This is a genomic window from Lacibacter sp., from assembly GCF_035299325.1.
Lineage (GTDB): Bacteria > Bacteroidota > Bacteroidia > Chitinophagales > Chitinophagaceae > Lacibacter.
Map to the genome: position 1 here is coordinate 115343 of NZ_DATGWT010000040.1, position 57671 is coordinate 173013.

Below are 57671 nucleotides of genomic sequence, written 5' to 3' on the forward strand. Positions count from 1 at the left end.
ATATCGGTTATTATTGATTCACAAATATGACTTTTCGATCTGCAGGACGGGAATACCAGGATACTACCGTGAGTAACAAAAGTAATAACGATGGAAATAACTCATTCACAGAACTACCCGATCCTATATGCGAAAAGATGGCTCCTGTTGTGAGAAAGAAAAAACCAGCATAAGCCCATTCTTTTAGCAAAGGAAATTTAGGAATGAGCACCGCCACAACACCAAGAATTTTCCAAACACCAATGATTGTAAGAAAATAAACGGGATAGCCCAATTCTTTAATGCCATATACGCCGGGCGGCGCTACAGCTCCCTCCTGTTGTACTTTTAATAATTGTTGTATTCCCGTTGCCGTCATTCCTAATGAAAGCCAAACGGTAGCGATCCAATAGATGATTCGGTTTCTTTTTGTCATAGTTTGCTATTTTAACTTACTTAAAATTTCCTGTATACGGTTATGTGCCATATTGATCCCTTGCGCAAAAGGCATTTGCAACAATTGATCCCGTTGTGCAACTGAGCGATAAATCACATGCATTGTAAGTTTACTTGTATCATCGGTGAGTTTTTCAAACTCAAGGTATTCAAGCCAGGTGTCAAACGGCGTGTTTTCCATTTCAAACGTGCGTATGATCTTTTTCTCCGGGATAAACTCATGAATAGTTCCATTGAACGCATGTTTATTCCCCATGGGATCAGTTGTTTCGAATTGATATGCACCGTGCTTTTTACTTTCAAGCTTCAGCACTTTTGTTCCCATCCATTGTTCAACGATCCCGGCTTCTTCATAAGCTTTAAATAATAATTCTACCGGAAGATCAAATTCTCTTGTGATGGTTATCTCCTGCTTGCCATCTTCAGCATGTATTTTTGTTTTACGTTCCATATGACTCTATTTTTTTGTTTTGTATTTCTTCATCACAGCTTCCAGTTTATTAAACCGGTCATCCCACATGTTGCGGAATGGCTCAATAAAGTCGGCCACTTCTTTCATTTTTTTTGCATTGATGTGATACGAAATTTCCCTGCCGCTTTGTTCTTGCTTTAACAGCTCACATTCCGTGAGTATCTGTAAGTGTTTTGAAACGGTGGGTCTTGCAGTATCGAAGTTGGCAGCTATTGCACCTGCCGTCATTGATTGCGAAGCTACCAACAGAAGTATTGCTCTTCTTGTCGGGTCGGCAATGGCCTGGAATACATCTCTTCTTAAGTTCATTGTGTAGCTATTTGACTACAAATATATATGTAGTTATTTAGCTACGCAATTTTTTTAAGTTTTTTTACCAGCACCCGTAACGGCAGGTTTATTGAGAGATGTTTATGCTGTGGAAATATGTTTTGTAGCTCAGTACAGAACTGCAGAAGTATCAATCCTGATACAATTTATGTTTTGCTGCAACGCCAATCATTTTCTCCAACACTTTAATATCAACGTCTGCCAGTTTGTTGATATAAAGGCAACCGAGGCCGGTTTTGTGTTTACCAAGTTTTGGTAATGCATCAGTATGAAGTTTGAGATCGATCAGGTGTAATGAAAAATTAGCTTTACGTGGCGAGAATCCAATTTTAAACCAATCTACTTCCCTACCCGTAGCAGGACTTTTGTAACGCACTTTCCCAAACCCGATCATGGAACTGCCCCACATTTTTGGTTCTTCTTTTGTTGCTTTTTCCATCATCTTCAGAATGACCCGGCAGTCACTACGCTTTTGTTCGTCGGCAATAGCATTAATGAAATCATTTACGCTGGAAGAATTTTGCTTCGTTTTAATTTCTGCTAATTTACCCATACAAGTTTTTTAGAGTTGGCTATACGCTTTCCAAATGTAGAAAACCTGCTGAAGATAAATAATGATATTTAGCAGAATACTTGCTCATAACGATCTTGCCGTTTTGCACTTTAGAGATCATTACTTCGTTGAGTTGTATACGGCCGCAGAGTTACCATGTAGCCATGCAATTCTGATGTTGAAACGGGGGCTTACTTAGGTACAGATAACTTCGTTACGTCGCAATCACCCTCGGTTAGCAAGCCTCCGCCAGGTGTAAATTCAAAATTCCAGGTGTAAGTTTTGATTGAAGATTTACCTGTTGCATAAAGTCTGCGTTTATCAGATTTCGGGAAACAAACTGAAAACGTTCCATCTTCATAGCACTTAGGTGTGTATGTTGGTGAAGTAATATATTTTTCAATTTTACCCAGGTAATGATTATCTACATACATATCAATAATCACCGGCTCATGTGTATAAAAACTTTTTACATAAAAACCCATATATAGATATTCATCAAATTCTTCCTCGTCTCCCGAAGTCATCTGGTAAGAGCCACTCACATTTACATTCTTGAATGTAAAATTGTAGGTTTCAGTACCCGTGCCATTGCCTTCAAGTATATCAATTACTTTAACGGAACGTGGCAAGCGTGGAAAATCAATGCGAAAAAACATTGGCCCACCTAAATTGTAAAGAAAAAATTTACTGTCGGCTCTTGTGGGCAAACCCCATGTATTGGTAGCGGTATAAGTTTTACCGCTTGCTTTGTCAACAATGCGGAGATTGTTAAGATACAATCCTGAAAAAGCTGTTGCTTTATTTGCGCAGGTATAGGTAACATACAATATTGTATTATTGTCTGTTTGCCTGATATAAGCAAGCTTTAATGTGCGATCAGAATTTAACCTGTTGGGAGCAAGATTATAATATTCAAGATCATCGGGGCTGGCCTGTTGAGATGCAGCGCAAAACGATTGAACAACTAAAACAAACAGGAAAACAGTTTTCAGAACAATTGAGGGATTGGGTACTGCTGGCATCGGGGATTAATTTAAAAACAAAAATAGCGATTCTGCAAATGCAGCCAATACCCATAAAGGAGTATGTTACTGTAACGATGATTATGGTAATGTAGTAGTTTTTTTTACCGCAGAGAACAGGAGAAAAAGAGCTTAGTGCAAATGCTTCTCTGCGAAATTCTCAGCGTTCTGATTTCTCGATTTTTTGAGATCCACCAGCGTTTGATTGTTGCTAAAAACAAATACCACTACTCAAATCTCAACGCCTTCACCGGGCTCATCTTTCTCACCAGCAACGAAGGAATAAACAGAATTAAAAAGCTTACCACAAACGTTACTACATTAATCAGCAACACCTGCCACCACAACACACGAATAGGTGCAGTGGCTACATAGTAAGCACTTTCATCGAGTTTAATAAAACCGGTGGTTTGTTGCAGCCAGCAAATACCAAGACCAAGTAGTGTACCGAGCGTAAGACCAACCACTGCAATGATCAATGCCTGGTTCCAGAAGATCACCTGCACCTGGTTGTTAGTTGCTCCTGTGGCCTTGAGTAAGCCGATCATTCGTGAACGTTCAAGAACAAGAATGATGAGACAGGAAATTAAATTGATCACCGCCACAATACACATGATAATTAAGATCACCGTTTTGTTGGTGCTTTGCAATGCCAGCCAATCGAAGATGTTTGGATAAATTTCCCGCAGCGGTGTGCTGAACCAAACAACAGGCAACTCGTCGAGTAGTTGGTTGTTGGTTTTATAATCGGTTCGGTAATCTTTTAAGGTAACTTCATAACCACCGATCTGCGTATTGGTCCATCCGTTTAAACGGCGGATGAGATTCATATCAATAATGGCAAATGTTTTATCGTATTCTTCAATCCCTGTTTTATAAATACCACTCACAGTAACAGGCCGCACACGTGGAGCCGTACTGTTGTTATCAATAAAATAAATAAGAATACGATCGCCCACTTTTGCATTGATCTGTTTAGCGGTGTAAGTTGAAATAACGATCTGGTTATTTTGCACGCTGTCATCAAACTCCAGCCACTTACCTTCCTGCATAAACGGTTGCAACCGTTCTTTGGAGAATTGCTTGTCCACTCCTTTCAGTAAAACACCTTCAATGGTTTCACTGGTTTTAAGCATGGCCGATTTGGTGGCGAATGCATCTACCAATTGCACATTGGGATGTGCTTTGAGTGTGTTGTACACCGTATCATTTTTCTCAACCGGTAACTCCTCTGCTAATCCTGATACAGATGATTGCTGTTGCTGCACCCTCAGGTGTCCCCAAAAGCTGAACACTTTACTGCTTACGGTGTATTGAAAGCCTTCCACAAATGCAAACGCAAGGATCATCACCGCAACGCTGATGGCTGTGGCAGCCGCAGACAACCGGATGATGAACCGTGAAAAAGATTGGTTTCGTTGAAAAACCAACCGCCGTGCTATAAACGATGCAATGTTCAAATCTTTATCTTTGAAAGGTTGTAAAACTAATGGTTTCTGTCAGAAAAGGTTGCCAACCGCATAAAGAAGTCTCACCTTTTTCGAACATTTACCGAAAGGTTGGCAACCTTGTGACGGAAGCAACTATTTCCACTTGTTTTGAATCTCTGTAACAGCAGGTTTTAAATTAACGCATCATGCAACAGATAAAACGCCTTTTTGCTTGTCTTGTTTTGGGTTTATTATTCAACAGTACAGTCCTGGCACAGGAAGCTGATAGAATTTACAAAAGCAATATCCGTTCGGTGAAATTTCATGTAAAAGGCGATCAGCTCAGCTACCCGATCATACGACTTAACAGTGGCGACCAGCTTGAACTGCATTTTGATGATATGGATGCTGATGTAAAATATTATTCTTACACGTTCACACTTTGCAATGCCGATTGGACCCAGGCCATGCTCAGCCAATTCGATTACATGAAAGGCTTTTCGAATGTTCGCATCAATACTTACCGTAACTCTTCGCTTGTACTTACCCGTTACACACACTATACAGCCAACCTGCCCGACCGCAATACTACCCCAACCCGTAGTGGCAATTATGTGTTGAAAGTATTTACCAATGGAGATACATCACAAGTGGCTTTCACCAAACGTTTCTTGGTGATCGATACCAAAGTTTCTGCAGGTGCAACTGTAGTGCAACCATTTAATTCAACCGTTTTCAGAACACATCAAAAAACGCAGTTCAGTGTAAACGTGCAGAACATCAAACCCACAAATATTTTTCAACAGATCAAAGTGGTGATACTGCAGAATTACCGTTGGGATAACAGCATCAGTAATCTGCAACCAACTTTTATCCGTCAGAATATTCTTGAATATAATACTGAAGCGCAGGCTTTGTTTCCTGCGCAGAAAGAATGGCGCTGGGTTGATCTTACAAGTTTTCGTTTACAAACCGATCGTGTAGAGAAAGGTGATTACACTAATACAGGTCAAACGCTCTATATTAAACCCGAAGGTGAGCGGAAAGATCTTCGCTACATGTATTACCGTGATTTCAATGGGTTTTACCAGTTAGGAAATATTGAACAGAACAATCCTTACTGGCAGGGCGATTACGCTACGGTCTATTTCCGCTACTCAACTCCCGATCGAAAAGAAATACCAAACAAAGATCTTTACTTGTTTGGTGAGCTCACGAATTATGAATTAACTGATGCCAACCGCTTACAGTTTAATACTGAGACCGGTATGTATGAAACCAAACAATTTCTGAAGCAGGCCTTGTACGATTATATTTATGTAACAAAAGATAAAACCAGCAAACAGATCAGCACAGAAGTAACAGAAGGCAATTGGTGGGAAGCTGAAAATACATACACCATTCTTGTTTACTACAAACCACTTGGCGGCCGTGTTGATGAATTGGTTGGAATGACACAGGTGAACTCTTTAGCTAACCGACCAAACTTTAATAATAACAGGATATTGTAAGTACAGAATCAGTTTACATTATCAACCGTCGCCGGGTTTTACACGGGTGACGGGGTTTTGAACAAACTTTAAACTTTCAACTTTTCTACCTTCAACTTTTCCCTCATTCCCTTATCTTTGCGCCGGCAGGTCTTGCACGACCAGCTCCTGCTGAACTCCCCCAGGGTGGGAACGCAGCAAGGGTAAGCGGTTGTAGCGGTGCGATGTAAGTAACCTGCCATTTTTTTTCTTTTCCTGTTTGAAGATGCCCCTTTACAAACGAACATTTTTTCATCTTCAAAACAACCAAACTTTACGCATGAAATTTTTCATTGACACAGCAGACCTTTCACAAATTAAGGAAGCGAACGAATTAGGTATTCTTGATGGTGTTACTACTAACCCATCGTTAATGGCTAAAGTGGGCATTAAAGGAACCGATGCAATTACGCAACACTACAAAACCATTTGCGAAATGGTTGATGGTGATATCAGCGCAGAAGTGATCAGTACCGATTTTGCAGGCATAGTAGAAGAAGGTAAAAAACTGGCTGCTATTCACCCGAACATTGTGGTGAAAGTGCCAATGATCAAAGATGGTATCAAAGCCCTGAAATATTTTAGCGATAACGGTATTAAAACCAACTGTACGTTAGTATTCAGCGCAGGCCAGGCAATTCTTGCTGCTAAAGCAGGTGCTACATATGTATCCCCGTTTATTGGTCGTATTGATGATGGCGGTTGGGATGGTATGGCATTGATTGGCCAGATCGCTAACATTTATTCATTACAAGGTTTTGAAACAGAAATTCTTGCTGCATCTATCCGCACACCGTTGCACATTATCCAGGCAGCTGAATTAGGTGCAAATGTTTGTACTTGTCCGTTAAGTTCAATTCTTGGCTTATTAAAACACCCGTTAACGGATATTGGCTTGGCGCAATTTTTAGAGGATGCAAAGAAGTTTCAATAATTGAATTCTCTCTCAATAAGAAAAGCTGTTCTGAAAGGAACAGCTTTTTTGTTTATGACTTGCCCCATGCTTAAGCATGAGGCAAGTCATTTATTTCAATCGCAATAACAGTTCTCTCAAATCCCTCACTCCTTCTGTTGCCGGTTTTTCTATTGCTGTTACGTTGTGTATTGCAGATGTGTAAGGAATCTTTTTATCTACAATGAATTTTGGAATGGCATCAGCAGCCACAGTAATTAATCCGGCTGCCGGGTAAACAACCAACGACGTACCAACCACTGCAAAAAAATCGGCTTGTTCAACAATGGGCACAGCTTCTTCTATCATTGGTACTGCTTCTTCAAACCATACAATATGCGGACGAAGCTGTGCACCGTCTTCCGCTTTATCGCCCAACATAATATCACCTTTAATATCATAGATTAAATGCTCGTCACGTTCGCTACGCATTTTTAATATCTGCCCATGCAGATGAAGAATATTGGTGGAGCCGCCACGTTCATGCAGGTCATCGATGTTTTGTGTGATGATGGTTACATCAAAATCGTTTTCCAATTCAGCCAAGCCAATATGCGCTGCATTGGGTTGGGCATTCAATACATCTTTCCTTCTATAATTATAAAAATCAAGCACCAGTTGCGGATTCTTTCGCCATGCATGTGGCGTGGCAACATCTTCTATTTGATATCCTTCCCATAAACCATCACTGTCACGAAATGTACGCAAGCCACTCTCGGCACTGATGCCTGCTCCGGTGAGTACAACCAGTTTCTTTTTGTGCATACATCAAAAATAAAGAAAGAGTTTAATCGATGCGGGTAAGTTCTTTGCCCGGCTTTGCATAACTAAACCTCGCCAGTCTTTCTGTTGCATAATAACCATCAATACCAAGTGAGGTAATGATGTTGGCTTTTTCCAAATCGAGAAAACCATCGGCTGCCAAAATCTGTTCATCTGCAAACACAGCTGTAACTGCACCAATCACAAAAAATGTATTGTTGAATTTAATGGGAATGATTTCTTTCAGCTCCATCGAGTATTTCACCGGACTTTCAAACACAAACGGTGCTTTGCTGTATGCTGTAAACTCTTCCGTTAAACCAACTGCATTGAATTCACTCTCTGCATACTTTGCACTGGTTTGATGCGCCTGTTCAATGAGATTTGCAGGAATGAGGTTAATGGTATACGCTCCCGTTGCTTCAATATTATTGAGCGTGTCCGGCGCCGCTTCTTTTGGTCGGTTGACAAAGCCAATGAGGGCAGGATCGGCACCAATATGTACAATATTGCTGAAGATGGCGACATTGCTGATCCCTTCTTTGTTTACAGTTGCAATTAAACTGGCGCTTTTAAAACCACTGAGACTGTTGATGAAATTACCTCTGTAAAACCGTTCCCAACTCTGAATATCTGCCAAACTGAAGAAAGCCATTGTTCTTTTTGAATGCTAAACATTCTGCATTGAAAATTGTTGTGTTTGCCTATGAGTTCCGTTACGTTGATCTTTCCTCACCAATTGTTTAAGTCGCATCCGGCACTTGATGGAAGCCGCCCTGTTTATTTGGTCGAAGAATGGTTGTTTTTCCGTCAGTATAAATTCCATAAGCAGAAGCTGGTGCTGCACCGTGCATCCATGCAGTTTTATGCACAATGGCTGAAAGAGAATAAATATAAAGTAAATTATGTTGATACTACACAAGCTGAAAATGATGTTCGAAAGCTGATCACTTCATTGGCCAAACAGAAGATCACTGAAATTCATATTGCTGATGTGGCCGATAACTGGTTGTTGAAACGCATCAACGAAACCTGTCTGCAATACAAGATCAAACTCGTTGTTCATGCAACACCCGGCTTTATCAATACAATAGAGGAAGTAGCCGAATACTTCAGCAAAAAGAAAACGTATTTCCAAACCGATTTTTATACGCATCAACGCAAGCTGCGAAAGATATTGTTGGAGAAAGATGGCAAACCACTCGGAGGTAAATGGACTTTTGATTCCGAGAACAGGGAAAAATACCCGAAGAAGCAAATGCCGCCGGTTGTAAATTTTCCAAAACCAAACAAGTATATCAAAGAAGCAATTGAATACGTTGACAAGAATTTTCCGAGTAACTACGGTTCCATTGATGCGCCACATTTTTTTGTTTGCAGTTTTGATGAAGCGGAGAAATGGCTTGACAAATTTATTGAACAACGTTTCCAGCAGTTCGGTATTTATGAAGATGCCATTGTAACGAAAGAATATATCCTGCATCACTCGGTGCTTACGCCCATGCTGAATACAGGTTTACTTACACCGCAGCAGGTATTGGATAAAGTTTTGAACGAAGCAGCGAAGCACAATATCCCACTCAACTCACTCGAAGGTTTTGTACGGCAGATCATGGGTTGGCGTGAGTTCATACGTATTGTGTACGAACGTGAAGGAACAAAACAACGAACCACCAACTATTGGCAGTTTAAACGAAGAATACCGGAGAGTTTCTGGACCGGCACAACGGGTATTTTGCCCATTGATGAAACGATTAAGAAAGTATTGAAGACAGGCTACTGTCACCACATTGAACGCCTGATGGTGCTGGGCAATTTTATGTTGCTCTGCGAATTTGATCCCGATGAAGTGTACCGTTGGTTCATGGAACTGTTTATTGATGCATACGATTGGGTAATGGTGCCGAATGTGTATGGCATGACGCAGTTTGCAGATGGCGGACTGATGACTACTAAACCTTATATCAGCGGCAGTAATTACTTAATGAAGATGAGTGATTATGAGAAGGGGAACTGGCAGCCTGTTTGGGATGGATTGTTCTGGCGCTTTATGCATGTACACCGGGATTTCTTTTTACAAAACCCACGCTTGGGTATGTTGATTAAAACATTTGATAAGATGGCGGTTGAAAAACAGAAAACCCATTTAAAGAATGCTGAAACATTTTTACAACAACTTGACCAATGAATTTTACAATAGAAGATAAAGACCGCATTATTGAAATGGCCTGGGAAGACCGCACTCCTTTTGAAGCCATTGAACTACAGTTTGGGTTAAAGGAAAAAGATGTCATCGCTTTTATGCGGACCAACAGCAAACCATCGAGCTTTCGTATGTGGCGGAAACGCATGACCGGTCGGTCTACAAAACACATAGCTTTACGGAGCGATGATGTGAACCGTTTTAAATGCAACCGTCAACGCAGCATCAGCATGAACAAAATCAGTAAACGGTAAACAATGAATATCCTCCTTACAGGTGCCAATGGTTACATCGGACAGCGACTCATCCAGTTGCTGTTGCAGGAGGATCACATCATCTATTGCTGTGTACGTAACAAAGAACGGTTTGATGCAGAGTATCGTCACCCGAAAATCCGCATTATCGAAATTGATTTTCTCAATCCGGGAGCAGTACAACTACCGGTTGAACTGGATGTAGCATTTTATCTCATTCATTCATTAACATCAGCTGCAGGAACATTTGAAGTGGAAGAACAAACCTGTGCAGAAAACTTTAATCGACTTATCAAGCAAACCAATACGCAACAGATTATTTATCTCGGTGGAATTGTTAATGCCGAACATCTGTCGCAACATCTCTCCTCCCGTTTGCATGTAGAAAGTATTTTAAGAGCAACCAATATACCGTTAACCATTTTACGTGCAGGTATCATTGTGGGTTCGGGTAGTGCATCGTTTGAGATCATCCGTGATCTTACAGAGAAACTACCGGTCATGATCACCCCGCAATGGCTCAATACCAAATGTCAGCCCATTGCCGTGCGGAATGTATTGCAGTATTTAATGGGTGTGATGTTGAAAACATCGACTTACAATCAGGATTTTGATATTGGCGGACGTGAAGTACTTTCCTATAAACAAATGATTCTGCAGTTTGCTGAGGTTCGTGGATTGAAACGTTACATCTACACCTTACCTGTCATGACGCCACGCATTTCGTCGTATTGGTTATACTTTCTTACCTCTACTTCTTATCCGCTTGCAGTAAACCTGGTAAACAGCATGAAAATAGATGTGATTTGCAGACCGAATAATCTGGAAAAAGAATTACATATAAAACCATTCACGTATAAAGAAGCTGTAGCGCTTGCGTTTGAAAAAATTGAACAGAACATGGTGGTGAGCAGCTGGAAAGATGCATTCAGCAGCAGCAAAACATCGTTGCAGTTAATGCAATATATGCGGGTGCCTGAGTTTGGTTGTTACAGAGATGTAAAACAACGGGAGATCAAACCAGAGCAGGTTGATGCGATACTGAGGAAGATCTGGAGTATTGGAGGCGAAACCGGTTGGTATTACGGTAATCATCTCTGGCTGCTACGTGGCTTTCTTGATAAGTTATTTGGAGGTGTTGGTCTTCGTCGTGGACGTACCAATACCAACAAAATTGAAGCCGGTGATGCGTTGGATTTCTGGCGGGTTCTTGTTGCGGATAAAACACAAAAACGTTTGCTGTTGTATGCTGAAATGAAATTGCCCGGCGAAGCATGGTTGGAATTCCGCATTATGAAGTTGAAAAATAAACTACAGTTAAGACAGGTTGCAACCTTTCGTCCGAAAGGGATCTGGGGTCGATTATATTGGTACAGCGTGGTACCGTTTCATTATTTTATTTTCAATGGAATGATCAATCAAATTGTAAAGGAAGATCATCAAAAAGTATGAGAACATATCTACCTAAAATCGCTGTTAATCTATTAGGCATTTTCTTTGTTCTCGGAGGCATCAATCATTTCATCAATCCTGATTTTATTTGCCGTTGATACCCGATTACATTCCTTATCATGCACTGCTCAACTATGCAAGTGGCGCTGGTGAAGTTTTAGCAGGCATTGCTGTATTGATTCCATCAACAAGAAAACTTGGCTGCAATGCCATCCTGTTTTTACTGATCGCCTTTTTACCGGCACATATTTACTTTATTCAGAAAGGCGGATGCTTGAGCGATTCCTTGTGCGTACCTGCATGGGTAGCATGGGTTCGTTTGCTTGTTATACATCCTGTTTTAATCTATTGGGCGTACAAATGCCGTACAATTAAATAAGTTGAAGATGATTTCGTTTGCTACAGACTACTCCTCTATTCTCGAACGTATTGAAAACGTTGACTCCATCCGTTACGGAAAAACGAGAAATTTTATTGATGGTGATGTTACGTATCTGTCGCCCTATATTTCACGTGGCGTGATCAGTGTAAAGCAGGTGAAAGAGATAGTACTGCAGAAAGGTTACAAGCATTACCAAGTAGAAAAATTTCTGCAGGAACTTGCCTGGCGTGAATATTTTCAACGGGTATGGCAGGCAAAAGGAACAGCTGCTATTAACGCCGCATTGAAACAAGAACAGGTTGATGTAAAGCATACCCAAATGATCAGCAGTGTTTCCAATGCTGAAACAGGTATCGAAGCGATTGATGAGCAAATCAGCAAACTCTACGAAACAGGTTACATGCATAACCATGCACGTATGTACACCGCCTCCATTGTTTGTAATATTGGTAAAGCGCATTGGCATCAACCAAGTAGATGGATGTATTATCATTTGCTCGATGGTGATCTGGCCAGTAACAACTGCAGCTGGCAATGGGTTGCGGCAGCTTTCTCATCCAAAAAATATTATTGCAACCAGGAAAATATTAATAAGTACTGCAACAGCAATCAACGAAATACATTTCTTGATAAGAGTTATGAAGAATTACCGGAAATGGATATCCCGGATGCACTGCAGCAAACAGTTAATTTATCATTACACACCGATTTGCCAACAGCAGTTGCAATCAACATCGATCCATCCAAACCGGTGTTGATCTATAACTCCTACAACCTCGATCCTGACTGGAGAAAAGATGAAGATGCCAACCGGATACTGTTACTGGAGCCATCGCATTTTGCAAGTTATCCCGTGAGTGGAAAAGTGTTGCAGTTCATCCTCGATCTGTCGAAGAATATTGAAGGCATACAGCTTTTTGTGGGCGAGTTTAATGAGCTAAAGCAATTAACAGACGATGCAGTCATCATCTCCAAAGAACATCCGGCCTTTCAACATTATACTGGGACAAAGGACAGTCGAGACTGGATGTTCCCACAGATTACGGGTTACTTTAATTCATTTTTCAGCTATTGGAAAAAATGTGAACGTTATTTATAGCTGTCGCTCAACCAAAGCATTTCTTTTTTGTTGAAGCATAAACTCTTTTCATGGAATCAGTAAAAAATAAAAACGTATTGATCGTTGGGGCAACGGGCGGCATTGGCAGCAGAGTGGCGAAATTATTAGCAGGCAGCGGAGCCAATTTATTCCTTGCAGGTCGTAACAGCGAAAAACTGGCTGCACTGGCACAGGAGTTAAATCTCCCTTCAGCAAAAACACTGGCACTCGACATCAGCAAACCATCTGAAGTTGCAGTGTTGAAAGAACAATTCTTTGCACAATACCCATCTATTGATGTATTAGTAAATGCAGCAGGGCTGGGTATTATCAAATCATCTGATACATTAACTGAAGCTGAGTTTATGCAAACCATCCATACCAACCTCTATGCACCTTTCCTGTTGGTGAAAGCTTTTCTGCCGAATATGAAAGAAACAAAGAAAGGCTTGATCATAAATATCCCCGGCATTCTTGGTAAAGTACCGATGTTGGGAGCAGCTGCTTACAGTGCATCGAAGTATGGACTGAACGGCATGATGCAAAGCATTCGTGAAGAAGTAAAGCGAACTGAGATCCGCATTACCAATTTATTTCTTGGGGGTGTTGATACGCCTTTTTGGGATACCATTGATCTGCGTGTACAACGTGATAAAATGGTGATGGCTGAAGAAGCAGCAAAAGCCATTTGGTTCTTATGCCAGCAACCAACCAGTGCAGTGGTAAGCGAAATGGTGGTGCAACCATTCAATCATCAGGCAATATAAACAAGAACGGCTGCCAATGGGCAGCCGTTCTTGTTTATAGAAACGGTTTTTCGTTTATGCTGCTTTATGAAATTCCACACTATTCGTTTGTGCTGTTGGCCATTTACCAAACATTTCTTCTACAACTTTGATCCTGTATTGAAAAATTTTCTTCAGCTGTGCTTTCACAAATAATGTATTAGCGATGTTGCCTAAAAAGCCAAGTGGGTTGCGGTAATGTACAATATCCGTCATCTCCACACCACCATCAATGATTTTAAAATGATGTTGGTGATGCCATAGCTGGTAGGGACCAAAGCGTTGTTCATCTACAAAGAATTCCTTATCCTTTACATGAGTGATCTCTGTCATCCAGTAAACAGGAATTCCAAGAACAGGCTTCACTTTGTATTCGATGATCTGTCCCGGATACATTTTTGCACCATGATGTTTCGAAAGAATTTTGAAGCCAAGATCATTTGGTGTGATCTTTTGCAGGTTTGCCGGATTGGAAAAGAATTCCCAGGCCGTTTCTATATCAACAGGGATCTGTTGTACAGTTTTTAACGAGAACGTTGCCATTGATTAGTTGTAAAGATTATTTGCAATAACGATTTCGGGATATTCATTCGTTTCACTTGCCCATTGATACAGCAATTCGCTGCCGATAGGTTCATAAATATCTCTCTTTATCGGATCAGTAGGTAGTTCTTTCATTGGTACGAGTACGAGAAAATGTGGTTCCACATAATCGTAATGTTTATCTACCGTTAACCCTTTTACCTGAACAAACTTGTACCCTTTGCTTTGCAACTGATCCAATGCTTTTTTGTTGAATTCGATCGTGGCACTTCGGGCTTCTGCAATTCCTTTTCGCATGGTGATTGAATTATATAATGAATAATAAACGGGAGGCGAAATTGTTCGCTCAGCATGGGAGATTTAACGAATGTTGATCGAACGATCGGCTTTCAAAGTTACGAATTCAACAAACTATAACTTTCATAAAGTTGAACGAATGATGGGAACGATTGCGTAACCGGCAAAAAGATATTAGATGAAATCTACTTTTTAGTTTGTATTCGCTAAACCAAATGAACAAGCTTAAAAAAGTGAAAACAGGTGTGTAAAAGTAAGCCAGTCCTACGAGGGCGTTTGACGGGCAATAAAAAACCCGCCTTCTAATGAAGAGCGGGTAAAAAAAATTGTGCCCACGAAAGGAATCCCCGCCTGACCGAGTCATTCGGGCAGGGAACCTTCACATCCTTGCGAATCGAAATAATTAGTCAACCAACGTTTACCTGCTGCTGACTTCAAGTACTTTTCTCTTGATCTTGTAGAAGCCCAATCAAGATGTGTTTCGGTATAAATAATTTTCCAAGGGCGATGTCCTTTTGTAAATCTGTTTTTCCCGGCATTGTGCTCCATTAATCTATGTTCAGCATCTTTTGCCATGCCCGTATAACTTGTATTATCAGTTAAACTTTCTATGACGTATACAACAATCATGTTGTGAAAATAAAAAAACCCGCCTTCTAATGAAGAGCGGGTAAAAAAAATTGTGCCCACGAAAGGAATCGAACCTTCACATCCTTGCGAATGGCAGATTTTGAGTCTGCTGCGTCTACCAATTCCGCCACATGGGCATGTGACTATTACATTTTTAAATCGGTCGGCTTTAACATCCTTGCGAATGTCCCGATATTGATCGGGATGCACCTACCAATTCCGCCACATGGGCTTGTAATAACTATTTTTTAAGAACTCACCCGTCCGGCTCAAGCATTTTTGCCGTGGCGGCAAAAGGCTTTCCTTTGGGGCTGCAATATTACAGAATCTTTGCTTTCGTATGAAATTTTTTATGCGTGCTACTTTTTCTTAAATCTTATATTGCAAGCCCTTAAACGATTGAAATGCTTACGATAGGACTTATCAGAGAAGGAAAAACACCCGCCGATAACCGTGTGGCCCTCACGCCAGCCCAATGCAAGTGGGTTCATAAGAACACAAGCGATGTAAAGATCGTGGTGCAAGCGTCGCCCCTGCGCTGTTTTACCGATAAAGAATACAGCTCAGCCGGGGTGGAAGTAATGGAGGACATGAGCCATTGCGATGTGTTGTTCGGTATAAAAGAAGTGCCTGTTGAAGAACTGATCCCCAACAAAACGTATTTCTTCTTTTCGCATACCAAAAAAGCTCAGCAACATAACCAAAAACTGATGCGGGCCATGGTTGAAAAAAAGATCACACTCATCGATTATGAATGTTTAACCCATGATGACGGACAACGCATCATCGGCTTTGGTTTTTTTGCAGGTGTGGTTGGTGCTCACAACGGAATGATGGCTTTCGGCAATCGTACAGGTGCGTTTAAATTGGGACGTGTTGGTGATGTGCGTGATTACCGCCAGCTTATTCATACTTATTTTGGATTGAAGCTTCCGAAGATAAAAATTGCTATAACCGGCAGCGGTCGAGTGGCACATGGCTTACTGGAAATTATGAACCTGTTGGGTGTAAATGAAGTGGAGCCGTTCGATTATTTACATCGTCAATACGAATACCCTGTGTATGTGCATTTGAAAGGTCGTGATCTGTACGAACGAAAAGATGATGGTACTTACAACCGTGATAACTTTCACGAACATCCCGAAGAATATAAATGCAGCTTCTCTCCTTTTGTTAAGCAAACGGATATTCTGTTGAACGGTGTGTATTGGGATAAAAGTATTCCTTCTTTGTTTTCACTGGATGAGTTTCGTAATGCATCGTTCAAGATCCAGACCATTGCTGATATAACTAATGACACAGGTGGTTCTATTCCCATTAACATCGGCGATTCAACGATTGCTGATCCTGTTTATGGAGTTGATAAAATTACGCTGCAGAAAACAGCTCCTTACTTACCTACGTCAGTAGATGTAATGGCTGTTGGCAACTTGCCCAATGAGTTACCAAGAGATGCTTCCCGGTATTTTGGTGAGCAACTTATTAAATATGTATTGGAAGATTTGGTGAAAGGCGGCTCTACGATTTTAAACCGTGCCACGATGTTGAAAGCAGGTGTATTGACAGATGAATATGACTATCTGAAAGAGTATGCAGGTGCGAAATAATGTACGATGTTAGATGTACGAAGTACGAACTGTTCGATGTCCGTCATAAATACAAATAGTAATCTTTCAACAAGCCGATAAATTCATTTGTATATTGATTGCTTTCATCTTTTATAGCAAGCTCCTCAATAACAGGCCCCATGTCCCTTCTGTTGAACAATAATATTGAACGGAAATAACTATGCTTTACAGTTTGCTTCACCTGCACATGCGTTTGAAGTTGAAGATTGACTGCTTTTGCTAACTCGATCATTCTTTCTGCACGTGCATAGGGAAGTAAAACCGCAAATCTTCCATCTTCGGTTAAATTCAAATCAACTACTTGTACTAATTCATCCAGTTTCAAACCTTGATCATGCATGGCCACGTTACGATTTGCGGCACCCGATTTTAAATCGCCTTCATAAAAAGGCGGATTGGAAATGACAAGATCGTATTTTTTAGAAAAACTGAATTGTTTAACATGAGCATGAAACAACTGTAATCGTTCTTTCCAGGGTGAAACTTCAATATTTTCCTTTGCTTGTTGGAATGAAGGTTCGTCAATTTCAATTCCATCGATCAATGCATCGCATTTCTGTGCAAGCATCAACATCAAGAGCCCGGTACCTGCACCAATGTCTAATATCGTGAGTGGTGAATGGTGAATGGCGAGTGAATTAGCCGGACTTCGTACCTCGTAATTCCTGCTACGTACTTCCTCCGCTGCCCACGCTCCAAACAGACAACTGTCGGTACTTACTTTTAACGCAGCTTTTTCCTGCTGAATTGTAAATTGTTTGAATTGGAAATAACTATTGGGCATTATGAATGAGTGATGAGTAATGACTTGTAACTAACTACTATCGGCTAAAGACTAACTCAGCTACCATTCTGCTCTTGCACTCGGCTGCACATTTAATTCCGAAAATTCCTTTGCAAGATATTTGTGATAAGCCGTAATAGCGATCATACCTGCATTGTCGGTGCAATATTCAAACGAAGGAATAAACGTTTTCCAGTGATGCTGCTCTCCCATTTCTGTAAATGCTTTTCTTAAACCACTGTTGGCACTAACGCCACCTGCTAAACAAATTTGTTTAATGCCTGTTTGATTTGATGCTTTTTTCAGCTTGTTGAGCAAGATAGAAACAATGCGTTGTTGAACCGATGCACAAATATCATTAAGGTTATCTTCGATAAATTTCTTTTGCTCTTCTTCGCTTTTCAGGAATTCTTCTTTATAAACAAGACTTGTTCCTGCATTACGAAGGAAATAGAGAATGGAAGTTTTTAAGCCACTGAAACTGAAGTTCAGCTCAGGTATTTGCGGTTCAGGAAATTTGAACCGATCTGGATTGCCAAGCTGTGCATACTTATCGATCAATGGGCCACCGGGATAAGGCAGTCCCAACAACTTTGCTGTTTTATCAAATGCTTCGCCTGCTGCATCATCAATTGTTTCGCCAAGCACTTTCATTTGCGTTGCACTTTCGCATAACACAATTTGTGTATGCCCGCCACTCACTGTTAAACACAGAAAAGGGAAAGTAGGTTTTTCTTCCGGTATTAAATTCGCCAACACATGCGCCTGCATATGATGCACAGCAATCAACGGAACATCCAATGCAAGTGAAAGTGATTTGGCAAACTGTGCCCCTACCAGTAAAGAACCGATCAATCCAGGTGCCTGTGTAAATGCAACGGCACTGAGTTCTGTTTTCTCAACGCCTGCTTTCTTCAATGCCTCATCAACAACCGGTACAATATTCTGCATATGTGCACGACTCGCAAGCTCTGGTACCACACCGCCGTATTGCTCGTGCACAGCCTGTGTTGCAATTACATTGGAAAGTATAACACCGTCACGGCAAACAGAAGCCGAGGTTTCGTCGCAGGAAGATTCAATAGCGAGGATTGTGATCAAAACAGGAATGAAGAATTAGAAATTAAAATTGAGAAATGCAAAAATACAGCAACCTGCCTATTCATCTTTGATTACTCATCACTCATTTTATTTACTTCTTATCGCCACCACCGGATCCATCTTTGCAGCAATAAATGCAGGAATAATACCCGCCAATATGCCTGTAAGAATACAAACAGCGACAGCGCCAAGAAATAAACCGATTGAGATAAATACTTTGAATTTAAATACGGCTGAAAGAATAAATGTCAATCCAAATACAAGTGCTAATCCAATAATGCCGCCCAGCACACAAAGAAAGGCGCTCTCCATTAAAAACTCTGCAAGAATAGTTCTGCGTTTGGCACCGATGGCTTTCTTTAAACCAATAATGCTTGTACGTTCACGAACAGTTACAAACATGATATTTGCCACACCAAAAATGCCCACAATGAATGACAGGATTGTAATTGCAATACCACCAATGGTCATACCATTAAAAATAGAAGTGATCTGTGTGGCACCACTGCTCACATCATTCAATGCAAAATTGTCTTCCTGCTTTGGATTTAGTTTACGCACACTACGCATTACACCACGCAATTCATTCTTCATATCATCAGTTGGCACATTCTCTTTTCCCTTCACGATCATAAAACCATCACTGCGGCTTTCATTGCCCACCTGGCTTGCAAAACGATAAGGAATAATAATTACGTTATCGAAGTCCCAGCCACCCAGCATGTTTTGTCCTTGCTTTTTTACAATGCCTACCACATTTACTTTACGACCCTTAATCTCCACACTTTTTCCCAAGGCATATTCTGCTTTTTCAAACAACTTTTCAGCCACATTGTAACCCAATACCACACTGGCAGTACCGTACTCAAATTCGTTTGATGAAAGATAACGCCCCCATCCTATTTCAACTGGCTGTATGATGTTAAACTCATCTGTAACACCATACCAACTCACGCTGGCAAGGGATACATCTTTATAATCAATTGCCGAAGCATTAAAATAAGTATAAGCAACATTACCGGCTAACGACATCCGCTGTTTTACCGGAGCCATTTCTTTAAACTTGGTATTCGGCCGGTTTGCATATTTCCACCAAGGGTATTCGCCACCGCCGCCCCAGGGCCATTTCTGTACATAAATGGTGTTATTGCCAAACGATTTGAATTCGCTTTTGATACTGCTCTCCAGGCTGCCAACCGTTGCCATAACACTGATGATGCAAAAAATACCAAACGTAATCCCCAACAGGCTTAAAAAAGTCCGCAGTTTGTTCTTCCGTAACTCCTGAGTGGCAAACAGGAGGCTGTTCCAGAAAATTTCGAAGGTTTTACGCATGCCCAAATTTATACTGATTTGTCGATGCACAAAGAAAATTGTTACAAATGGAAGCGCTTGGCGGCTTACCTTTGCGGGCTTAAAAAGGCCGATAGTTCATAGTTAATAGTCTTAACCGACCCTATTATCCATTGAACTATGAGCCATGAACTTCGACATGAAATTTACAAACGAAATCAATCGCCGCCGCACATTCGCCATCATCTCTCACCCCGATGCCGGTAAAACAACCCTTACCGAGAAGTTGCTGTTATTTGGTGGCGCTATCCAGGTGGCTGGGGCCGTAAAAAGCAATAAGATCAAAAAACACGCAACGAGTGACTTTATGGAGATCGAACGGCAGCGTGGTATCTCCGTGGCTACATCGGTAATGACTTTTGAATACAACGGCACCCTGATCAACCTGCTGGATACTCCCGGTCACAAAGACTTTGCAGAAGATACATACCGTACGTTAACAGCAGTTGACAGCGTTATTCTTGTAATCGATAGTGTGAATGGTGTGGAAGATCAAACCCGTCGTTTGATGGAAGTGTGCCGCATGCGTGATACACCGGTGATCGTATTCATCAACAAAATGGATCGTGATGGTAAGAATCGGTTTGACCTGTTGGAAGAAGTGGAAAAAGAACTGAACCTGCATTTACATCCGATGACATGGCCGATCAACAGTGGAAAGGATTTCAAAGGTGTATATGATCTCGATAAAAAATCATTGGTATTATTTACACCCAATACAAAAGCAAGCGATGAAGATGTGGTAGAGATCAAAGACCTGTCAACTTCTGTGCTCGATGAAAAAGTAGGCGAAATCGATGCAAAAACATTGCGTGAAGATGTGGAACTGGTTGATGGGGTGTATGGAGATCTTGATACAGCTGAATACCTGAAAGGAAAAGTAGCGCCTGTGTTCTTTGGTAGTGCGGTTAATAATTTTGGTGTGAAAGAAATGCTCGATACGTTTATCCGTATTGCTCCATTACCACAAAGCCGTGAAACTTCTACCCGACATCTAGATGTGCAGGAAGATAAATTCAGTGGTTTTATTTTTAAGATCCATGCCAACCTTGATCCTAAACACCGTGACCGCATTGCGTTCCTTCGTGTATGCAGTGGTAAGTTTGAACGTAACAAATACTTTCATCATGTGCGTTTAGATAAGGATGTGCGTTTCAGCAATCCTTATTCCTTTATGGCACGCCAGAAAGATGTGATAGAAGAAGCTTATCCCGGTGATGTGGTGGGTTTGTTTGATACGGGTAATTTTAAAATCGGTGATACCTTAACTGAAGGAGAAAATTTTTACTTCACAGGTATTCCTTCTTTCTCTCCTGAATTGTTTAAAGAAGTGATCAACAAAGATCCGATGAAGACGAAGCAGCTGGAGAAAGGGTTGATGCAGTTAACGGATGAAGGTGTTGCTCAGTTGTTCACACAGTTTGGCGGTAACAAAAAGATCATTGGTTGTGTAGGTGAACTTCAGTTTGAAGTAATTCAATATCGTTTGTTGCAGGAATATGGTGCCAGTGCCGAGTTCAGGGCCATGCCGTACTACAAAGCCTGCTGGATCACCAGTAAGGATCAAAAGAAACTGGATGATTTCACCCGCTTCAAAACAAATAACATTGCAGCGGATAAAGACGGGCATTTAGTGTACCTGGCGCAGAGTGAATGGTTCTTAAATACAGAGCGGCAGAATAATCCTGATATTGAGTTTCACTTTACGAGTGAGATACATAAAGAAGGATAAAAGAAGCACGAACCACTCTATTTCTTAATTGCAGCTTGTGGAATTGCGATGTCAGATTAAAAGCAGCAGCAATTTGTAATGATACTTTTCGAATCAGAACGCTTATACGTACAGCCTTACACAAAGGATGATACAGATATTTTCTTTGCATTGAATGGAGATGCAGAGATCATGCAGTATATCCGTGAGCCAAAAACGAAAGAACAAAGTGATGCGTTTCTCGAAGAGAACCTGAAATTTTATAACGAACATCCCGGCCTGGGACGATTTGCCGTGTTTACAAAAGATGAACACAGTTTTGCCGGTTCCTTCTCACTCCTGTCTATCGACAACAGCGAAAATATTCATCTTGGTTATGCATTGCTGAAACCCTTTCATGGAAAAGGATTAGCAACTGAATTAGTAAAAGCTTCGTTTGATTATGTATTCAGCACAATTCCAAATGAAAAAGTACACGCATTAACGGTGGCAGAAAATATTGGCTCGCAGAAAGTTTTACTGAAATGTGGTTTTACGTTTATTACTACGATGGATCATGAGGGTGATGAAGTGATGGTGTATGAGCTGGCAAGGAACAAGCCACAAGGTTCAGGTAACAAGGATAAGACTCACCATTAAAAGAAATCCAACATCAGCCATCTTAAATCAGAAATACTGTTAAACCTTCCCAATCTTCTCCATCATCTTCTCCACTAACTTATAAGTAGCAGGGCAATACTCCACATTCTGTTTGTACACATGCACCCACTCTGTAAAATTCTTTTTGGTGTGATGAGGGAATGTGGCGCAATCAACAGGACGTATCTCGTAAATAGAACATTTATTATCGGTCAGGTTGAGGAACTGGCAGGGTTGCTTTTTGTTCATCATATCACCTGTACTGCGTTCTTTGTACAACCACTTTGCTGTAAACTCTTCCGGTGTTTGATCGAAATGAGCAGAAATACGTTTAATGTCCTGTTTAGTGAAAGTAGGCGTCATGGTTTTGCAACAATTTGCACATGCAAGACAATCTGTTTCTGCCCACACTTCTTTGTCCATTTCCTTTGCTATCTTATCAACGCCTTTTGGTTTTACAGTTTCCAATCGGGTAAGGAAATAACGGAAACGACGACGGTTAGTGTTCATTAAACGCTTAAAGAAAGGAAGGTGCATGGGCTTCGATGATTGCATACAGGGATTGATTATTAAGCAGCGAATATAATGAGCAATTGGCAATTGACAATAAGCAAAGGAGGAATAGGCAATTGGCAATAGTTAACTCGCAATTGAAAATCTAAAATCAAAATCTTCTTACCTTCCAACCTTCAACCGTGTTTGTATTATGTGGGATCCGTATAAAAAAGGATTTAAAGCTTACTTGCAACTCGAACGATCATTGAGCGAAAACTCAGTGGAAGCTTATCTGCATGATGTGGAGATGCTTACGCAATACCTGCAAACAACAAGTGATCTTAAGAACCCATCTGAACTTGTATTGAAAGATCTGCAGCAGTTCATTAAATGGATCGCTGAGTTGGGTATGAGTCCGGGCAGCCAGGCAAGGATCATCTCCGGGCTCCGGCAATTCTATAAATACTGTTTGCTTGAACAGATCAGCACAACCGACCCCACTGCTTTGCTTGAAGCACCAAAGCTGAAACGAAGTTTACCTGATACATTGAGTTATGAAGAGATCGAAAGCATGATCAACAAGATCGACCTCAGTAAACCGGAAGGTGGCCGTAACAAAGCCATTCTTGAAACAATGTATAGTTGCGGTTTACGTGTAAGTGAAGTGGTGAATTTAAAGCTTTCTAACCTTCATCTTGATGTGGGTTTCATTCGTGTAATTGGTAAAGGTGATAAAGAACGGTTAGTACCGATTGGCAGCAGTGCCGTTAAGTACATTACCCTCTATGTGAAAAATATCCGTGTGCATGTGCAGCCAAAAAAAGGAAAGGAAGATTTTGTTTTCCTCAACAGGTATGGCAGTGAGTTGACTAGAGTCATGATCTTCCTCATCATTAAACAACTGGCGGCGCAGGCAGGCATTACAAAAAACATTTCACCACATACCTTTCGTCATTCATTTGCCACGCATCTTGTTGAAGGTGGCGCCGATCTGCGTGCTGTACAGGAAATGCTGGGGCATGAAAGTATTACCACAACAGAGATCTATACCCATCTCGACAGAGAATATCTCCGCAAAACGCTGGAGAAATATCATCCCGGATTTGGTAAAAAATAATCAAGTGTTCAACATCTGTTTCTTTGGATACCTGATGTGTTGTAATTATATTTAGCAATATGATACAACGTATTTGCAGCAGCCTCGCCCTACTCTTTCTTTTCATGACGATTTGTTTTGCGCAAAACAGGCGTGCAGCAAATATGGAAGTGATCGCATATTACTCCGGAGGTAGCGAGGGCATCGACAAATACAAAGTTGAAGAACTAACACAGATCATTTTTTCATTTGGACATCTGAAAGGAAACCGATTGCATATCAGCAATGCAAGAGATACGGGCAGAATTCAAAAGCTGGTATCGTTGAAACAGCGTAACCCAAAACTAAAAGTATTGTTGTCACTCGGTGGCTGGGGCGGATGTGCACCATGTTCTGATGTTTTTTCAACTGTTGAAGGAACAAACGAATTTGCTTTATCCGTAAAACAATTACTTGATTATTTTAAAGCCGATGGCATTGATCTCGATTGGGAATACCCGGCTATTGAAGGTCATCCGGGTCATGCTTATAAAAAAGAAGACAAAGCTAATTTCACTTCGCTGGTGCAGGCACTACGAAATACATTAGGCGAAAAAGCAATTATCAGTTTTGCTGCGGGTGGTTTTGATAAATTTTTACAGGAATCGATCGACTGGCAATCTGTAATGCCGGTGATCAACTATGTGAACCTCATGAGTTATGATCTTGTAAGTGGCTTCAGTACAGTTACCGGCCATCATACCCCACTCTATTCAAATAACACACAAAAGCAATCAGCTGATAATGCTATTCGTTATTTTGATTCAATAAAAGTTCCTTTACAAAAAGTAATTATCGGTGCTGCTTTTTATGCACGCACATGGGAAAATGTGAAAGATGTAAACAATGGTTTGTACCAACAAGGAAATTTTAAACACTTCATTTCATACAGCCAGTTTGATCAACGTTTGAATAAAGACAGTGGCTTTGTCTATTACAGGGATAGTATTGCGAAAGCGCCCTATGCTTACAATAAACGCACAAATACATTTGCCACATTTGATGATGAAGCATCAGTTGCTGAAAAAGTGAAGTATGTAAAACAACATCAACTCGGCGGAATCATGTTCTGGGAGTTATCACTTGATAAACCTGTGAACGGCTTACTCAGTATAATTAATAAAGAGAAAAATAAATAATTCCAGCAATTAAACCGGGAAAAACATCAGTAAACTTTTCACCTGTTCCCTTATACGTTCAACAGCCGTGGAGCGATATTTGAATTCAACGCCGTGTATCTCAGTCATTAATTTTTCAAGCTTTGCTGCACTACTATACAAATGCTTCATAGAATAAAGCTTGCTGTTTTGCAACGTGAACGGTATGGATATATCCAACCTGTTGGCATAGTAACGGCTTCCTAATTGAAACTGCATCCGATAACTGTTTGAGATGGTTCCGGGTTCAAAGATCAGGATCATATCATGCAGCTTGTCGAAGCGCCAACTCTTTTCGTAAAAAAGAAAATTAAATACTTGTAATTGATACGAAGGATGAATAAAAATGGCATCCCTGCCTGCTGCCTGCAGGGATGCCAAACTGATCACATCTTCTCCTAACTTGTCTTGCAGCTCTTTTGAAATTTCAGCGGTATTGAATAAAAACATATTTATCATTAAGGGATATCAGAAAATCTTAACGGAATTGCATTTCACCTTCGCCATTTACAACGGCGGCTTCTGTGGTTACATGATTAAAATGAGCAAACCTGGTTTCAATATCTTTCATAGCCATAATCATTTCTTTCGAGAGTTGTTCACGCTCATCAAGTTTGTTTTGTAACAATTCTATTTGCAACGAGAGTTCATCTTTTTCACGAATAAGCTCAGCGATGGTTTGCTCTTTTTCGTGTAACTGTTTACCCAGCAACGTAAGCGATGATTCAAACGCCTGTGATCTTTCTTTCCATTCTGTTTCCTTTTGCTCAAGTGAAGAATTGGCTGCCCGAAATTGTTCTTCGAGCTCCTTTTTCTCCTCCGCTAATTGCTGCAGAACCACAATATCGTCTTCAACCATTCGCTTTTCCTGTTGCAGCCTGGCAATATTTTCATTCAACCGTTCATTGCTTACAAGCAATTGTTCATACGAATAGGTATCACGAAGAATAGCCGTTAAGTGATCTCTGAATTCTTCAACCTTTTCTGCAACCTGTGTTGCATGTATGCGGGTGGCAGTAATGCCAGCCTTTTGTACAAGAATATCTTCATTTATGTTTTTTGTTGCCTCAACCGCATTTAACTGTTGTTTCAAACGTTCTACTTCGTCTTCTAATGACTTTTCCCGTTCGGTTGTTTTAGCAAGCAACACCTGTTGCTGCAATTGCTCAACCTGAGATCTTGCTTCTGAAAGCTCAGCCCCAAACTTTTCTTTTAATCTTTCTGCTTCCGCCAATTGATCATGCAGTTGTACTTCAAACTTCTGCTTGTCTTGCTGAAATTGCTCAAGCAACGACTCCTTTGAACTGCTGTTCTCCTTTAATTGTTCGTATGCATCCTTTGCATTTAATTTTTCCTGCTCTGTATTACGTAATTGCTGCTCAAGTTCAAGCAGGCTACGTTCCTGCCTTGCTATTTTATCCTGCAGGTTCTGTAATATCTGCTGACCCGCTTCGGTTTCAACATCGTCATCACCTGTAACGTTACCTTGCCGCAACTGTTCAATATGTGTTAATGCCTTAGCATATTGCACCTGCAGCTCCATATGTCTTTTTTCTGCAGCTTTCAATTCGTCGTGTAACATTAACTCAGCTTCTTCCTTGCGTAATATTTCTGAGCTGAATTTATTTTGCAACGTTTCCAATTCAAGCTGAAGCTCTTCTGTTTCATTTGTGCCTGACTTTGAACGGTATTTATCGAACAAAAGTTTCGCCAGGTAACCTGTTGCCAATGCCAGCAAAATGGTTAAAAGTAATTCAGGTGTGTTTAAGGAATAAATTGTTCCGGGTATCACATAAAAATTCATGGTAAATCCTCCTTTATACAAGTTTCATTGCTACAGATCTGTCAGGGGTAAAACGTTCAACAAAAGGGATTTGCGGGAGTTATCAGCTAAAAAGCAAATATCAAACCAAACTAATTTTATGTGGATAACAAAAAAGGCCGCAAAAAGCGGCCCGTTTATAAGTGTTCTCAGCTTTGCTTTTATTGCACAACAATTTTAATGCTTTGCAGAAGTTTCTTTTGTTCATCTGTTATCTGAACAATATACATACCGGGCATAATTTTGTCGTTTAAATGTATCTGCTCTATTTCCCCTTTGCCACTGATCTGTTTTTGAAAACTGTAAAATAATTGGCCTGTTGCACTTAACAAACGCAATTGATAAAGACCAGGTTTTACATTGGGAAATGAAATGTTGATGATACCGGAGGCGGCGATTGGATTGGGATAAACTGAAATTGATTTATTGTGGTTGATATTCTTTTCAATTTCTGTTTTCTGAGATATATTGGTTACTTTAATACCGGCTAAAGAGCAGATGAAACTTCCATATTGGTTTTCTTGCTGATAGCAACCTGAAATCAGTCTTCTACATGCAATGACTTTACCCGTAACAACTACCTCATTTAATTCAATATATGCAGGCTCTAATTTTATCTCGCCTTTGTCTTGCTGAATCGCTTTCAAACTCACTTCCTTTGCTTTATACCCAACAGCAGAGACCTTGATCATAAAATCATTTGATTTCAGCGAATCTGTTTCCAGTATTCCAAACTCATCGGTGGTAAAAAAAACTGATTTGTCGGATTTTATTGATCTCGCTTCAATACTAGCGTTACTCACTGCTAATAGATTATTTGCATCCTTCACAACAATTTTTCTGTGATGGATCCTCTTTGTTGTGATGAGTACAACTCCGTTTGATGCACGACAACCATAGATAGCAGCATAAGCATCTTTCAAGACAGTTACCTCAAGAATATCAGCCGGGTTGATTGATTTGATTTCACCTGCCTCATATGGAATACCATCTACAACAAACAAGGGTTGATTGTTGAAAACACTACCGGTTCCACATCGAATCCTGATATTTGAGGATTTTGCTTGACTTACATTAACCAATCCGCTGTCCCTTAACGGACAAACTTGTGCTTCTGAGAAAATAGCTACAAACAAAGTAGCAATGATGAGTATACCTGGTTTCATAAACTGTTATTTATTGTATGGAGATTTTTGTTGTTTGAATAAGCTTCTTCTGTTCATCTAAAACCTGCACATAATAAATTCCAGTAACAATATTTTCACTTAAATGTATTTGCTCTGTTTCGCCCCTACCGCTGATCTGTTTTTGAAAACTATAAACCAATTGACCCGTTACACTCAGTAATCGTAATTGATAAAGGCCGGGCTTTACATTTGGGAATGACACATTAATTGTTCCTGATGCTGCAACAGGATTGGGATAAATTTTTACTTTAGCCGGCAGCAATGAATCAAGCAGAGAAATTCTTTTGCTTGTTCTAATAGCAACAGCACCTCCAACACCGCCCTTACGTACAGCAGTGTATCCAACCACAACCACTCCTGACATATCCATTGTCGCAGCTTTCATTTCAGTAGTTATTTCGCCAATCTTATTCAAATCTGAAGCTTTTATTTCTATTGTTTCATAACCAATGCTGCTGTATTGTACAATTGAAGATTTAGAATGTATTTGTAATGTAAATTTCCCATTGGAATCTGTCGCAACACCAAGGTTAGTTCCCTTGATCAAAACAGATACGCCACCTAATGGTTCCTTTGATACCTGATCAATAACTTGGCCTTTGATTCTAATATATGGTTGCTCGTTTGAATAACTTATACCGCCGAGTCTCCCAGATAAAGCCTGCCCAATATTAATTTGCTTAGGCTCACATGTAACTTTTGGCATACGTTCTTTAAACTGTCCTTTCGCTTTTGTTGCAAATAAAAATGCCGGCAACATCAAACCCGCTGCATATTTCAAAAAAGAAGAAGCAGGTTTCAATTCAATTTTCTGGATCGGTCTGTCTAATTGATCATCCGTAAAACGGCCACAGGCAGTTCCATTGTAATTATTAAAGAAGGAAATGATCTCTTCATCTGATTGTGTTGTAAAATCAACGACATTCTTTTGACAGGATGAACAAAATCGTCCCCGCTCAACAGGCGTCATCTTATTCCAGTCTTCATGACAGGGATCAGCAATGCTGAGGTATAATTTTTCGCTCATAGCAGTTTGGTTTGAAGTTGAATGAATTGGTTTATTGGTTAAGGTCAGGCCGCTCAAAGCGGCCTGACCCCGGTGATGAATTTAATCTATCACTACACTCTCATCACGCTTGGTTTGTTTCTTTGCCAATGTTTGTACATTCTGCACAAGCTTTATAAATTCAGCACGGTAACCTTCTTTATCAGTACCCACTGCGGCATTGGCCTGGCGGATCACTTTTTCATACGTTGCATTGCCTTTAAATTCAGAGTTGCGTAACAGCATACCAAACTGTGCAACAGCAGTGGCAAAGCGGAAGTTCTCTGATGTTTTCTCATATGGTATCTTTTCATCGAGCAAAGGATGAACGATCAGTTTACTTTCATTTCCGTCAGGTTCTTTGTAGCGAAATTTGATCGTCATGATCTCATTCTTCAATCCGCTCTTTTTACTTTTGATTGTTTGTTGGTATTTTAATTCATCCACATCTTCAATAAAATCACTTTCAACACCAACCGGAATAATTTCATACAAAGCCGTAACAGTATGACCACTTCCTAATTCACCGGCATCTTTTTTATCGTTGTTGAAATCTTCTTTATTGAGTAAACGGTTTTCGTAACCAACCAAACGATATGCCTGCACCAATGCCGGATTAAATTCAACCTGCAGTTTTACATCTTTTGCAATGGTGAACATGGTGCCGCCAAATTCATTCACCAATACTTTCTTGGCTTCATTCATTCCATCGATGTAAGCATGATTGCCATTGCCTTTATTCGCCAGCTTCTGCATCTTATTGTCTTTGTAGTTTCCCATACCATAACCAAGCACAGTTAAGAACACACCGCTCTTACGTTCTTCTTCAATCAAACGTTCCATGGCATCATCGCTGCTCATGCCCACATTAAAATCTCCATCGGTACAAAGGATCACACGGTTGTTACCGCCTTTTTTGAATTGTTCTTTCGCCACATTATACGCAAGCTTAATACCTGCACCACCTGCAGTAGAACCACCGGCTTCCAATTTATCAATGGCAGCCATAATTTTTTCTTTCTGGATTCCACTTGTTGATGGCAATACCAATCCTGCCGCCCCTGCATACACGACTATCGCCACATGATCCTGCTCACGCAACTGATCAACCAATAATTTCAGAGAAGCTTTTACCAGCGGCAATTTGTTTGCATCGCTCATTGATCCACTTACGTCAATTAAAAACACAAGATTTGATGGGGGAAGATTTGTTGTAGCAATTTCTTTTCCCTGTAAACCAACCATCACGAGTTTATGCTCTTTGTTCCACGGGCATACACTCATTTCAGTATTTATGCTGAACGGATCGTTGCCTGTTGGTTGCGGATATTTATACTTGAAATAGTTGATGAACTCTTCAACACGCACAGCACCTTCAGCAGGCATTTGTCCGTAGTTAATCATTCGACGTACATTACTGTAAGAAGCACCATCCACATCAATAGAAAAAGTGGAAAGCGGTTCATCTGTTACTTTACGAAAACGGTTTTCGGTAATACCATCGTAGTCTTCGGTGTTGTAAGCTTTATCTGCATGAACAGACACCCCAGCTACTCTTCCCTGAAGCGCACTGGGAGGGAGAGTATAACCATATATTGCTGAAGGTGCATTTTGAGTTACCATCTTTTTCTTTTGTGTTCCGTAACCAATCACCACCACTTCTTCCAGTTTTTGTAATGATGGTTTTAATTTAACACTTACAGTCTGCTGATTATTCAATTTCACCTCCTGTGTTTCGTAACCAACATACTGAAACAAGAGTGTGCTTTTTGCCGATGCAACTTTTATACTGAAACTTCCGTTGGCATCGGTAGCGGTTCCATTCTTTTGTCCTTTTTCTGTAACTGTAACACCAGCTAATGCAGCACCGGTGTCGTCTGTTACTTTACCTGTAACAAGTACCGGTTCATAAAATGCGGTGCTGAACATGGCAGCAATAAAAACGAGTGTGGTGAATATGTAACGCATAAGTTAAGATTTGGGAATAGGATGCAACCATTTTCAGAATTACACAACAACTCCAAAAAATATTTTTACCTAACTTCCCGCCTCAACCTGTTTGGCTTGGCATTTATAAAGGCAAAAGATGAAACCACATTAACTGACGCAGAGCTGGTACAACTGTACCGGACGAATGCTGATTTGAATGTGCTCAGTAATCTTTATCAGCGATATATGGACCTGATCTATGGTATTTGCCTAAAGTACCTGAAAGACCCTGAAGCGGCCAAGGATGCAGTGATCAATATTTATGAAGAGCTGATCGCCAAACTGAAGCAGCACGAAGTGAGTAATTTCAAAAGCTGGTTATACACGCTAAGCCGCAACCACTGTCTGATGCAGCTAAGGAAAGAAAAAGGCCATCATACGGTAGAAATCCCTGAAACGTTTATGCAAAACGGCGAATTAATGCATCCAGATGCCGTAGAGCAAAAGGAAGAACAGCTCAACAGCATGGAAAAATGCCTTAACCAACTGCCGGCAGAACAAAAAACCTGTGTTACTTTGTTTTACCTGCAGGGAAAATGTTACAACGATATAACCGAGCAAACAGGCATTGAATGGAATAAAGTGAGAAGTTATATACAAAATGGACGAAGAAATTTGAAACTTTGTATGGAGAAAAATGCAGCCGATGATATTTAGTTATCAGTAAAAAGTAAAAAGATCAACTACAACGCACACGATATTGAACGCTACCTCAGCCGGCAAATGAATGCTGCCGAGATGCATGCCTTTGAACGGGCCATGATGGACGATCCTATGCTGGCCGATGCTGTGGATGGTTATCAACCCGTAATTGGCAAACGGGATATTGATGCCGATCTTGCTGAGTTAAAAACAAAACTCAATCCCAAAAAAGAAAACGGGAAAGTGATCATGGGCTTCTTCCGCCCGTGGATGAGTGTGGCTGCAGGTCTTGTTATTGTGTTGACAGCAGTACTGTTTTATCGTTATCAAAACCAAAACTCACCTGCTGAAATAGTTGCCGTGAAGGAACAAAAAACAGCAGATACAATTCCTGCAATAAAAGAAACAGTTGTTGATTCAACTACGGTTGCAATCAATGAAACAAAACCAGTGCAGGACATTGCTGTTACACCAAAAGTTTTACCACAGAAAAAAAGTAAACCGGCCAAAGACATTGCTGCTTTAGCAGACGACAGAAGTGATTTCGCAAAATCGGAGCCAACAGCCGCTCCACCGGTTTTAAATGAAGTTGTGATTGCGCCACCCTCTCCCAAACCAGCAGCTGCATTGGAAAAAAAGAACGAGGTTTTCAATTATAGTACTGATCGATCCGAAATAAAAACAAGAGCAAAATTGCCACCACTCAATAAGTTTACCGGGGTTGTGGTTGATGAAAACAATAATCCCCTGCCCTTTGCAAATATTACAGAAGTAAAAAGTCGTGTTGGAACTTATGCTGATGCCAAAGGCAATTTTACCATGATTGCAGCCGATTCGGTTATAAATATTGAAACACGATCAGTAGGTTACAGTAACGCAAATGTGTTGTTGCGTAATAACCAGCAACAGAAAATTGTGTTGAAAGACGAAGCTGTAACTGCAGGCGCACCCACCCGTGATCAGTTGTTTGAGCGGAACCGTAACCGTACGTCGGTGATGAAAGAAGAAGTAACAGAAATGGAAAGTGAACCGGCAGATGGGTGGGACAAATATTCAACCTACGTACTCAACAATCTCCGTACGCCTGACATTAATGATAAACGCAGGTTCAACGAAACCCAATTACAAAAGGAAGTGGAACTGTCATTTGATGTGAATCCTGATGGCAGCATTGCCAACGTAAAAGTGGAACGCTCCAACTGCAGCACCTGCAATACCGAGGCTATCCGCATTATCAAAGAAGGGCCCAAATGGAAATCAAAAACCGGCAAAAAAGAGCGGGCACGTTTTACCGTTCAATTTTGATTTTCAGCAATTCATCAATACTTCTTCCGGCTTTCGTGCAACTCCCTACCTTTGCGTCCTAAATAATATTGTTATATGAAAAAGTTACTTCTCGTTGCCTTTTGTATGGGCGCACTTGTAATGGCAGAAGCACAGCAATTAAGAACACCACAACCTTCCACAACGCAGACAGTTAAACAGGAACTCGGTTTGGGAACAGTTGAGCTTTCTTACAGCCGTCCGAATATGAAAGGCCGTAAAATTTTCGGCGATCTGGTTCCCTTTGATAAAGTATGGCGCACCGGAGCCAACAATGCAACTACCTTAACCTTTACTGATGAAGTAATCATTGGCGGCACAAAAGTACCTGCAGGCAAATATGGTTTATTATCAATCCCTTCTGCAAATGAATGGACCATTATCATCAGCAAACAAACCGATGTTACTTCACCAGCTGCTTACAAGCAGGATATGGATGTTGTGCGTGTAAAAGCGAAACCAATGCAACTCCCCTGGAGCTTTGAAACATTTGGTATTTCGTTTGAAAACATTAAAGACAATGGTTGCGAATTAATGATGGCATGGGATAAAACATTAGTTTCTTTACCTATTACAACTGATGTGGATGGAAAAGTAATGAAGCAGATTGAAACCATTATGAAAGCTGATGCCCGTCCTTATTTTGCAGCAGCTTCTTATTATGCAAACAACGGTAAAGACCTGAACCAGGCGATTGTTTGGTTTGATAAAGCGATTGAACAAAATCCAAAAGCATTCTGGGTTTATTACCAAAAAGCAAGCGCATTAGCAAAGCTTGGTAAAAAAGCAGAAGCGATTGCAGTTTCAAACAAGTCAATTGAATTGGCAAAAGAAGCAAAGAATGATGATTATGTAGCTTTAAACGAAAAGCTGCAAAAAGATCTGAAATAAACAATCATTCCATAAACAAAAAACCTCACAGCATGCTGTGAGGTTTTTTTATGAGGTAACATCTTTATTTTACGATCGGGTAACTGTTCTGAGGTAACGCTAATGGCGGCGTAAGATCAGATGTATTGAATTTGTTCAGTGAAAAGAAACTCTTATCGCAACAATCTGTTTGTCTTGTATTGTAACTAAACAAGAGTGAATCTGTAACAGTGTTGTTCAATGAAAGATAATAGGTTGAAAAATCCTTGGTTACAGAAAATCCGGTAATATAATTGGTATCGGCAATCACCTGGAAAGAACGCTTAATGTTTTCAACTGCACCATTGCTTGTTCGCTTAGCAAGGATCTTTACATTGGCCGAATCATAACGTTTTTTCACACCACCAATAAGATCATTACCTGTACTTCCAACCAAACGGAAGGAGAATAAAGGGAGAATAGGATTTCCACAATCTGTTCTTGAGCAATCTGCACCACCACAGCGGCTACCTAAAATTGAAAAAACGATAACTGATGAAACGATCAAAAACTTATTCTTCATGGCGCAAAAATAATGTCATTTATGTAATCAGGCCTTTTCTTTACCTGTTAAAGTTTGAATGATGAGCGACAGCAGCACAACAGCCACAGCGCCAATTACATTCAACCACAGGAATGAAATAATATCGAGATAATACACACTTATTACAATCACTTCAGAGATAATTGCAGCGATAAACACCGCATTACCTTTCACCTGCTTCAGATAAAAAGCCACGAGAAAGATACCAAGTATCGTACCATAGAACCAACTGCCCAGAATATTTACGGCTTCGATTAAGCTATTACCAAGGTTGTATGCAAAGAAAGCGATGATCATACAGAAGATGCCCCATAACAGCGTGTAGATCTTCCCCCAGCGATATTCCTGCTGTTCAGTTAACGGCTTCTTTGAAAATTTCTGGTGAAAATCGCACATGGTGCACGATGCCAGTGAATTCAATGCAGCTGCAATACTACCCCATGCAGCCAGGAAAATAATGGCAATGATCAAACCCACTAAACCAGTTGGTAACACATCGCCCACAAACCGCAGAAAGATATAATTGGTATCATTTGTATCGGCATTGGGATCAGCTTTTTTGATCAGGCTTTTCATTTCTTCCCTGATGGCTTTGCCCTTTGTTTCAATTTCCTGCAATTCAGTTCTTGCTATATCAACAGCAGCCTCCTGGTTGGTTTTTCTTGCATTGGTTAAAGCAATTGCAACTGTTTTTTTCTGTTCCTGCAGCTGGTCATAATAGCTGCCTGCTTCTTTATACTCATTGGCATAACTACTTTTCAGCACCACCGCTTCCTGCGTTTTATTAAAGAAGGCAGGTGCTTTAAAGAATGAGTAATAGGCAAAAAGTAAACAGCCGATGATCAGGATCAAAAATTGCAGTGGCACTTTCACAAAGCCATTCATCAATAAGCCCAAACGGCTTTCACGTGTATCCTTGGCCGTGAGATAACGACCAACCTGGCTCTGATCTGTTCCAAAATAACTCAACGCCAAAAAGAAACCACCAATTACACCACTCCAGATATTGTAACGGTCTTTCCAATCAAACCCATCTTCGGTAACGCCGGTTGTTATTACGTTTAGTTTACCTGCTTTGCCAGCCACATGCAACGCATCAGTAAATCCTAATCCTTCCGGCAACGATGTAATGGCATAATAACCGGCAATGAACATTGCTGCGTATATGATGATGAACTGCACCTGTTGTGTATAGGCAACCGCTTTCGCTCCGCCTGTTACAGTATAGACAATCAATAAGCCACCTGTTACAATATTGGTAACATAAATGTCCCAGCCCAGCATACTGCTCAACACAAGCGATGGTGCAAAAATGCTGATACCGGTACTCAGTCCTCTTGACAATAAAAAGAGAAAGGAAGTGAATGTTCTGGTTTTAAGATCAAATCTTTTTTCTAGATACTCGTAAGCAGTAAACAGTTTGAGTTTATGAAATACAGGAACAAACACGATACATACAACGATCATAGCTAATGGCAAACCAAAATAGTATTGCACAAAACGCATCCCATCAGTATAAGCCTGTCCGGGTGCAGTTAAGAATGTAACAGCACTTGCCTGTGTACCCATGATGCTTAATAAGATCACCCACCAGGGCATTTGCCTGTTGCTGAGGAAATATCCTTCAAGTGTTTTTGAATGACGGCTGCGGTAAACGCCATACACAATAACACCCAGAAGAGTTACAATGAGAACGATCCAATCGGTGAGTTGAAAATTCATGCAAACTTTTGGGTGAAGAAATAAAAGAAAATAATCAATACAATGAGCACAACCGCAACAGCAATGTACCAGCCATTCCAGCCCGATTCGTTTTTATTTGACAAGTTGTTCATTTATTCCTTTTCATCATTACGTGGACGTAAATAATACATCATAAACAGGGCAATGCCAATGCCAAGCAGCAAACCATAGGCAATCCGCTTGCTGATGAAACCGATCAGCAAACCAAGTCCCAACCCTACTAACAATGTACGTTCAATACCTGCTTGTTTCTTTGTACTCATATTCACAGTTTCAATAAAACGCTGACGAATTTAATTCAACTGATGCAGTTGCGTCCCACTCATTACTCATCATTTATCCTTTTGGCTTCGCCAGCAAATTAGCTATTAACCTGTAAGAACCGGGCACGCCTGCAGGCAATTGACGAAAGAATGCCAGTGCCGAATATACAAATCTTCCTTTGCCATAGTCAGCAACGATCAAACTGCCGTTACGTTGCGGTTCACCTGCATCATTCATCCCGAAAAGAGATGTAAACTTCGCATCGATATTATCTGCTTCGTACACACTACGTTCCTGCACCCACCCATCAAAATCTTTTTCTGTGATCTTGTTTGGATAATTCATTACAACATGATTTGGAGCAAGGAAATTCACTTTTGCATTTTCTTCCGTTACACGATTCCTCGAAATAACAAACGGATACGGAGATATTTTCGAACGCAACTGACCTAATTGATTGCTCGTGTTATACTGCATCAGCAATACACCGCCTTCTTTTACATATTGCATCAACTCATCGTATGCATTACTCAACCATTCATGAATATTGTAAGCACGGATACCTGTTACGACCGCATCGTATTGTTTCAGGTTGGCATAAGTTACTTTGTCCTCTGTTAGAATTTCAACCGTGTAACCTAATTGTTGCAGACTGTATGGAAGAAAATCACCGGCACCATTAATATAACCGATCTTCTTGCCAACGATTTTTACATCAGCCGTTACAACTTTTGTAACTGCATCAGGGAAATAAGTGATCACCGGGATATGATCGTATTGAATTTTGCGGACACGTTGCTTATTGATGAACGAAACTCCCGATGAATAATTAGGTTGTACAAATCCTGAAAGGCCGTTGCTGAATTTTTCAGGTCTTACTTTAATATTCAAATGATAGTCGTTTCCTTTCACGAATTCAAACTTTCCATTGTCAGGAATTACTTTCCATCCATTACCGCTATTGATGGAAACAGTCCCGTTTGTTTTGATAGTTGCCTGAGGTATAAATGAAAAGCTGACCTGCTTTGACGTAGTATCCTTAAATAATAAGAGTGAATTACCTGCCTTGATCAATGCCGGTGGATACACAATGAGTTTTTCATACAACTCTCCTTTTACAGGATCGGTATGCTTGTACATCACCGGTTTTACAAATGAAAAATCCTTGCCATAAACAGAAATATGAAATACAGCAGAATAAGATGAGGGGTTTTCTGCAAGACCAATCTTTCGTTGATCATCTACCGTAAAACTTCCGGTGCTCATTGGTTTTACGATCCAGTATGGTTCAGTTACCTGCCGTTTTACAAGGATGCGTCTTGTAAAGTTTATATTTTGATTTGTTGTGAGTTGTTTATCAAATGTTGAATCTACAAAGTAAGACTGCTCACTCATTTCCTTTTTCAATGCTTCATCATACCAGCTCACTTTTGATTTCAAACTATCACGGCTTGCTAACAATGAACTGCTGTCGATCATCACACGCTTTAACAATACAGGAATGTTTGTGCGATTGATGATATTAAAGTTCACCCGCAAGCTATCGCCCGTTACTATATATTCCTGGCTGGTGCTTGCTTCCATCCATAAACCCGAACAAGCTTCAATCAGTGCTTTTACTTCGCTTAGTTTTTTTATTTTCCAATCGCCATCATTGATCTTTTCAATAGAAGTATACAATTCAACTAATGATTTAACAGATGCTGATGGATTTTGGATTGAAAAAGCGGCAACAATTTCATCGATCATTTTATTAATAGCACTACCACCTTCAAACCTGCTCCAGTCGTTAATAATTCCTTCTGCAAGATCTTGTTGTACCGGCTCACCCGCAGTAAGTGTAAAGAATTCTGTTGAAAAACCACGTTGACTCGGCACACCAAATCCCTGGCTCTTGTGCATGCTCCTGCTTTCACTGGCAATTTCGCCATAGCCTTTCCCCAGCAATGGATTAAAAGCGCCTACATCTAATTTCAATTGATCATTTGATGTGGTATTGTTTCCACCAAAATTAAATGTGTTCCAGAAAATGCGTTTTGTTTTCCATGGCTTCACGCCGTATTTGAATTGCTCAGGAAAACGGTTGGGATCAGCAGCTGCGTCAAAGGCCTCACGGGCAAGTACAGCCGAAGCAGAGTGATGACCATGCCCGGCCCTGTTATCAGGTGGGAAACGTGTAATGATCACATCAGGTTGAAACTTGCGGATCACCCAAACCACATCACTCAATATTTTTTCTTTATCCCAAATGCTTAGTGCTTCTTCGGTTGTTTTAGAAAAACCAAAATCGTAAGCACGAGTAAAGAATTGTTCAGCGCCATCAATACGCCGTGCTGCCAATAATTCCTGCGTGCGGATAAGTCCCAGTTCAATCCCCTGCTCATCACCAATGAGGTTTTGTCCGCCATCGCCTCTTGTCATACTTAAATAACCGGTGCGGTATAAACGCTCTTTGCTGAAATAAGCCAGCAGTCTTGTATTCTCATCATCGGGGTGAGCAGCTACATAGAGAACACTACCAATGACTTTTAGCTTTTTAAGTGAAAGCAGAATTTCCGCACTGTTCATTGTTTGCGGAGTTTGTGCCTTAGCCGAAAACAGTATAACTAAAGAAAGAATAAAAACGATTCCTTTTCTCATGGAAGACAATTGTTGGCTGCGAAGATAAAGTTTGCACTTAACTGCTTTTTGCCGATGGTGTAAAAGATCAAGGATTAACATTTTTGCTGCAAACATAAACCTGAGATCCTTTTATGGTTAGTTACAATGATGATCCGAAAAATAAATAAGCCAGTAAGATGGATGTGATGATGCCAACAAGATCGGCCAGTAACATTGCTCCAACTGCATAACGGGTATTTTTGATTGCAACTGAACCAAAGTAAACGGCAATCACATAGAATGTTGTGTCACTTGAACCTTGCAAAATACATGCAAGTCTTCCTGCGAAAGAATCAGCTCCAAATGTTTTCATTGTATCAATCATCATTCCTCTTGCACCGCTTCCGCTCATCGGTTTAATTAAAGCAGTTGGCAACCCATCTACAAAACGTGTATCGGTTCCTAATGCAGCAAACAAAGATTTCATTCCATTAATAATTACATCAAAGGTTCCGCTGGTACGCAGCATGCTTATTGCAATGAGCATTCCAACGATATATGGAATAATACGAACGCCTGTTTCAAAACCTCCTTTTGCCCCATCAACAAATGCATCAAACACATCAATTTTCTTATACAATGCTCCTAATATAATAGCCACAAAAAGAACAAGTATGATTCCATTGCTGAGTTTACCGGAAAAAAGCTGGGCAGTTTTTGCATCTAAGCCGGTCACATACAAAACCAGTAATGCAATAACGGCTGATATACCTACTATCCATGCAAGAATCACCGGCTGAAATACATTGATCTTTTGTTTGAACGAAACAATAAACAACGCTGCCATTGTTGCTGCAAAAGTTGCAATCATACAGGGAATAAAAATATCGGTGGGATTTTGCGCCCCCAAACCGGATCTGAATGCAATAATTGTTACAGGAATAAGCGTGAGGCCAGAAGCATGCAATGCAAGAAACATGATCTGTGAATTGGACGCCACTGCTTTATTAGGATTCAGTTCCTGTAAACTTTCCATTGCTTTTAAACCAAAAGGCGTGGCTGCATTGTCGAGATTAAGAAGGTTAGCAGAGAAATTCATCATCATATGCCCTGTTGCCGGATGACCTTTCGGCACTTCAGGGAATATCCTTGAAAAAAATGGCCAGATTATTCTTGATAATACCTGGATTCCACCTGCTTTTTCAGCAATATTCAGGAACCCCATAAACAGGGCGAGAATACCAATAAGCGGAATGATTATATCCACCACAGCATTCTTTGCTGTTTCAATAATGCCGTCAACTTTTCGCTGCAATTGCTTTTGAACTGATAAATAAGTGAAAAGCTTTAAGGATGGATTTGCCGCTTTGATAGAAGTTACTGAATCGGCCTGAAGGTTATCGGTAAGCAATACAGAAGCCTTCTGAACAGAATCAACTTTGAAATAGCCATATTCTCTTAAAAATCCGGCATATCCGGCCGAAAGTTTTTGATTAACAGGAGAACCGATAGCGAAATAAAAAACACTATCATATTTGTCAGATGATTTTCCAACTACCATCCTGTTAAAGATCTTTTCATCGCCTCCAACCATTTTTATGCCTGCCACAAGAAACGCTACAAGTATAAATGCACTCCAGATTCTGCTTAAAGCCATAAGTGATTCTGATTTAAAATTGAAGATTGCAGATTTTTACGAAACAGCCAAAACCATCTTTTCACAGGTTTCGCTGCTAAGTTGCGAAGGCTTATCTTTGCGCCTCGAAAAAAAGCAGATTAGAATTGTTGTGGTTGAAGTGTGCGACGCAAGGAACGGTGAAAAGTATTGAACAGCCGACAACAAAATCTGTAATCTAACTTCTAAAATCGTATATCGAATCATGGGTTTAAAAGCAGGTATTGTGGGTTTGCCAAACGTTGGAAAGTCGACCTTGTTCAACGCCGTAAGTAACAGCGCCAAGGCTCAGGCGAGTAATTATCGTTTTTGTACCATTGAACCGAATGTTGGTTTGGTGGATGTGCCTGATGTCCGCATCGATAAACTGGCTGAGCTGGTAGTACCCGACCGTACGGTTCCAACGCAGATCGAGATCGTTGACATTGCCGGTTTGGTGAAAGGTGCAAGTAAAGGCGAAGGTTTGGGTAATAAGTTCCTTGCCAACATCCGTGAAGTCGACGCCATCATTCATGTGATCCGTTGTTTTGAAGATGAGAATGTGTTGCGTGAGGAAGGCGCTATCAATCCTGTGAGCGATAAAGAAATAATTGATACCGAATTGCAGTTGAAAGATCTTGATACGGTTGAAAAGAAAATTCAACGTATCGAAAAACAGGCACGTGTTGGTGATGCAAAAGCAAAAGCTGAGCTGGAAGTATTACTGGCTTGCAAAGCGCATTTGGAGCAAGGCAAAAGCATTCGTGGTTTAGATCTGAACAGTGCTGAACTGGATCTCATCCAGGATTCGTTTTTCCTAACGCAGAAAAAAGTATTGTATGTGGCGAATGTGGATGAGGCCAGCATGCATACCGGAAATAAATATTCAGAGGCATTGATTGCCGCTGTGAAAGATGAAGGTGCTGAAGTGATTGTGATGAACAACAGCATTGAAGCACAGATCAGCGAAATGGAAGACCCTGACGACAAGCAATTGTTCATGGATGAATACAAGATGACGGAGCCTGCATTGAATCGTTTGATACGCACTACCTACCATCTTCTTGACCTGCAAACTTATTTCACTGCCGGTGTGCAGGAAGTTCGTGCATGGACCTTCCATAAAGGCTGGAAAGCACCACAATGTGCTGGCGTGATCCATACTGATTTTGAAAAAGGCTTTATCAAAGCCGAGGTAATTGGTTACGATGATTATGTTACTTACAAAACAGAAGCTGCGGCACGTGAAGCAGGTAAATTAAGAATTGAAGGAAAGGAATACCTGGTGAAGGACGGTGATGTGATGCACTTCAGATTCAATGTATAACAAGACTTGAAATAGTATTCCAAAAGCGGCTTAAAAGAGCCGCTTTTTTATTTGCCGTAAACTCAACAAGGCACAAAAAAATCCCCCGGAAAACCGAGGGATAATTTATTTACTGAATGGCTCTTAAAGAAACTGTTCAGCTTATGCTTTCTTAGCGTATTTTTTCTTGAACTTATCGATACGACCAGCTGTATCCACCAGGATGTTCTGACCAGTAAAGAATGGATGACTCATACTGGAAATCTCCAGTTTAATAAGAGGGTATTCGTTACCATCTTCCCACTTTACTGTTTCCTTTGAAGGTGCAGTAGAACGGGTTAAAAATGAATAGCCGTTACTCATGTCTTTAAACACTACAAAACGGTAATTAGCGGGATGAAGTTCTTTTTTCATAATTCCTGGGAGTTTTCAGCACGGATTTGGCCGTGCATTTTTTTTAAACGAAAGCGCAAAAGTAAAGATTCTGTGCTACGGAGCCAAATGAAATTTTGGATAAAATATGCCTGCCCAAAAATATTCAGCAGCGGTTTCCTGGCAATTTATTTCCTTTCATTCTGAAAAAGGCAACTTAAACTTAAACGAATGAGCTAATGTAAAGTCTGATAAAAGCAGAAATTTGCCCGATAGTACCGGTAAATACCCATTCTCTTTCAATTAATGATGGCCAAGACCAATTCCATAAAATTTCGAAATAAAGAGTATGAAAAGCACTTTTTTTATTGTTCCTTTGTCCCTCCTGTGGAATCCATAAAGTTCAATATCCGGATTATTCCATTATAAAACGAACATTATGTTGACTCACCTATTGGTAATCGGATCGATCTTTTCTTTATTTGCGAGCATTCAATGGCTAACCCGTCGCCGCAAACAGGCAAAACTCAACAATTCCGCTCAAAAAACTTTCCACCGGAAACAGGAAGCAGCAGCCTGAATTTATTACTATTCATACCTCAGCAGGTTTTCTTCACTTACAGGCATAAAAAAAGCACCGAATTGTTCTTTATAATCGCTTGCGCTTTTATACTTACTAACCCAGTGCTTCCGGAATCAGCAATTATCTTTTAACGGACTTTTGCTGCTCCACCACTTTCTTTTTTATTGCTAAAATTTCCAGCGGCTTTGTTCATTAAAAGTAGTCTATGATTACTATTAGTTCCAACTTTTAAGGGCTGTTGATATGCACCAGTTAAGCACCTGTTTATCCACCGGAAACAGCTCAAAAACCGCAGTTCTGCACAGTTTATGAACGCATATTCTCGAATTGTAAAGGAATGCCGAGATCCCAGCCTTTTGAAGCCTGGATCACTTCCTGAAGGTCATCAATTTTTTTGCCCATAACCCTCACAATATCGTCGTTAATGGAGGCTTGCACTTTTAACCCGGAATCTTTTATGAGCTTTACGATCTTTTTGGCATCTTCCTGTTTTAAGCCGTTACGCACCAGTACTTCTTTCTTAACCAGTTTACCGCTCTGGAACGATTCCTTACTTTGATCGAACGCTTCCGGCGCTATCCCCTGCTTGTGTGCTCGGCTGATCAACACATCAATCAACTGCCCCATTTTCATTTCATCTTCCACTTCAATATTGATCTTAAACTCTTTCTTGTTCAGATCGATCTTCACGTGACTTGCTTTGAAATCAAAACGATTGGTAATCTCTTTAGTGGTAACATTCACTGCATTGTCCAGCGCCTGTGCGTCAACTTTACTTACGATATCAAAAGATGGCATATCAAAAAATTTGAAGTGAGAAGTACAAAATACGAAGTGTTTCAATGCAAAAATAAATGTTGCGAAATAAACTACGATTAAAAAAGAAACCCCGGTAGAAACCGGGGTCGTCAATCAACATGAGAAAATATATAGAGAGAATAAAAACTTACTCGCCTGATTTTACACGATTCTGTTCATCAGCAGCACCGCTTGCTTTACGACGGCCATTGCCATTGAGTTTTCCTTTTGCTAAACGATAGGTAAACGTAAGTGTTGCCACACGTGAGTCACGGTAATTCTGAAACTGTGCATCAATGTTTCCAAACTTACTTTCGCCTTTAATTCGCTGGCTCCACAATACGTCTCTTACATTCAAACGAATTGTACCTTTTGTTTTCAGGATTGGCATGCTTGCACCAAGGTTCATCATACCAAATCCACCAATACGAAACACTCCATCAACACCGCTTGTTCTGTAGAAGCCGCTGACCTCTGTTGTTAATCCCTTTTTGAATTTGTAAGCAACTGAGCCGTTGAACATGGCAGTGGTTGCACCTATAGTAACATTTGTGTTATTGACAATACCATTGAACTCATTATTGAACACATTTGCATATACGTTGCCGCTTAAGCCGCTCTTAAATTGTTTGAAGGCGCTAACAGCAATACCAAACTGGCGCTGATTGGCAATGTTTGCCTGCTTCACAAATGTTTCGTTGCTGGCTTCGTTTTGTTCCAACACTTGCTGAATGATATTATTTGTTTTTGTATAGTTCAATGTTGTTGTAAGGAATCCTTTAAATGTGTGCGACAATTCGATATTATGACTGAACTGTGGACGCAGCTTGGGATTTCCCTGCTCAAACGTATAACGATCAAGGAATTCAACAAACGGATTCAGATTTTCATAATCCGGGCGACGAATACGACGACCGTAATTTACAGTAAAGCTGTTCTTCTCATTTGCTGTGTATTGCAGGTAAGCAGTTGGAAACAGTTGTGTGTAGTTCAAATTGAACGTTGAATCAAATGATTCAAACCGACCACTTGCATTGCTGTATGCCAGACCTTTTGAATTACCTTTTGCGGTGGTGTTTTCCAAACGCAACCCAAATTGTGCGCTGAATTTCTTATTAAACTGCTTGCTGTAATTGACATAAGCAGCATTTATATTTTCGGTATAGATAAAATGATTGCTACGGGCAGAATCAAGTATCATGTTACCATTTCTTAAAGTGTCGTAAACCGCATTGTTATCAGTTTCAACAAAACTTGTTTTTATACCCGCTTCAAATTTTGCACCTTTCTTCAATGGATGCGTGTAATCTGCTTTACCACTGTAGATATGGATCAATTGAGGAAGATTGCCTAATAAATTATCAGGAATATTTGTAGGTACACCCGATGGATCAAAATATCTGTTAAGAAGATTTTGTGTGCTTGATACATTATAGTTCAGGTAATCAACGTCAGCAGTTAATTCTTTACCTGTTGTATCAAAGAGATGACGGAAATTAATGTTTGAACCAAAATGTCTCCACTGACTTTTGCTGTTTGAAAAGCCACTTGCTTTACTCATCATTGCACCATCCGGGTTAGAAATATCAATATCGCTGTTGTTGCTGAATACACCCGGATTATAAAAACCATTTACAGTTGCGCCAATAGTTGTCTTTTTAGTAAGATAAAAATCAGCTCCGAGTTTTGCATTGTTCGAAATATTTAACTGACGCATGTGCGATACCTGGTCAAACAACGATTTTACTTCCTTACTGCTTTCTTCAATAAACTTACGTTGAATTGAAAGTACCTGGAAAGAGTTACGCTCATTACGGCTTAACGTACCAAACAGGTTTACTTTATTCTTACGGTAATTAAAGGTCAGGTTCTGGTTGTTTGATGCATAAACACCTTGCGAATAACCAACAGTGGCCATTACGTTATAGCCCATCTGTTTGGTCTTTTTAGTTCTGATGTTGATGATACCGCTGTTACCTGCTGCATCATATTTAGCAGGAGGATTCGTCATGATCTCGATCTGATCCAATTGTGTGCCCTGCAGATTGCGGAGATAATTTGCAAGATCAGCACCTGATAAGTAAGCTGGTTTGCCATCAATAAATACCTGTACGCCTGCTTTACCTTTCAAGCTGATGTTACCATCACGGTCAACCGAAACACCGGGAGATTTTTCCAATATCTCCAAAGCATTTGCCCCGGCGTTGGTTGGGCTTGCTTCCACGTTTACCACCATTTTGTCGGGCTTTTGCTCAAACAATGGTCTTCTTGCTGTAACGGTTACTTCTTTTAACCCTTTTGCTTCAGGTAACAAGCTGAACGATGGAACAGTGATCTCAGCTCCTTCTTTTACTTCAATGACACCGCTAATCTTTTTCTGGTAACCCACGCTGGTAATACCCAAAAGGTAAGAGCCGTCTTTTACAGATTCAAAGGAATAAGCACCACTTTTATCGGTGATGGCCGCTTTTACAAGCGAACTGTCTTTGCCACGAAGCAACGACACGGTAATGCCGGAAACCGGCTTTTGACTTTCGTCTTTCACATCGCCTTTTACACGTGAAGCTGTTTGAGCAAATGAGGAGTAGGTGCAGGTTAGCAAGGCCGCAATTAGTAATGCAGAAATCTTTTTCATGATGATGATAAGTTTGATGACTCGGTTTAAAATGATAAGGTTTAACAGTTGACAGTACCTGTTCTTTTCTATTACATGTCAAAAGTAGGTTCTATGTTTTGCATAGTACATTGTTTTATGCTGAATGGCATTTTTAACTGATGTTCGGCAAAACAAAGACACATATGTGACGGCTAACCCTCAAACATGTTACAGAAAACCATCACATTAGGGACGAGCGGAAGAATTTGGAGATAGCTGGAAAAAAACAAAAGGCTTCCGGTAAGAAGCCTTAAAAAAGTATTAACACGAAAATCATTTGGATGATTGAGACTTTCGCTTCGCTACAAAATAGAGAACAATGCCCAAAATCACCAGGCTTAAAGAAATCAGTTCAGCCTGAGTGGGCTGAAAAGGAAGGTCTTCATATTTTGTATTTACCCTGATCTTTTCAATAAAGAAACGCTCCAATCCATTCAGGACGAGATAAAGGCAGAATAATCCTCCTGCCAGTTTTATGCGTTCACGGGCAATCAGAAGAATACCAAACAGCAGCAGGCACATGACCGTTTCATAAAACGGAGTTGGAAAAACCGGTAATGGCAGGTAATTGCAATGCTCAGGCTGATCACAACCGGGAAGTTTTACACCCATGCTGTTTACATTGTGCGGATAAGTATAAGCTACCATCCAAACCGGAAGAAATGAAGGTGCTTTAAAACTTGCCGATGGCACATTCTCCACTTTAAAATCACGGCCAAACTCCTGGCGGATATAGGTTGTATTATTTTGAACTGCCTGCTGAAACTCACCTGGCTTTGCCAATTGAACGGTGGCGGCTGAATCAGTTACGTAGGCAGCATTAGGCACGCCCCAATCACCATCACCTGCAACCTGGCAACCAATACGACCGATAGCATACGCCAGCATCAAGGTTGGTCCCATCGTGTCGGCTAAATGCCGTATTGAAATTCCTTTTCGTTTTGCAAATACGATAATAGCAATGGCTGCACAAATCAATCCACCGTAAAAAGTTAATCCGCTGAATGATACCAATGAACCAATAGGATCAGCCATAAACTCATCCCAGTTTTCGAGGTTGTGAAACACCTTGGCTCCGGCAAATCCGAAAATAGCCGCCATTACTGTAATATCCCCCACCCGCTCATGCGGCCATACACGCACCTTCCGTTCTTCGGGCTTTGCAGCTTTCTGTTTGTTCTTTTCGTACCATTTCAGCCATGCAAAAAGCAATGCCAAAGCAATACCTGCACCCCAACTGCCTTCTGAAGAAAAAATATAATCTTGTGGATTTACACCATCACCGGCATTCATAAATGCACCAATGATCTTATAACCCATTAAAAAACCAAGCAATGCATTCAACAGCAATTCAGTGGTTGTGGCAGGTTGACCAAACATCCGCTTTTCTTCCTTTGGAAATAAAAGCCCCTGCTTCTCTTTTCGTTGCAGGCCTTTTGTTAAAACAATAGCCCCGGCTATAAAAGCAAGCGCCACAAAGAAGCCAAATGAATTGAGAAACCTCGCCCCTTCCCATTCCACACCAAATACATCTTTTAAGAAATAATACAGATTAGGATACATGCTGAATATTTGAGTTGCAATGATACTTGAAAAAATTGGATTGATCTTGCCAGCCGGTTTTTACGTGGTTCTTCTGGTGATTTGCTTATCAGTATTGAAAATAGATTTCTGTTGCGCCGTAACCATACAAAGGATGGTATTGATTCACGAACGATTTTACTTCATGTTTCAAACGTAGAATATCATGAATTTCATCTCTGAGCTTTCCTTCGCCCACTCCGTGTATAATAATGAGGGTTGGTTGCATATGCAATACAGCCAGCTCATAATATTTTTCAAACTCACGTAACTGTGCGGTAAGAATTTCAAAATTGTTTAGATGTTTCCAATCGTTGCTGATCTTTTCAATATGCAGATCAACAACCGTACGTGCCGGAGGTATGTGTTGCCGTGCCTGCCCTGCATCGTACACTTTAAATCCTGCAGCTGATAGTTTATGAAGATCAACTTTTTCTGTATGCACTTTGTCGGGATACGATTCCATCAGCAGGTAGCTGAAGCTTGCTTCCTGTTTTTGCAGCATTTCTTCAATGCGTTGAAATAATTGTTTTGCCTTCATCTTCAGTGAAGCTTCAAAATGATCGGCTTTCTTTTTATCAGGAGTTGCTAATGAAAATTCGAAATCAAATCTTGGCGCATCGTTCAGTTTTTCAAACTCCACATCGTGAATATAAAAATCATTGAACGGAAGAATTTCATTCAGAAGGTTAAATTCACTTTCACCGGTATAGCGTAAATGATAATCGAACTTAAAATGCGTGTCAGTATTATTCACGAGATAAATGCGGAAATATTCCACCACATCATCATCAAAAATATCTTTATCAAACACCGGCAAAAAAGAGATCCATACACCTTCGGCAACATTATAACCTTTAATGGCACTACCCTTCTCTTTCTTCACATCATCTACATATTTCTTTTGTTTCGGTGGCGGAGCTTTCTTTTGGGTAAACCGTTTGAAATAGGGAAAATCGATTTGATCGATGTAAACCGGAAACTGTACACCTCCAACATCAACGGTTACCATTTTCTTATCAATTATATCAACCACTTCACCTTCTTCATTTGAATGCAGCAACAACACCTTATCTCCAATCTGAAATTTCATACACTACTTTTTATTTGAACTTATACACGAAGTAAACCCGAATGTTCGTATTAAGCTGCAAAAATAACCCCGGTCAACAAATCCTGTTCAAACAATCGTTGTAAGAATTTATTGCCGGGGTAATCACACCACACTGGAACCATCAGCCCCACTTATGTTTGTGAGGCCTCTCATCAGGATTTTTCCGCATCCATTCATCTATACTCAGCTTTCCGCTGCCTTCAACCACAAAAAACACAAGCAGGATGAGGATGAGAACCGACAACCATAACTCTGAATGTGGTTGAAAAATACCGCCCGATATGTTTACGAAAATAATAGCGCCTAATAAAACGGGGATCTGCACCAGGCAGGCAAACCTTGTAAGTAAACCAAAGGCCACCAAAAGACCACCCAGCAAATGTGCAAAGATTATATAGTGTGCAAGCAAACCGGCAGATAAAGAACCAAGAAAACCACTATCAGCAATCAGATCAACCAATGGTTGCATGTTGTTGATGAACTGCACACCTTTTAAGGTAAGGATGATTCCCAAAACAATACGGATGAAATCGATCCATTTAGGGTGATGTGTATCGCCCCATTTTTCCATGCGTTGTACGAAATTCATAATGGCAAATTTTAAATGTGAAAGAAGCTATGCAAAAGTTACAACGGTTTTCCCGCTTTTGCAAGCCAAATTCTGCACTAAATCTACCAGGGTTCAGGTCGTTTTAAGCGCACATGACCTACATGTTACTTGATCTTACGCTTGAGATATTGACTATAATCTTCCAGCTGGATCGTATAATCATCGAGGATGAGAGGTGATGTAAATATAAAATCGGCTGTTGCCCGATCACAGGCAGTGGGAATATTCCAGGTAACTGCTAAACGAAGCAATGCTTTTACATCAGGATCATGTGGTTGAGCTTCCATTGGATCCCAAAAGAAAATGAGTACATCAATTTTACCCTCAGCAATCAGGGCGCCAATCTGTTGATCGCCACCCAACGGACCACTAAGAAGTTTTATTACCGGCTGGTCAAGTTTTTCTTCCAACAGTTTGCCGGTAGTGCCTGTTGCATACAGGTCGTGCTTTGATAAGGCTGAGCGATTGAAATAAGCCCAATCGATTAAATCGGTTTTCTTATAATCATGTGCCACTAACGCAATGCGTTTGCGGACTTTCATTTTTCTTGTTGGCATACTAAACTTGTTCGGCTGCTAATTTACTTTTTCGATAACCATAAATGAAATAGATCACTAAACCAATTCCCATCCATACAAAAAACCAAAACCAGCTGTTCACGGGAATTTCAATCATGAGATACAAACAACTCAATGCTCCTAATACAGGTATCAATGAATATTTACGGATGAATGTTAAAACAGATAACACGGCTGCAATAATAATAAAGAGCAGGAACAATACCTCCTGGTGATCTTCATTGAACAAATTGGTAATTGAAGCGGTTACTCGTTCACGGAAAAGGAAAATAAACCCTGCAACGATCAACGGAAGAATAAACTGAGCATTAATATAAGGTAACTTGAACTTACCCGAACCTTCTGCACGAAGCTTGGGCAATAACAAAACGCCTAAACATACCAACACAAACGCAAACAAAGTTCCGATACTTGTAAGATCCGTCATGATTGATGAAGGAAGAAACAATGCAGGAATACCAACTAAAAAACCTGTAACGATTGTTGCGAATGCAGGCGTTTTATATTTCTTATGTACGTTTGAAAAACGTTTTGGTAATAATCCATCACGGCTCATCGTCATCCAGATACGTGGCTGGCCTAATTGAAATACCAGCAACACACTGGTGGTAGCTACCACTGCACTGATGCTGATGATATAACCAATCCATTTCAAACCCAACTTATCAAATACATAAGCCAGCGGATCATCAACTTTCAATTCACTATAATTTACCATACCGGTTAACACCAATGCAATAAGAATGTACAATACCGTACAAATGAGCAACGCATACATCATTCCCCTTGGAAGATCACGTTGTGGATTTTCGCATTCCTCTGCAGTTGTACTGATGGCATCAAAACCAATATAGGCATAGAACACTGCACTCACACCCTGCAATACGCCTGTAAATCCATTGGGCATAAACGGATTCCAGTTTGCTGTATCAACATAAAAGAACCCGATGATAATAACGAAAATGATCACAATGATCTTGAAGACCACCATTGCATTGGCACTCTTTTTACTTTCCTTCATACCAATATATGCAAGAGCGGTAATAAGCGCCACAATCAAAAATGCAGGAAGATTCAGAAACAATTTTGTTCCTCCTAAATCAGGTGCACTGTTAAATCCGTTGATGATGGTTTGCATTTCAGGAGTTGCTGCTGCACCTGTTGCTAATTGTGCATTAACAGCAGCCAACGCTTCTTTCGCCGTTGTAAGATTGGTTGTTAACCAAAAAGGCAAATGAATATTTAATCCCTGCAAAAGATTATTAAAATAACTACTCCAGCTGATGGCTACCACAATATTACCAATGGCATATTCAAGAATCAACGCCCAGCCAATGATCCACGCAACCAGTTCACCAAAACTTACATAAGCATAGGTGTAAGCACTACCGCTCACGGGTACACGACTTGCAAACTCAGCATAACATAACGCAGAAAAGCCACAGGTAATAGCAGTGATGACAAACAACAATGAAACACCGGGACCGCCATGAAAAGCTGCCGAACCAATAGTTGAAAAGATACCGGCCCCTATAACCGCAGCAATACCAAAAAAAGTAAGATCACGAACATTCAATATCCGGTGCAGCTTGCTTTCGTTACCATGAATTTCACCTGCATCTTCCGGAAGTATTGCATTGATCTTTTTTTTACGAAATAACTGGTTGGCCATATTAGTTGGTTTTGCGGGGTTCAAAATAGGGAAAAATGATGAAACACAGGTTTCATGTTACAATCAACATTTTTAATAAACCAGGATTACCTGATAATTGTAACACTACCGCTTCGTACAAAGCTTTCGCCTGTTGCATTGCATGTGAGTTGTATAGAGTATGTAAAGCTGCCGATTGGTGCGGGATAGCCTTTGTAATTACCATCCCATTTAGCTTTCGGATCATCAACCGTCAAGTTAGAACGCTCAAATACTTTGTTTCCCCAACGATCGTAGATCACAAATAATTTAATGAGCGATGCACCATTACCCAGCACAGAGAAGTAATCATTCTTTCCATCACCGTTTGGTGTAAACGAATTCGGAATGAATATCTGACTGCCATTACAAAGAATTTCAACAGTTACCGAATCAGAAGCCGAACAGTTTTTATCCGTCTTTGCTTCAACAATATAAGTAATGGTTCGATTGGTTGAACTTACGGGTGATGGACATTGCACACAACTCAAGAAATCGGTTGGCCGCCACATCCATGTGCTGATATTATTGCTTCCTGTTGCGTTTAATTGAACTGTGTTGCCTGGTAGCGACTGCACATCAGGTCCAGCATTAACAGTTGGTCTTGGATGAACCACAACATTTATATCGAGTGTATCACTAAAACAATTTTCAGCATCATACCCAACAACAGTATAAGTAATGGTTGTTGCAGGAGAAGCCGTTGTTGAAGCAGAAGATGTTGAACCAAGCCCTTGTGTATTGTTGATCCATTTGTAAGATGATGCCCCCGTAACTGTTAATTGTGCAGACTGACCCTCGCAGATCGAATAATTTGTATTTCCTGTAATACTGATCGGCTGTACAACTCTTACCGTAATTGAATCTGCTTTCTTACAACCATATTGATTGGTTACAAGTACACGATAGTTGGTAGAAACAGATGGTGAAGCCAATGGAGATGCAGATAACGGATCAGAAAGCCCGGCAGAAGGTGACCATTGATAGGCTGTTCCTCCTGTTGCAGCAAGCTGAATACTATTGCCAGCGCAAACTTTTGGTTGTGCCGGTGATAGTTGAACAACTGGTAATGAATTAACGGTTAAGATATGCGTTGCTGTATCTAAACAACCTTGATTGTTCACCACGAGTGTAACCGGGTAACTACCTGCGGTGGTATAAGTTTGTGCTGATGGATTTTGAACTGTTGCGGTTTGTCCACTTTTAAAATCCCAGCTCCATTGTACGCCATTGGTAATCGTTGCAGAAGAAGTGAATGTTGCAGTTTCTCCTGCGCATATAGCAGCGGGTGCCGTAATTGTTCCTTTGGATGATTCTTTTACAACAACTATTTCTGATACATCTTTTACACAACCTGAACGTGCAATAACACGTAAAGTAACAGTATAGGTTCCCGGCGAGTTATATTGAAAAACAGGATTCGCTGTATTTGCTGTATCGGCTGCATTACCTGTTCCGAAATTCCATTTATAAGAAAGAAAGTTCTGGTTTTGCGATGCACCTACACTATATACCTCAGCATTGAAATTGATCTTTGCCTGGTTACATGCCTGCAGCGGAATGCCTTTGATCTTAGCCGATAAACTATCAATAGTAATTTTTTCGGTTGATGGTGCTGCAACGGTACAACCATCGGTATTTGTAATAAGTAAGGATGGTTTATAAACACCCGGCCCACGATAAGAATGCACGGCAGTACTATCGGTTGATGAAAACAATTGTCCATCACCAAAATCCCATACATAATTGGTAACACCCGTTGCAGATGCATTAAAGTTGACAGGTTGTGAAGAACAGGTTTCTTTCGGATCGAATTTAATCGCAGCATCCAATCCTTTCACTTTTACAGAATCTGTATAGGTGCCTGTTAATCCATTGTAACCATATACATACAAGGTTACAATGTAAGTGCCGGCCATGGTATAAATATGCGATGGATAATTGACATTATCAGCAGTGGTACCGTCGCCAAAATCCCATTTCACTCTCACGGCTCCTGCCGAAGTATTATTAAACCTTGCCATCACCGGCGGACAACTTGCATTACCAACAAAGGAGGTATTGAAATTAAATGCCGAATTAAAATCTCTTACTACAATAACCTGTGTTGCTTCGGAGGTACAACCGGTTAATGGATCTTTTGCGATGAGTTTTACATTGTAGGTACCGGCAACCGTAAATGTATACGATGGTGAGTATTGCGTGCTTGTTACACCATTACCAAAATCCCAACTGTATTGTGTGTTGTAAGCATTGTAGTTATTGGTGTTGTTATAGAAATAAACATTTGTGTTTAACGGAACGTTGGTGCCCGATGCATAAAAAGAAGCCTTGGGCCCTTTTACACTTACGTAACCGTCATAATAAGCACTCGTGGTTGTGCAGCCTGCAGCATCCCTGATCTTCAGCGTAACATAATAACTTCCCGGGTTGGCATAAATGTGTGTAACATCCCCGGCTGTTGTAGTTGTCTTTGTCACACCATCACCAAAATTCCATTCCCATGAAACAATAGAATTATTTCCTGTAACAGTTGATTTGTCTTTAAACGTTACCGGCAATTGATAGCATTGATCTCCCCCTTCAATAGCAAATGAAGGTTTCGCTCCTTTTACGGCATAGCTGATATAGTTGGTAGTATCGAAACAACCGGAAGTTGAATTATAAAGTATGAACCTTAGTTTATCCTGTAATGGATCAACAGATCCCAACGATCCGGAAAACGGATTCTGATTGAGATAGTAGTAACTGTTGTAACCATAAAATGGTGAGCCATCGCCATACTCTATTCGGTAGAATGAATAGGTGTAACTACCTGTTGGCGAAGCCTGCAGTCCGGAAATGCTGTAGCCAAGATTTTCATTTGAACAGAGACTTGGATTATTTACTGTTAACTGCAACTTTTGCCTCATCATTACAGTAACTATAACAGAATCACGAACAGTACACGAGCCATTTGATGCGCTCAACCGAACTTTGTAAATTCCTGATGCGCTGTATTGATGTGTAATATTTGGTTGATACGAAGTGTAAGTTGCCGTTTGCCCATCACCAAATTCCCATAACCAACCTGTTGCTTCTGTTGTTGCATCCGCAAATGTTACTTGCCCTCCACTTCCTTCACAGCCTTTTTGATATCCGTTTATTTTAACAAATGGCGGCTTTATTGTGATGTAGTCTACTTTAGTCATCGTATCATGACAAATACCATTTGTTGCAACAAACCTGATTGTGTACTTGCCTGCATTGGTGAACCTGTAATACAGATCAGTGCTGCTTAGATCAAAGGATTCTCCGTAGGTCCATGTTCCATTCACATACCAACTGCCACGAAACAATTCACCAGTCGACAGGTTATCGAAATGAACCAACGTATTGCCACAAATATCTGTGCCTTTTGTTGACACAAAATTTGCAACAGGTTTAGGATACAGGTTGATGTTGCTGTAAACCGCAGTTGCGTTACAACCGGAAGCAGTTGTATAATTCAATGTTACCGAATGAGTGCCGGTTGTTGAGAAAGTAAATTCAGGAGTTGCATCTGTTGATGTGATACCACCGGGAAAATTCCATTTGTAAGAAGTAATTGTTTCCTGTGTTTGTGCTTTGAACTTAACTGTAAACGGTGTGCATGAATTGGTTCCGCCGGCCGTTGACGAAGTATACTCGATAGCAACATAAGGGCGTGTAACCGTAACATATTTTGTGGTTACAGCACTACAGCCTTCGGCATTTGTAACTTTTAATCGTACATTATATGTAATGTTTGCTGGATAAGTAAATACCGGTTCCTGTACCGTTGAATTAATAACCGGGTTATAAAAATCATACATGAACGACCATTCCCACCCAACAGCACCCGCAGTAGTATCTTTAAATTTCATGCGTGCCGGTGCACCACATTTATCAAGTAACGTATCAAGAAATCCGCTTACAACCGGTGTAGGTTTTACTTTCACTGTTTTTGTAACCGAATCTTTACAGGTACCAAAGCTGTTGACCAGTTTAATTGTATAGTCACCTTTGTTGTAATAATAATGACTGAAACTATAAGTGTAGTAAGTTGTATTACCATCTCCCATTTGCCATGTTGTTTGCGATGGCAATGGGTTGCTCAGCGTTGTGATCTGCACAGGTGTACCTAAACATATCTCGGAACTGGCAATATTAAAATCGGCTTTATAAGATGCAACGTTTACATGATTGGAAAGTGTTTTTGTAACCACACAACCTTCCGAACTTGTAGCAGTAAGTTTGATGGTATAAATTCCTTTTTGTGTAAAGATGTGTTTGGGATCTTTTTCTGTTGAAGTAGTACCATCACCAAAATCCCATAGATAGCTTAATGTTCCCGGCCCTGCACTCTTGTTGGTAAACTTCACTTCATCACTGATCTTGCAAAGAACTGTTTGATCAACCGTAAAATCAGCAGTAAGCGGATCGAGCACATCAATAATATCATTCTTCACTATGGTATTATAACAACCGTATTGATTTACCACCGTCAGACTTACTGATGCTTTTTGCTTGATCTGGTAAGTATGGGTTGTTGTGGGTGAGTATGTTTGTTGTGTTGAGCCATCACCAAAATCCCAGAAGTAAGAATTGATAATGCCATCACCCGCAGTGGATGTACTGTTGAATGTAACCGTTAGCGGAGAACATCCTTTTACACTTGAAAATGTAAAATCGGCCTGCGGCTTTTTGTACACCTTCACTTCCCTTGTTTTGGTTGAAGTCTGATTACCATCTCTAACCGTTAATGTAACTGTGTAAGAACCTTCGGCTAAAAAAACTGCTGATGGATCTTTTAGCGAAGAGAAATTACCATTCCCAAAATTCCAGCTATAAACGGTGTTGGCAGAAATACCGGTTGAAAGATTACTAAAGGAAGATTTTAATGGAACACAACCTTGGCCGTTTGTAATAGAGAACTCTGCATTCAGCTGTGCTTTTAATGTCAGCGAAATGAACAGGAGAAAAAACGTAATGATGGTTTTGGCTATTGATCCACTCATGGTTAACGGGCGGAACAATGTTAAGTCAAAATGCGTTGGTGGCGAAGTTTTAACGCATTTATTTTACATTTCTAAGCGTATTCTTTAACCTGTTTCCGCAACGATTTTCAGACAATCATAGGGCTATAAAATCAAGAACTTAAATAACTGTAACAAATTTTCACATCAGTGTGTCGTTTCAGCTTGTGAGCGATAATTATATAAGATTAATACTCCCGTTGTACTAAAAATTGAGCTAACTGCTTTAATGGTTCTTTTCGTTTATTCAGCACCGCTATATCTTCTAAATGCTGCATGGCTTTTTCGAGATACTGATTTTTTAACTGCATCGCCCATTCATCAACACCGGCTGATTTAAAAATGGCTACAACTTGTTCAACTTTGTCGGCAGGATTATTCTGCATGAGTTCTTTCAACTGTTGCTGTTGTGCAGCAGATGCAGTTTCCAATGCATGAATCATTAAGAACGTTTTCTTATTGGCCTTAATATCGCCACCAACCTGTTT

General features: G+C 40.4%; 53 protein-coding genes, 1 tRNA gene and 1 other RNA gene (2 of these 55 running past the window's edge). 18 read left to right on the forward strand and 37 right to left on the reverse strand.

All coding sequences use genetic code 11. The annotated features are described in order from the left end of the window. From VK159_RS21135 to VK159_RS21165, 7 genes are all read right to left on the reverse strand, one after another. Positions 1 to 2, reverse strand: a 2-nt sliver of a protein-coding gene (locus VK159_RS21135; protein ID WP_324232163.1) for a YdeI/OmpD-associated family protein. 577 nt of this gene lie to the left of the window's left edge; a 2-nt sliver of its 579-nt coding sequence is all that appears in the window; its start codon straddles the left edge of the window (only 2 of its three bases are visible, at positions 1 to 2); its stop codon lies beyond the left edge, outside the window. 8 nt (positions 3 to 10) lie between these two features. Beyond that, positions 11 to 415: a DoxX family protein gene (locus tag VK159_RS21140; RefSeq protein WP_324232164.1), complete on the reverse strand. Its 405-nt coding sequence runs from the start codon at positions 413 to 415 to the stop codon at positions 11 to 13. Between the two features lie 6 nt (positions 416 to 421). Continuing rightward, positions 422 to 886, reverse strand: coding sequence for an SRPBCC family protein (locus VK159_RS21145; RefSeq protein WP_324232165.1), 465 nt, complete (start codon positions 884 to 886; stop codon positions 422 to 424). Between the two features lie 6 nt (positions 887 to 892). Beyond that, entirely contained in the window at positions 893 to 1216 is a 324-nt protein-coding gene (locus tag VK159_RS21150; RefSeq protein WP_324232166.1) for a metalloregulator ArsR/SmtB family transcription factor, read from the reverse strand. Positions 1217 to 1367: 151 nt separating this feature from the next. After that, positions 1368 to 1790: a DUF1801 domain-containing protein gene (locus tag VK159_RS21155; RefSeq protein WP_324232167.1), complete on the reverse strand. Its 423-nt coding sequence runs from the start codon at positions 1788 to 1790 to the stop codon at positions 1368 to 1370. 191 nt (positions 1791 to 1981) lie between these two features. Further along, complete coding sequence (locus VK159_RS21160; protein ID WP_324232168.1) at positions 1982 to 2815, reverse strand: hypothetical protein; 834 nt, start codon at positions 2813 to 2815, stop codon at positions 1982 to 1984. A 227-nt stretch (positions 2816 to 3042) separates the two neighbouring features. Next, positions 3043 to 4275, reverse strand: a complete 1233-nt coding sequence (locus VK159_RS21165) for an ABC transporter permease (RefSeq protein WP_324232169.1) — start codon at positions 4273 to 4275, stop codon at positions 3043 to 3045. A gap of 176 nt (positions 4276 to 4451) precedes the next feature. Between VK159_RS21165 and VK159_RS21170 the strand changes: the two genes are divergently transcribed. The 3 genes from VK159_RS21170 to fsa all read left to right on the forward strand — a co-directional run bounded on the left by VK159_RS21170 (position 4452) and on the right by fsa (position 6708). After that, positions 4452 to 5756, forward strand: coding sequence for a DUF5103 domain-containing protein (locus VK159_RS21170; RefSeq protein WP_324232170.1), 1305 nt, complete (start codon positions 4452 to 4454; stop codon positions 5754 to 5756). A gap of 123 nt (positions 5757 to 5879) precedes the next feature. Next, positions 5880 to 5979: signal recognition particle sRNA small type (gene ffs, locus VK159_RS21175), an RNA gene on the forward strand. Between the two features lie 75 nt (positions 5980 to 6054). After that, complete coding sequence (gene fsa, locus VK159_RS21180) at positions 6055 to 6708, forward strand: fructose-6-phosphate aldolase (protein ID WP_324232171.1); 654 nt, start codon at positions 6055 to 6057, stop codon at positions 6706 to 6708. A gap of 90 nt (positions 6709 to 6798) precedes the next feature. Here fsa and VK159_RS21185 read toward each other — a convergent pair whose 3' ends face one another. After that, complete coding sequence (locus VK159_RS21185) at positions 6799 to 7491, reverse strand: Sir2 family NAD-dependent protein deacetylase (protein WP_324232172.1); 693 nt, start codon at positions 7489 to 7491, stop codon at positions 6799 to 6801. Positions 7492 to 7513: 22 nt separating this feature from the next. After that, positions 7514 to 8143, reverse strand: coding sequence for a flavin reductase family protein (locus VK159_RS21190; protein WP_324232173.1), 630 nt, complete (start codon positions 8141 to 8143; stop codon positions 7514 to 7516). 51 nt (positions 8144 to 8194) lie between these two features. On the opposite strand from VK159_RS21190, the gene VK159_RS21195 reads away from it, so the two are divergent. From VK159_RS21195 to VK159_RS21220, 6 genes are all read left to right on the forward strand, one after another. Next, positions 8195 to 9676: a cryptochrome/photolyase family protein gene (locus VK159_RS21195; protein WP_324232174.1), complete on the forward strand. Its 1482-nt coding sequence runs from the start codon at positions 8195 to 8197 to the stop codon at positions 9674 to 9676. Next, complete coding sequence (locus VK159_RS21200; RefSeq protein WP_324232175.1) at positions 9673 to 9945, forward strand: TIGR03643 family protein; 273 nt, start codon at positions 9673 to 9675, stop codon at positions 9943 to 9945. Before VK159_RS21195 ends, VK159_RS21200 begins: the two co-directional genes overlap by 4 nt. Before the next feature lie 3 nt (positions 9946 to 9948). Further along, the gene (locus tag VK159_RS21205; RefSeq protein ID WP_324232176.1) at positions 9949 to 11397 is read left to right on the forward strand and encodes an SDR family oxidoreductase; all 1449 of its coding nucleotides are present in this window, start codon (positions 9949 to 9951) and stop codon (positions 11395 to 11397) included. 88 nt (positions 11398 to 11485) lie between these two features. Then, positions 11486 to 11776, forward strand: coding sequence for a hypothetical protein (locus VK159_RS21210; protein ID WP_324232177.1), 291 nt, complete (start codon positions 11486 to 11488; stop codon positions 11774 to 11776). A gap of 7 nt (positions 11777 to 11783) precedes the next feature. Next, positions 11784 to 12878, forward strand: coding sequence for an FAD-binding domain-containing protein (locus tag VK159_RS21215; RefSeq protein ID WP_324232178.1), 1095 nt, complete (start codon positions 11784 to 11786; stop codon positions 12876 to 12878). A gap of 50 nt (positions 12879 to 12928) precedes the next feature. After that, positions 12929 to 13645 carry an SDR family oxidoreductase gene (locus tag VK159_RS21220; protein ID WP_324232179.1) on the forward strand — a complete coding sequence of 239 codons (717 nt, stop codon included), beginning with the start codon at positions 12929 to 12931 and terminating at the stop codon, positions 13643 to 13645. 54 nt (positions 13646 to 13699) lie between these two features. Here VK159_RS21220 and VK159_RS21225 read toward each other — a convergent pair whose 3' ends face one another. From VK159_RS21225 to VK159_RS21240, 4 genes are all read right to left on the reverse strand, one after another. Then, positions 13700 to 14206, reverse strand: coding sequence for an SRPBCC family protein (locus tag VK159_RS21225; protein WP_324232180.1), 507 nt, complete (start codon positions 14204 to 14206; stop codon positions 13700 to 13702). Positions 14207 to 14209: 3 nt separating this feature from the next. Next, complete coding sequence (locus VK159_RS21230) at positions 14210 to 14503, reverse strand: hypothetical protein (protein ID WP_324232181.1); 294 nt, start codon at positions 14501 to 14503, stop codon at positions 14210 to 14212. A gap of 360 nt (positions 14504 to 14863) precedes the next feature. Beyond that, entirely contained in the window at positions 14864 to 15133 is a 270-nt protein-coding gene (locus VK159_RS21235) for a GIY-YIG nuclease family protein (protein ID WP_324232182.1), read from the reverse strand. Positions 15134 to 15186: 53 nt separating this feature from the next. Continuing rightward, positions 15187 to 15270 (reverse strand) — tRNA-Leu (locus VK159_RS21240). Between the two features lie 267 nt (positions 15271 to 15537). Between VK159_RS21240 and VK159_RS21245 the strand changes: the two genes are divergently transcribed. Continuing rightward, entirely contained in the window at positions 15538 to 16740 is a 1203-nt protein-coding gene (locus VK159_RS21245) for an NAD(P)-dependent oxidoreductase (protein WP_324232183.1), read from the forward strand. A 43-nt stretch (positions 16741 to 16783) separates the two neighbouring features. Here VK159_RS21245 and VK159_RS21250 read toward each other — a convergent pair whose 3' ends face one another. The 3 genes from VK159_RS21250 to VK159_RS21260 all read right to left on the reverse strand — a co-directional run bounded on the left by VK159_RS21250 (position 16784) and on the right by VK159_RS21260 (position 19981). Then, complete coding sequence (locus VK159_RS21250; RefSeq protein ID WP_324232184.1) at positions 16784 to 17545, reverse strand: tRNA1(Val) (adenine(37)-N6)-methyltransferase; 762 nt, start codon at positions 17543 to 17545, stop codon at positions 16784 to 16786. Between the two features lie 60 nt (positions 17546 to 17605). Beyond that, on the reverse strand, positions 17606 to 18646 hold the full coding sequence (tsaD, locus tag VK159_RS21255) for a tRNA (adenosine(37)-N6)-threonylcarbamoyltransferase complex transferase subunit TsaD (RefSeq protein ID WP_324232185.1): 1041 nt from the start codon (positions 18644 to 18646) through the stop codon (positions 17606 to 17608). An 87-nt stretch (positions 18647 to 18733) separates the two neighbouring features. Next, positions 18734 to 19981, reverse strand: a complete 1248-nt coding sequence (locus VK159_RS21260; RefSeq protein WP_324232186.1) for an ABC transporter permease — start codon at positions 19979 to 19981, stop codon at positions 18734 to 18736. 145 nt (positions 19982 to 20126) lie between these two features. Here VK159_RS21260 and VK159_RS21265 point away from each other — a divergent pair, with 145 nt between their 5' ends. Together VK159_RS21265 and VK159_RS21270 are read left to right on the forward strand one after the other, a co-directional pair. Next, positions 20127 to 21731 (forward strand): peptide chain release factor 3, encoded by a 1605-nt coding sequence (locus VK159_RS21265; protein ID WP_324232187.1) that lies wholly within the window; start codon positions 20127 to 20129, stop codon positions 21729 to 21731. Positions 21732 to 21809: 78 nt separating this feature from the next. Beyond that, positions 21810 to 22349, forward strand: coding sequence for a GNAT family N-acetyltransferase (locus VK159_RS21270; RefSeq protein WP_324232188.1), 540 nt, complete (start codon positions 21810 to 21812; stop codon positions 22347 to 22349). A 39-nt stretch (positions 22350 to 22388) separates the two neighbouring features. Here VK159_RS21270 and VK159_RS21275 read toward each other — a convergent pair whose 3' ends face one another. Then, positions 22389 to 22904: a YkgJ family cysteine cluster protein gene (locus VK159_RS21275; RefSeq protein ID WP_324232189.1), complete on the reverse strand. Its 516-nt coding sequence runs from the start codon at positions 22902 to 22904 to the stop codon at positions 22389 to 22391. A gap of 151 nt (positions 22905 to 23055) precedes the next feature. Between VK159_RS21275 and xerD the strand changes: the two genes are divergently transcribed. Beyond that, positions 23056 to 23961 (forward strand): site-specific tyrosine recombinase XerD, encoded by a 906-nt coding sequence (xerD, locus tag VK159_RS21280; protein WP_324232190.1) that lies wholly within the window; start codon positions 23056 to 23058, stop codon positions 23959 to 23961. 59 nt (positions 23962 to 24020) lie between these two features. Then, entirely contained in the window at positions 24021 to 25118 is a 1098-nt protein-coding gene (locus tag VK159_RS21285) for a glycoside hydrolase family 18 protein (protein WP_324232191.1), read from the forward strand. 9 nt (positions 25119 to 25127) lie between these two features. Here the strand turns inward: VK159_RS21285 and VK159_RS21290 are convergent, their stop codons facing one another. From VK159_RS21290 to VK159_RS21310, 5 genes are all read right to left on the reverse strand, one after another. Continuing rightward, on the reverse strand, positions 25128 to 25586 hold the full coding sequence (locus tag VK159_RS21290) for a hypothetical protein (RefSeq protein ID WP_324232192.1): 459 nt from the start codon (positions 25584 to 25586) through the stop codon (positions 25128 to 25130). A gap of 28 nt (positions 25587 to 25614) precedes the next feature. Next, positions 25615 to 26940: a hypothetical protein gene (locus VK159_RS21295; RefSeq protein WP_324232193.1), complete on the reverse strand. Its 1326-nt coding sequence runs from the start codon at positions 26938 to 26940 to the stop codon at positions 25615 to 25617. Between the two features lie 179 nt (positions 26941 to 27119). Then, the gene (locus VK159_RS21300; protein WP_324232194.1) at positions 27120 to 28124 is read right to left on the reverse strand and encodes a T9SS type A sorting domain-containing protein; all 1005 of its coding nucleotides are present in this window, start codon (positions 28122 to 28124) and stop codon (positions 27120 to 27122) included. A gap of 10 nt (positions 28125 to 28134) precedes the next feature. Beyond that, on the reverse strand, positions 28135 to 29172 hold the full coding sequence (locus VK159_RS21305; protein ID WP_324232195.1) for a carboxypeptidase-like regulatory domain-containing protein: 1038 nt from the start codon (positions 29170 to 29172) through the stop codon (positions 28135 to 28137). An 81-nt stretch (positions 29173 to 29253) separates the two neighbouring features. Further along, positions 29254 to 31158 (reverse strand): vWA domain-containing protein, encoded by a 1905-nt coding sequence (locus VK159_RS21310; RefSeq protein WP_324232196.1) that lies wholly within the window; start codon positions 31156 to 31158, stop codon positions 29254 to 29256. A gap of 96 nt (positions 31159 to 31254) precedes the next feature. Between VK159_RS21310 and VK159_RS21315 the strand changes: the two genes are divergently transcribed. The 3 genes from VK159_RS21315 (at position 31255) to VK159_RS21325 (ending at position 34035) form a co-directional block, all read left to right on the forward strand. Then, positions 31255 to 31836, forward strand: coding sequence for a sigma-70 family RNA polymerase sigma factor (locus VK159_RS21315; protein WP_324232197.1), 582 nt, complete (start codon positions 31255 to 31257; stop codon positions 31834 to 31836). A gap of 66 nt (positions 31837 to 31902) precedes the next feature. Next, positions 31903 to 33126, forward strand: a complete 1224-nt coding sequence (locus VK159_RS21320; protein ID WP_324232198.1) for an energy transducer TonB — start codon at positions 31903 to 31905, stop codon at positions 33124 to 33126. A 75-nt stretch (positions 33127 to 33201) separates the two neighbouring features. Next, positions 33202 to 34035 carry a DUF2911 domain-containing protein gene (locus tag VK159_RS21325; protein ID WP_324232199.1) on the forward strand — a complete coding sequence of 278 codons (834 nt, stop codon included), beginning with the start codon at positions 33202 to 33204 and terminating at the stop codon, positions 34033 to 34035. A gap of 64 nt (positions 34036 to 34099) precedes the next feature. Here the strand turns inward: VK159_RS21325 and VK159_RS21330 are convergent, their stop codons facing one another. The 5 genes from VK159_RS21330 to VK159_RS21350 form a co-directional block, all read right to left on the reverse strand. Then, positions 34100 to 34576, reverse strand: a complete 477-nt coding sequence (locus tag VK159_RS21330; RefSeq protein WP_324232200.1) for a hypothetical protein — start codon at positions 34574 to 34576, stop codon at positions 34100 to 34102. A gap of 27 nt (positions 34577 to 34603) precedes the next feature. Further along, a complete protein-coding gene (locus tag VK159_RS21335; protein ID WP_324232201.1) occupies positions 34604 to 36319 on the reverse strand; it encodes a sodium:solute symporter in 1716 nt (571 codons plus the stop codon). Between the two features lie 113 nt (positions 36320 to 36432). Beyond that, positions 36433 to 36603: a hypothetical protein gene (locus tag VK159_RS21340; protein WP_182801257.1), complete on the reverse strand. Its 171-nt coding sequence runs from the start codon at positions 36601 to 36603 to the stop codon at positions 36433 to 36435. Between the two features lie 73 nt (positions 36604 to 36676). Next, complete coding sequence (locus tag VK159_RS21345) at positions 36677 to 39244, reverse strand: PIG-L family deacetylase (RefSeq protein WP_324232202.1); 2568 nt, start codon at positions 39242 to 39244, stop codon at positions 36677 to 36679. A gap of 121 nt (positions 39245 to 39365) precedes the next feature. Further along, positions 39366 to 40862 carry a nucleoside recognition domain-containing protein gene (locus VK159_RS21350; protein ID WP_324232203.1) on the reverse strand — a complete coding sequence of 499 codons (1497 nt, stop codon included), beginning with the start codon at positions 40860 to 40862 and terminating at the stop codon, positions 39366 to 39368. A 223-nt stretch (positions 40863 to 41085) separates the two neighbouring features. Here VK159_RS21350 and ychF point away from each other — a divergent pair, with 223 nt between their 5' ends. Further along, positions 41086 to 42186, forward strand: coding sequence for a redox-regulated ATPase YchF (gene ychF / locus VK159_RS21355; protein WP_182801260.1), 1101 nt, complete (start codon positions 41086 to 41088; stop codon positions 42184 to 42186). Positions 42187 to 42327: 141 nt separating this feature from the next. Here the strand turns inward: ychF and VK159_RS21360 are convergent, their stop codons facing one another. From VK159_RS21360 to VK159_RS21405, 10 genes are all read right to left on the reverse strand, one after another. Continuing rightward, positions 42328 to 42579: a type B 50S ribosomal protein L31 gene (locus VK159_RS21360; RefSeq protein ID WP_182801261.1), complete on the reverse strand. Its 252-nt coding sequence runs from the start codon at positions 42577 to 42579 to the stop codon at positions 42328 to 42330. Between the two features lie 847 nt (positions 42580 to 43426). Then, positions 43427 to 43918 (reverse strand): YajQ family cyclic di-GMP-binding protein, encoded by a 492-nt coding sequence (locus VK159_RS21365; protein WP_324232204.1) that lies wholly within the window; start codon positions 43916 to 43918, stop codon positions 43427 to 43429. A gap of 148 nt (positions 43919 to 44066) precedes the next feature. Next, positions 44067 to 46553 (reverse strand): outer membrane beta-barrel family protein, encoded by a 2487-nt coding sequence (locus tag VK159_RS21370; RefSeq protein WP_324232205.1) that lies wholly within the window; start codon positions 46551 to 46553, stop codon positions 44067 to 44069. A 294-nt stretch (positions 46554 to 46847) separates the two neighbouring features. Continuing rightward, on the reverse strand, positions 46848 to 48137 hold the full coding sequence (locus VK159_RS21375) for a prolipoprotein diacylglyceryl transferase (protein WP_324232206.1): 1290 nt from the start codon (positions 48135 to 48137) through the stop codon (positions 46848 to 46850). Positions 48138 to 48225: 88 nt separating this feature from the next. After that, positions 48226 to 49248: a Smr/MutS family protein gene (locus tag VK159_RS21380; RefSeq protein WP_324232207.1), complete on the reverse strand. Its 1023-nt coding sequence runs from the start codon at positions 49246 to 49248 to the stop codon at positions 48226 to 48228. Positions 49249 to 49390: 142 nt separating this feature from the next. Then, positions 49391 to 49858, reverse strand: a complete 468-nt coding sequence (locus VK159_RS21385; RefSeq protein ID WP_324232208.1) for a DoxX family protein — start codon at positions 49856 to 49858, stop codon at positions 49391 to 49393. A gap of 125 nt (positions 49859 to 49983) precedes the next feature. After that, the gene (locus tag VK159_RS21390; RefSeq protein ID WP_324232209.1) at positions 49984 to 50436 is read right to left on the reverse strand and encodes a methylglyoxal synthase; all 453 of its coding nucleotides are present in this window, start codon (positions 50434 to 50436) and stop codon (positions 49984 to 49986) included. A 1-nt stretch (position 50437) separates the two neighbouring features. Then, on the reverse strand, positions 50438 to 52129 hold the full coding sequence (locus VK159_RS21395; RefSeq protein ID WP_324232210.1) for an amino acid permease: 1692 nt from the start codon (positions 52127 to 52129) through the stop codon (positions 50438 to 50440). Positions 52130 to 52215: 86 nt separating this feature from the next. Beyond that, complete coding sequence (locus tag VK159_RS21400; protein ID WP_324232211.1) at positions 52216 to 57165, reverse strand: PKD domain-containing protein; 4950 nt, start codon at positions 57163 to 57165, stop codon at positions 52216 to 52218. 206 nt (positions 57166 to 57371) lie between these two features. Beyond that, on the reverse strand, positions 57372 to 57671 hold the final stretch of the coding sequence (locus tag VK159_RS21405; protein ID WP_324232212.1) for a polyprenyl synthetase family protein. Its footprint extends 663 nt past the window's final position; only the last 300 of its 963 coding nucleotides appear in the window; the start codon falls outside the window, past its right edge; its stop codon occupies positions 57372 to 57374.

Excerpts from the sequence above, each read along its gene's own strand:
- VK159_RS21220 (WP_324232179.1), top strand. The coding sequence starts at position 12,929 with ATGGAATCAGTAAAAAATAAAAACGTATTGATCGTTGGGGCAACGGGC.
- VK159_RS21370 (WP_324232205.1), bottom strand. The coding sequence starts at position 46,553 with ATGAAAAAGATTTCTGCATTACTAATTGCGGCCTTGCTAACCTGCACC.
- VK159_RS21390 (WP_324232209.1), bottom strand. The coding sequence starts at position 50,436 with ATGCCAACAAGAAAAATGAAAGTCCGCAAACGCATTGCGTTAGTGGCA.
- xerD (WP_324232190.1), top strand. The coding sequence starts at position 23,056 with ATGTGGGATCCGTATAAAAAAGGATTTAAAGCTTACTTGCAACTCGAA.
- VK159_RS21350 (WP_324232203.1), bottom strand. The coding sequence starts at position 40,862 with ATGGCTTTAAGCAGAATCTGGAGTGCATTTATACTTGTAGCGTTTCTT.
- VK159_RS21195 (WP_324232174.1), top strand. The coding sequence starts at position 8,195 with ATGAGTTCCGTTACGTTGATCTTTCCTCACCAATTGTTTAAGTCGCAT.
- VK159_RS21225 (WP_324232180.1), bottom strand. The coding sequence starts at position 14,206 with ATGGCAACGTTCTCGTTAAAAACTGTACAACAGATCCCTGTTGATATA.
- VK159_RS21170 (WP_324232170.1), top strand. The coding sequence starts at position 4,452 with ATGCAACAGATAAAACGCCTTTTTGCTTGTCTTGTTTTGGGTTTATTA.
- VK159_RS21265 (WP_324232187.1), top strand. The coding sequence starts at position 20,127 with ATGAACTTCGACATGAAATTTACAAACGAAATCAATCGCCGCCGCACA.
- VK159_RS21275 (WP_324232189.1), bottom strand. The coding sequence starts at position 22,904 with ATGCAATCATCGAAGCCCATGCACCTTCCTTTCTTTAAGCGTTTAATG.
- VK159_RS21190 (WP_324232173.1), bottom strand. The coding sequence starts at position 8,143 with ATGGCTTTCTTCAGTTTGGCAGATATTCAGAGTTGGGAACGGTTTTAC.
- VK159_RS21330 (WP_324232200.1), bottom strand. The coding sequence starts at position 34,576 with ATGAAGAATAAGTTTTTGATCGTTTCATCAGTTATCGTTTTTTCAATT.
- VK159_RS21340 (WP_182801257.1), bottom strand. The coding sequence starts at position 36,603 with ATGAGTACAAAGAAACAAGCAGGTATTGAACGTACATTGTTAGTAGGG.
- VK159_RS21285 (WP_324232191.1), top strand. The coding sequence starts at position 24,021 with ATGATACAACGTATTTGCAGCAGCCTCGCCCTACTCTTTCTTTTCATG.
- VK159_RS21140 (WP_324232164.1), bottom strand. The coding sequence starts at position 415 with ATGACAAAAAGAAACCGAATCATCTATTGGATCGCTACCGTTTGGCTT.
- VK159_RS21245 (WP_324232183.1), top strand. The coding sequence starts at position 15,538 with ATGCTTACGATAGGACTTATCAGAGAAGGAAAAACACCCGCCGATAAC.
- VK159_RS21205 (WP_324232176.1), top strand. The coding sequence starts at position 9,949 with ATGAATATCCTCCTTACAGGTGCCAATGGTTACATCGGACAGCGACTC.
- VK159_RS21155 (WP_324232167.1), bottom strand. The coding sequence starts at position 1,790 with ATGGGTAAATTAGCAGAAATTAAAACGAAGCAAAATTCTTCCAGCGTA.
- VK159_RS21310 (WP_324232196.1), bottom strand. The coding sequence starts at position 31,158 with ATGCGTTACATATTCACCACACTCGTTTTTATTGCTGCCATGTTCAGC.
- VK159_RS21230 (WP_324232181.1), bottom strand. The coding sequence starts at position 14,503 with ATGCGAAAAGGAATTGCAGAAGCCCGAAGTGCCACGATCGAATTCAAC.
- VK159_RS21395 (WP_324232210.1), bottom strand. The coding sequence starts at position 52,129 with ATGGCCAACCAGTTATTTCGTAAAAAAAAGATCAATGCAATACTTCCG.
- VK159_RS21400 (WP_324232211.1), bottom strand. The coding sequence starts at position 57,165 with ATGAGTGGATCAATAGCCAAAACCATCATTACGTTTTTTCTCCTGTTC.
- VK159_RS21335 (WP_324232201.1), bottom strand. The coding sequence starts at position 36,319 with ATGAATTTTCAACTCACCGATTGGATCGTTCTCATTGTAACTCTTCTG.
- VK159_RS21215 (WP_324232178.1), top strand. The coding sequence starts at position 11,784 with ATGATTTCGTTTGCTACAGACTACTCCTCTATTCTCGAACGTATTGAA.
- VK159_RS21300 (WP_324232194.1), bottom strand. The coding sequence starts at position 28,124 with ATGAAACCAGGTATACTCATCATTGCTACTTTGTTTGTAGCTATTTTC.
- VK159_RS21250 (WP_324232184.1), bottom strand. The coding sequence starts at position 17,545 with ATGCCCAATAGTTATTTCCAATTCAAACAATTTACAATTCAGCAGGAA.
- VK159_RS21320 (WP_324232198.1), top strand. The coding sequence starts at position 31,903 with ATGAATGCTGCCGAGATGCATGCCTTTGAACGGGCCATGATGGACGAT.
- VK159_RS21365 (WP_324232204.1), bottom strand. The coding sequence starts at position 43,918 with ATGCCATCTTTTGATATCGTAAGTAAAGTTGACGCACAGGCGCTGGAC.
- VK159_RS21380 (WP_324232207.1), bottom strand. The coding sequence starts at position 49,248 with ATGAAATTTCAGATTGGAGATAAGGTGTTGTTGCTGCATTCAAATGAA.
- fsa (WP_324232171.1), top strand. The coding sequence starts at position 6,055 with ATGAAATTTTTCATTGACACAGCAGACCTTTCACAAATTAAGGAAGCG.
- ychF (WP_182801260.1), top strand. The coding sequence starts at position 41,086 with ATGGGTTTAAAAGCAGGTATTGTGGGTTTGCCAAACGTTGGAAAGTCG.
- VK159_RS21360 (WP_182801261.1), bottom strand. The coding sequence starts at position 42,579 with ATGAAAAAAGAACTTCATCCCGCTAATTACCGTTTTGTAGTGTTTAAA.
- VK159_RS21270 (WP_324232188.1), top strand. The coding sequence starts at position 21,810 with ATGATACTTTTCGAATCAGAACGCTTATACGTACAGCCTTACACAAAG.
- VK159_RS21305 (WP_324232195.1), bottom strand. The coding sequence starts at position 29,172 with ATGAGCGAAAAATTATACCTCAGCATTGCTGATCCCTGTCATGAAGAC.
- VK159_RS21150 (WP_324232166.1), bottom strand. The coding sequence starts at position 1,216 with ATGAACTTAAGAAGAGATGTATTCCAGGCCATTGCCGACCCGACAAGA.
- VK159_RS21295 (WP_324232193.1), bottom strand. The coding sequence starts at position 26,940 with ATGAATTTTTATGTGATACCCGGAACAATTTATTCCTTAAACACACCT.
- VK159_RS21385 (WP_324232208.1), bottom strand. The coding sequence starts at position 49,858 with ATGAATTTCGTACAACGCATGGAAAAATGGGGCGATACACATCACCCT.
- VK159_RS21290 (WP_324232192.1), bottom strand. The coding sequence starts at position 25,586 with ATGTTTTTATTCAATACCGCTGAAATTTCAAAAGAGCTGCAAGACAAG.
- VK159_RS21345 (WP_324232202.1), bottom strand. The coding sequence starts at position 39,244 with ATGAGAAAAGGAATCGTTTTTATTCTTTCTTTAGTTATACTGTTTTCG.
- VK159_RS21235 (WP_324232182.1), bottom strand. The coding sequence starts at position 15,133 with ATGATTGTTGTATACGTCATAGAAAGTTTAACTGATAATACAAGTTAT.
- VK159_RS21200 (WP_324232175.1), top strand. The coding sequence starts at position 9,673 with ATGAATTTTACAATAGAAGATAAAGACCGCATTATTGAAATGGCCTGG.
- VK159_RS21145 (WP_324232165.1), bottom strand. The coding sequence starts at position 886 with ATGGAACGTAAAACAAAAATACATGCTGAAGATGGCAAGCAGGAGATA.
- VK159_RS21375 (WP_324232206.1), bottom strand. The coding sequence starts at position 48,137 with ATGTATCCTAATCTGTATTATTTCTTAAAAGATGTATTTGGTGTGGAA.
- VK159_RS21325 (WP_324232199.1), top strand. The coding sequence starts at position 33,202 with ATGAAAAAGTTACTTCTCGTTGCCTTTTGTATGGGCGCACTTGTAATG.
- VK159_RS21160 (WP_324232168.1), bottom strand. The coding sequence starts at position 2,815 with ATGCCAGCAGTACCCAATCCCTCAATTGTTCTGAAAACTGTTTTCCTG.
- VK159_RS21260 (WP_324232186.1), bottom strand. The coding sequence starts at position 19,981 with ATGCGTAAAACCTTCGAAATTTTCTGGAACAGCCTCCTGTTTGCCACT.
- VK159_RS21185 (WP_324232172.1), bottom strand. The coding sequence starts at position 7,491 with ATGCACAAAAAGAAACTGGTTGTACTCACCGGAGCAGGCATCAGTGCC.